The organism is Streptomyces flaveolus (assembly GCF_044765825.1).
Taxonomy (GTDB): domain Bacteria; phylum Actinomycetota; class Actinomycetes; order Streptomycetales; family Streptomycetaceae; genus Streptomyces; species Streptomyces flaveolus.
This window is the reverse complement of sequence record NZ_JBIWKU010000003.1, coordinates 346,768-404,438: the sequence shown is the minus strand read 5'-3', so window position 1 is coordinate 404,438 and position 57,671 is coordinate 346,768. Positions and strand designations below refer to the sequence as shown.

At 71.0% G+C, this 57,671-nt stretch carries 49 protein-coding genes (2 of these 49 only partly in view); 27 read left to right on the top strand and 22 right to left on the bottom strand.

Features of this window, described 5'->3' with window-relative positions; all coding sequences use genetic code 11:
• On the bottom strand, positions 1-410 hold the 5' portion of the coding sequence (locus ACIRG6_RS11355) for a peroxiredoxin (RefSeq protein ID WP_189228881.1). 145 nt of this gene lie to the left of the window's left edge; only the first 410 of its 555 coding nucleotides appear in the window; the start codon lies at positions 408-410; the stop codon falls past the left edge of the window.
• Between the two features lie 133 nt (positions 411-543).
• Here ACIRG6_RS11355 and ACIRG6_RS11350 point away from each other — a divergent pair, with 133 nt between their 5' ends.
• Positions 544-1,482 (top strand): LysR substrate-binding domain-containing protein, encoded by a 939-nt coding sequence (locus ACIRG6_RS11350; protein WP_350714361.1) that lies wholly within the window; start codon positions 544-546, stop codon positions 1,480-1,482.
• 103 nt (positions 1,483-1,585) lie between these two features.
• Here ACIRG6_RS11350 and ACIRG6_RS11345 read toward each other — a convergent pair whose 3' ends face one another.
• From ACIRG6_RS11345 to ACIRG6_RS11325, 5 genes are all read right to left on the bottom strand, one after another.
• Positions 1,586-3,928 carry an ABC transporter permease gene (locus tag ACIRG6_RS11345; protein WP_364676033.1) on the bottom strand — a complete coding sequence of 781 codons (2,343 nt, stop codon included), beginning with the start codon at positions 3,926-3,928 and terminating at the stop codon, positions 1,586-1,588.
• Positions 3,925-4,614 carry an ABC transporter ATP-binding protein gene (locus ACIRG6_RS11340; protein ID WP_403322182.1) on the bottom strand — a complete coding sequence of 230 codons (690 nt, stop codon included), beginning with the start codon at positions 4,612-4,614 and terminating at the stop codon, positions 3,925-3,927. Before ACIRG6_RS11340 ends, ACIRG6_RS11345 begins: the two co-directional genes overlap by 4 nt.
• Entirely contained in the window at positions 4,611-5,135 is a 525-nt protein-coding gene (locus ACIRG6_RS11335) for a PadR family transcriptional regulator (RefSeq protein ID WP_189228877.1), read from the bottom strand. The genes ACIRG6_RS11340 and ACIRG6_RS11335 overlap by 4 nt, the downstream gene beginning before the upstream one ends.
• Positions 5,136-5,286: 151 nt before the next feature.
• On the bottom strand, positions 5,287-5,562 hold the full coding sequence (locus tag ACIRG6_RS11330; RefSeq protein WP_239772832.1) for a hypothetical protein: 276 nt from the start codon (positions 5,560-5,562) through the stop codon (positions 5,287-5,289).
• Positions 5,559-6,497, bottom strand: a complete 939-nt coding sequence (locus ACIRG6_RS11325) for an SPFH domain-containing protein (RefSeq protein WP_364818875.1) — start codon at positions 6,495-6,497, stop codon at positions 5,559-5,561. Before ACIRG6_RS11325 ends, ACIRG6_RS11330 begins: the two co-directional genes overlap by 4 nt.
• A gap of 269 nt (positions 6,498-6,766) precedes the next feature.
• Here ACIRG6_RS11325 and ACIRG6_RS11320 point away from each other — a divergent pair, with 269 nt between their 5' ends.
• Positions 6,767-9,064: a transglycosylase domain-containing protein gene (locus ACIRG6_RS11320; RefSeq protein WP_403322178.1), complete on the top strand. Its 2,298-nt coding sequence runs from the start codon at positions 6,767-6,769 to the stop codon at positions 9,062-9,064.
• A gap of 67 nt (positions 9,065-9,131) precedes the next feature.
• On the opposite strand, the gene ACIRG6_RS11315 is transcribed toward ACIRG6_RS11320, so the two are convergent.
• From ACIRG6_RS11315 to ACIRG6_RS11300, 4 genes are all read right to left on the bottom strand, one after another.
• Complete coding sequence (locus ACIRG6_RS11315) at positions 9,132-11,219, bottom strand: SpoIIE family protein phosphatase (RefSeq protein WP_364818877.1); 2,088 nt, start codon at positions 11,217-11,219, stop codon at positions 9,132-9,134.
• 280 nt (positions 11,220-11,499) lie between these two features.
• Positions 11,500-12,204 carry a cytidylyl-2-hydroxypropylphosphonate hydrolase gene (gene fomD / locus ACIRG6_RS11310; protein ID WP_239772871.1) on the bottom strand — a complete coding sequence of 235 codons (705 nt, stop codon included), beginning with the start codon at positions 12,202-12,204 and terminating at the stop codon, positions 11,500-11,502.
• A gap of 77 nt (positions 12,205-12,281) precedes the next feature.
• Positions 12,282-13,685, bottom strand: a complete 1,404-nt coding sequence (locus tag ACIRG6_RS11305; protein ID WP_364818878.1) for a class II fumarate hydratase — start codon at positions 13,683-13,685, stop codon at positions 12,282-12,284.
• 77 nt (positions 13,686-13,762) lie between these two features.
• A complete protein-coding gene (locus tag ACIRG6_RS11300; RefSeq protein WP_403322175.1) occupies positions 13,763-15,430 on the bottom strand; it encodes a fumarate hydratase in 1,668 nt (555 codons plus the stop codon).
• A 205-nt stretch (positions 15,431-15,635) separates the two neighbouring features.
• On the opposite strand from ACIRG6_RS11300, the gene ACIRG6_RS11295 reads away from it, so the two are divergent.
• A complete protein-coding gene (locus tag ACIRG6_RS11295; RefSeq protein WP_318214263.1) occupies positions 15,636-16,334 on the top strand; it encodes a DUF1707 SHOCT-like domain-containing protein in 699 nt (232 codons plus the stop codon).
• 103 nt (positions 16,335-16,437) lie between these two features.
• On the top strand, positions 16,438-16,818 hold the full coding sequence (locus ACIRG6_RS11290; protein WP_350714380.1) for a WhiB family transcriptional regulator: 381 nt from the start codon (positions 16,438-16,440) through the stop codon (positions 16,816-16,818).
• Positions 16,819-17,057: 239 nt separating this feature from the next.
• Here ACIRG6_RS11290 and glpX read toward each other — a convergent pair whose 3' ends face one another.
• Positions 17,058-18,092: a class II fructose-bisphosphatase gene (gene glpX / locus ACIRG6_RS11285; protein ID WP_189228867.1), complete on the bottom strand. Its 1,035-nt coding sequence runs from the start codon at positions 18,090-18,092 to the stop codon at positions 17,058-17,060.
• A 125-nt stretch (positions 18,093-18,217) separates the two neighbouring features.
• Between glpX and ACIRG6_RS11280 the strand changes: the two genes are divergently transcribed.
• The gene (locus tag ACIRG6_RS11280; RefSeq protein WP_364676017.1) at positions 18,218-18,751 is read left to right on the top strand and encodes a DUF4245 domain-containing protein; all 534 of its coding nucleotides are present in this window, start codon (positions 18,218-18,220) and stop codon (positions 18,749-18,751) included.
• 92 nt (positions 18,752-18,843) lie between these two features.
• Here ACIRG6_RS11280 and ACIRG6_RS11275 read toward each other — a convergent pair whose 3' ends face one another.
• Entirely contained in the window at positions 18,844-19,434 is a 591-nt protein-coding gene (locus ACIRG6_RS11275) for a malonic semialdehyde reductase (protein WP_403322172.1), read from the bottom strand.
• A gap of 238 nt (positions 19,435-19,672) precedes the next feature.
• Here ACIRG6_RS11275 and ACIRG6_RS11270 point away from each other — a divergent pair, with 238 nt between their 5' ends.
• Complete coding sequence (locus ACIRG6_RS11270; RefSeq protein ID WP_364676014.1) at positions 19,673-19,885, top strand: DUF4287 domain-containing protein; 213 nt, start codon at positions 19,673-19,675, stop codon at positions 19,883-19,885.
• Positions 19,886-19,920: 35 nt separating this feature from the next.
• Here the strand turns inward: ACIRG6_RS11270 and ACIRG6_RS11265 are convergent, their stop codons facing one another.
• From ACIRG6_RS11265 to ACIRG6_RS11255, 3 genes are all read right to left on the bottom strand, one after another.
• A complete protein-coding gene (locus ACIRG6_RS11265) occupies positions 19,921-20,172 on the bottom strand; it encodes an exodeoxyribonuclease VII small subunit (RefSeq protein ID WP_318214266.1) in 252 nt (83 codons plus the stop codon).
• Between the two features lie 9 nt (positions 20,173-20,181).
• Entirely contained in the window at positions 20,182-21,390 is a 1,209-nt protein-coding gene (gene xseA / locus ACIRG6_RS11260; RefSeq protein ID WP_225632165.1) for an exodeoxyribonuclease VII large subunit, read from the bottom strand.
• Between the two features lie 527 nt (positions 21,391-21,917).
• Positions 21,918-23,291: an APC family permease gene (locus tag ACIRG6_RS11255; protein ID WP_318214267.1), complete on the bottom strand. Its 1,374-nt coding sequence runs from the start codon at positions 23,289-23,291 to the stop codon at positions 21,918-21,920.
• Between the two features lie 104 nt (positions 23,292-23,395).
• Here ACIRG6_RS11255 and ACIRG6_RS11250 point away from each other — a divergent pair, with 104 nt between their 5' ends.
• Both ACIRG6_RS11250 and ppgK read left to right on the top strand, forming a co-directional pair.
• Entirely contained in the window at positions 23,396-24,412 is a 1,017-nt protein-coding gene (locus ACIRG6_RS11250; RefSeq protein ID WP_318214268.1) for a 4-hydroxy-3-methylbut-2-enyl diphosphate reductase, read from the top strand.
• Positions 24,413-24,467: 55 nt separating this feature from the next.
• Positions 24,468-25,208 (top strand): polyphosphate--glucose phosphotransferase, encoded by a 741-nt coding sequence (gene ppgK, locus ACIRG6_RS11245; protein ID WP_403322170.1) that lies wholly within the window; start codon positions 24,468-24,470, stop codon positions 25,206-25,208.
• 247 nt (positions 25,209-25,455) lie between these two features.
• On the opposite strand, the gene ACIRG6_RS11240 is transcribed toward ppgK, so the two are convergent.
• The gene (locus ACIRG6_RS11240; RefSeq protein ID WP_364676006.1) at positions 25,456-26,082 is read right to left on the bottom strand and encodes a DUF6542 domain-containing protein; all 627 of its coding nucleotides are present in this window, start codon (positions 26,080-26,082) and stop codon (positions 25,456-25,458) included.
• Between the two features lie 175 nt (positions 26,083-26,257).
• On the opposite strand from ACIRG6_RS11240, the gene ychF reads away from it, so the two are divergent.
• Positions 26,258-27,346 (top strand): redox-regulated ATPase YchF, encoded by a 1,089-nt coding sequence (gene ychF / locus ACIRG6_RS11235; RefSeq protein WP_239762434.1) that lies wholly within the window; start codon positions 26,258-26,260, stop codon positions 27,344-27,346.
• Between the two features lie 189 nt (positions 27,347-27,535).
• Here the strand turns inward: ychF and ACIRG6_RS11230 are convergent, their stop codons facing one another.
• Positions 27,536-28,837, bottom strand: coding sequence for a M14 family zinc carboxypeptidase (locus tag ACIRG6_RS11230; RefSeq protein WP_403322491.1), 1,302 nt, complete (start codon positions 28,835-28,837; stop codon positions 27,536-27,538).
• 16 nt (positions 28,838-28,853) lie between these two features.
• Entirely contained in the window at positions 28,854-29,813 is a 960-nt protein-coding gene (locus tag ACIRG6_RS11225; RefSeq protein WP_403322168.1) for a LysR family transcriptional regulator, read from the bottom strand.
• A 95-nt stretch (positions 29,814-29,908) separates the two neighbouring features.
• Here ACIRG6_RS11225 and ACIRG6_RS11220 point away from each other — a divergent pair, with 95 nt between their 5' ends.
• From ACIRG6_RS11220 to ACIRG6_RS11185, 8 genes are all read left to right on the top strand, one after another.
• Positions 29,909-30,739: an oxidoreductase gene (locus tag ACIRG6_RS11220; RefSeq protein ID WP_403322166.1), complete on the top strand. Its 831-nt coding sequence runs from the start codon at positions 29,909-29,911 to the stop codon at positions 30,737-30,739.
• Positions 30,740-30,968: 229 nt separating this feature from the next.
• Positions 30,969-32,117: a DUF4190 domain-containing protein gene (locus tag ACIRG6_RS11215; protein WP_403322165.1), complete on the top strand. Its 1,149-nt coding sequence runs from the start codon at positions 30,969-30,971 to the stop codon at positions 32,115-32,117.
• 146 nt (positions 32,118-32,263) lie between these two features.
• A complete protein-coding gene (locus ACIRG6_RS11210) occupies positions 32,264-33,016 on the top strand; it encodes a GntR family transcriptional regulator (protein WP_318214274.1) in 753 nt (250 codons plus the stop codon).
• Between the two features lie 401 nt (positions 33,017-33,417).
• The gene (locus tag ACIRG6_RS11205) at positions 33,418-33,609 is read left to right on the top strand and encodes an SPOR domain-containing protein (protein WP_318214275.1); all 192 of its coding nucleotides are present in this window, start codon (positions 33,418-33,420) and stop codon (positions 33,607-33,609) included.
• A 52-nt stretch (positions 33,610-33,661) separates the two neighbouring features.
• Entirely contained in the window at positions 33,662-34,084 is a 423-nt protein-coding gene (locus ACIRG6_RS11200; RefSeq protein WP_364818880.1) for a (deoxy)nucleoside triphosphate pyrophosphohydrolase, read from the top strand.
• Between the two features lie 117 nt (positions 34,085-34,201).
• On the top strand, positions 34,202-34,648 hold the full coding sequence (locus tag ACIRG6_RS11195) for an ATP-binding protein (RefSeq protein ID WP_364675993.1): 447 nt from the start codon (positions 34,202-34,204) through the stop codon (positions 34,646-34,648).
• Between the two features lie 270 nt (positions 34,649-34,918).
• On the top strand, positions 34,919-37,579 hold the full coding sequence (locus ACIRG6_RS11190) for a SpoIIE family protein phosphatase (protein WP_403322162.1): 2,661 nt from the start codon (positions 34,919-34,921) through the stop codon (positions 37,577-37,579).
• Positions 37,580-37,819: 240 nt separating this feature from the next.
• Positions 37,820-38,905: a glycoside hydrolase family 18 protein gene (locus ACIRG6_RS11185; protein ID WP_403322160.1), complete on the top strand. Its 1,086-nt coding sequence runs from the start codon at positions 37,820-37,822 to the stop codon at positions 38,903-38,905.
• 15 nt (positions 38,906-38,920) lie between these two features.
• Here ACIRG6_RS11185 and ACIRG6_RS11180 read toward each other — a convergent pair whose 3' ends face one another.
• From ACIRG6_RS11180 to ACIRG6_RS11165, 4 genes are read right to left on the bottom strand one after another with little or no spacing between them, the layout of a single operon-like run.
• Positions 38,921-39,688, bottom strand: coding sequence for a succinate dehydrogenase/fumarate reductase iron-sulfur subunit (locus ACIRG6_RS11180; protein ID WP_403322157.1), 768 nt, complete (start codon positions 39,686-39,688; stop codon positions 38,921-38,923).
• Entirely contained in the window at positions 39,685-41,622 is a 1,938-nt protein-coding gene (locus tag ACIRG6_RS11175; protein ID WP_365020145.1) for a fumarate reductase/succinate dehydrogenase flavoprotein subunit, read from the bottom strand. The genes ACIRG6_RS11180 and ACIRG6_RS11175 overlap by 4 nt, the downstream gene beginning before the upstream one ends.
• Before the next feature lie 16 nt (positions 41,623-41,638).
• On the bottom strand, positions 41,639-42,472 hold the full coding sequence (locus ACIRG6_RS11170) for a hypothetical protein (RefSeq protein ID WP_318214281.1): 834 nt from the start codon (positions 42,470-42,472) through the stop codon (positions 41,639-41,641).
• Between the two features lie 20 nt (positions 42,473-42,492).
• Entirely contained in the window at positions 42,493-42,783 is a 291-nt protein-coding gene (locus ACIRG6_RS11165) for a hypothetical protein (protein WP_225632201.1), read from the bottom strand.
• A gap of 321 nt (positions 42,784-43,104) precedes the next feature.
• On the opposite strand from ACIRG6_RS11165, the gene ACIRG6_RS11160 reads away from it, so the two are divergent.
• The 10 genes from ACIRG6_RS11160 to ACIRG6_RS11115 form a co-directional block, all read left to right on the top strand.
• Entirely contained in the window at positions 43,105-45,339 is a 2,235-nt protein-coding gene (locus tag ACIRG6_RS11160; protein ID WP_403322155.1) for an ABC transporter family substrate-binding protein, read from the top strand.
• 153 nt (positions 45,340-45,492) lie between these two features.
• Positions 45,493-47,409: a translational GTPase TypA gene (typA, locus tag ACIRG6_RS11155; protein ID WP_189228830.1), complete on the top strand. Its 1,917-nt coding sequence runs from the start codon at positions 45,493-45,495 to the stop codon at positions 47,407-47,409.
• A gap of 928 nt (positions 47,410-48,337) precedes the next feature.
• Positions 48,338-49,369, top strand: a complete 1,032-nt coding sequence (locus ACIRG6_RS11150) for an ABC transporter permease (RefSeq protein WP_239762443.1) — start codon at positions 48,338-48,340, stop codon at positions 49,367-49,369.
• Positions 49,370-49,480: 111 nt separating this feature from the next.
• On the top strand, positions 49,481-51,283 hold the full coding sequence (locus tag ACIRG6_RS11145) for an ABC transporter substrate-binding protein (protein ID WP_403322152.1): 1,803 nt from the start codon (positions 49,481-49,483) through the stop codon (positions 51,281-51,283).
• A 113-nt stretch (positions 51,284-51,396) separates the two neighbouring features.
• Positions 51,397-52,374 carry an ABC transporter permease gene (locus tag ACIRG6_RS11140; protein ID WP_318214285.1) on the top strand — a complete coding sequence of 326 codons (978 nt, stop codon included), beginning with the start codon at positions 51,397-51,399 and terminating at the stop codon, positions 52,372-52,374.
• A 10-nt stretch (positions 52,375-52,384) separates the two neighbouring features.
• Positions 52,385-53,446, top strand: a complete 1,062-nt coding sequence (locus ACIRG6_RS11135) for an ABC transporter ATP-binding protein (protein ID WP_189228826.1) — start codon at positions 52,385-52,387, stop codon at positions 53,444-53,446.
• Between the two features lie 27 nt (positions 53,447-53,473).
• On the top strand, positions 53,474-54,619 hold the full coding sequence (locus tag ACIRG6_RS11130) for an ABC transporter ATP-binding protein (RefSeq protein ID WP_318214286.1): 1,146 nt from the start codon (positions 53,474-53,476) through the stop codon (positions 54,617-54,619).
• Positions 54,620-54,877: 258 nt separating this feature from the next.
• Positions 54,878-56,503 (top strand): peptide ABC transporter substrate-binding protein, encoded by a 1,626-nt coding sequence (locus ACIRG6_RS11125; RefSeq protein WP_403322148.1) that lies wholly within the window; start codon positions 54,878-54,880, stop codon positions 56,501-56,503.
• A gap of 9 nt (positions 56,504-56,512) precedes the next feature.
• Positions 56,513-57,436, top strand: a complete 924-nt coding sequence (locus ACIRG6_RS11120; protein ID WP_403322147.1) for an ABC transporter permease — start codon at positions 56,513-56,515, stop codon at positions 57,434-57,436.
• Positions 57,429-57,671, top strand: the start of a protein-coding gene (locus tag ACIRG6_RS11115) for an ABC transporter permease (protein ID WP_403322144.1). It continues 741 nt past the right edge of the window; the window shows 243 of its 984 coding nt (coding positions 1-243); it begins with the start codon at positions 57,429-57,431; its stop codon lies beyond the right edge, outside the window. The genes ACIRG6_RS11120 and ACIRG6_RS11115 overlap by 8 nt, the downstream gene beginning before the upstream one ends.

The window sequence follows — 57,671 nt, the reverse complement described above, 5'->3', positions numbered from 1 at the left end:
GTGAACTGGATCTCGTTGTTCTGGTCCACGATGAACACGGCGCGCTTGGCGAAGCCGTCCTCGCCCTCGATGCCGAGGTCGCGCATCAGCTCGTGCTTGGAGTCCGCCATCATCGGGAACGGCAGGTCGGTCAGGTCCGGGTGGTCCTTGCGCCAGGCGTGGTGGACGAACTCGGAGTCGCCGGAGAAGCCGAGGACCTGGGCGTCGCGGTCGGCGAACTCGTCGTTCAGCTTGCCGAAGGCGGCGATCTCGGTCGGGCACACGAAGGTGAAGTCCTTGGGCCACGCGAAGATGACCTTCCACTGACCCTCGTAGGTCTTGTGGTTGATCTGCTGGAACTCCTTGCCCTTCTCCAGCGAGACGCAGGCGGTCAGATCGAACTCGGGGAACTTGTCACCGACAGTGAGCACGCGCTCTCCTTGCAGCGAAGAAACACCCCTTTTGCGAGTGTTTCCCATGGGTTGGACGTTGTTGATGTTGGCACACAGTGCATTGATTAGTGAAATAGCTACACTCGGTCGAGTTGATCGGAGGTGGCTATTAGTGACAGGTAAGAAGAGGCAGCCCAGCCTCGCCCAGCTGCGGGCCTTCGCCGCGGTCGCCGAGCATCTGCACTTCCGCGATGCCGCCGCCGCGATCGGCATGAGCCAGCCGGCGCTCTCCGGCGCCGTCTCGGCCCTGGAGGAGGCACTCGGTGTCACCCTCCTGGAGCGTACGACGCGCAAGGTGCTGCTCTCACCGGCGGGCGAACGGCTCGCGGTGCGGACGAAGGCGGTCCTGGCGGAGGTCGGGGCGCTGCTGGAGGAGGCGGAAGCGGTACGCGCGCCGTTCACCGGGGCGCTGCGGCTCGGCGTCATCCCGACCGTGGCGCCGTATCTGCTCCCGACGGTCCTGCGGCTGGTCCACGACCGCTACCCCGACCTCGATCTCCAGGTCCACGAGGAGCAGACGGCGAGCCTGCTGGACGGCCTCGGGTCCGGCCGCCTCGACCTGCTGTTGCTGGCGGTGCCGCTCGGTGTTCCCGGCGTCACCGAACTCCCGCTCTTCGACGAGGACTTCGTGCTCGTCACCCCGCTCGACCACCGGCTCGGCGGCCGGGAGGGCATCGAGCGCGGCGTGCTGCGCGAGCTGAAGCTGCTGCTGCTCGACGAGGGGCACTGCCTGCGCGACCAGGCCCTCGACATCTGCCGGGAGGCCGGCCGCGCGGACGTCCCCGCGACCACGACGGCGGCGGGCCTGTCGACGCTGGTGCAGCTGGTGGCGGGCGGCCTCGGCGTGACACTGCTGCCGCGCACGGCGGTCCGCGTGGAGACGTCCCGCTCCAGCCAGCTGCTCACCGGCTCCTTCGCCGACCCGGCCCCCACCAGGCGTATCGCCCTCGCCATGCGCACGGGCGCGGCCCGCTCCGCCGAGTACGAGGAGCTGGCGGCGGCGCTGCGGGAGGCGATGGAGGACCTCCCCGTGCGGACGGTCCACGGCTGACGGGCGCACCGGCGGACCGGCGGGACGGGCGTCCCGTCCGGGCGCGCGGACGCCCGGACGGGCACGGGGTGCGTGCCGCGTCCGGGCGTCGGGACGGACGGGACTACTCCGTCCGCAGCCCCTCCGGGCGCATCAGGCGCAGCAGCGGCGGCAGGCTGGCCAGGGTCACCACCAGGACGACCGCGGCGCCGATGCCGGTCATCGACAGGACCCCGACCCAGTCGACGGAGACCGGGGTGTCCGTCATCTTCAGCAGCACCGTGCCCAGCGTCAGGCCGACCACCGCGGCCAGCACCAGGCCCAGCGCGATCGGTATCGCGGTCTGCCACAGCACCGACAGGCTCAGCGTGCGGCGCCGGGTGCCGAAGGCGACCAGGGACGACAGCAGCTTCCTGCGCTCGCGCAGCTGCTCCAGCTGCGACACCAGCAGGCTCGCGCCGATCAGCGCCAGCACACACGCCGCTCCCACGAACAGACCGGTGCGGATGGCGTCGAACCGGCCGGTGCGCTCCGTCGCCGTCCAGACCATCGGGTACGCCAGCGGGTCGACGGCCGCCGCGGTGTTCCGCACCCGGTCGTGCACGTCCGGCGCGGACTCGTCGAGCCGGAGGTAGGCGTGGCCGTCCAGCGCCGGGGCGAGCGAGTCCGGCAGAGCCTTCGGGGTGATCAGGAACCCACCGCGGTCGATCCCGGCGAGCAGGCCCCGGCGCGGAGCCGCCTCCTTGACGCCCGACGGCACCTTCCAGGGGATCTCCCGGCTCTTCGGGCCGCCCTCGTACGACGGGTCGAGGTACATCGTCCGACCGTCCTTCGCGAGCGCCATCACGTCGACACCGGCGTCCCACTCGGCGCCGCGCACGGCGAACACGTCACCGTCGCGGCACGAGGTCAGCGTCGCGATCTCGCGCAGCGCCGCGCAGTCGCCCACGGTGAGCATCGTCGAGTTCTGCGGGTCCTCGCGCCGGTCGCCGGCGTAGCCCTCGGAGTAGGAGAAGACGGCCTCGACGCCCGGGGTGGCCCGGAACTTCGCGGCGGCCGCGGCCACCGGTGTCTCACTCGGCAGCGCCACCTCCATCTGTGCCTGCGTGACGTCCTTCCCGGTGCTCTTGGTGTAGTCGTCGTCCACGCCCGCGAACAGCATCTGCAGGGCGATCGCACCGGCGACGGCCACGGCGATGCCGTTGACCATGCGGGCCGCCGTACCGCTGCTCAGCTGCAGCCGGCGCACGGCCAGCTGCCATGACACGCCGCCGGGGCCGAGCCGGGCGACCACCGTCTCCACGATCCACGGCAGCAGCGCGGTGACGCCGACCAGCAGCAGGACGACGCCGCCGGTCACCAGGTACTGGTTGAAGTCCCCGTTGCCGCGGCCCTTGCCGATCATCGGGTACAGCATCGCCAGGCCGGCCACCGGCAGCAGCAGCCGCCACCACAGCCGCCGGCGTGCGGGCTTGGCCGTACGCACCACGCCGAGCGGTTCGATGACCACCCCGCGCAGGGCGAACAGCGTCACCAGCACCGCCGCCGCCGGTACCGCCACCGCCACCAGCAGCGCCAGCAGCGGGGAGGGGTTGAGGTAGCTCGGGAAGACGCTGATGCGGAACACCTCGGCCGTACCGGCCAGCTGACGTCCGATCATGAAGAATCCGGCACCGAAGACGAGTCCGAGCAGCGCGCCCGCCAGCGCCTCGCCGGCCGCGATCCGCCGGGTCATGCGGCTGTCGGAGCCCACCAGCCGCAGAGCGGCGAGCCGCCGGTCGCGCCGCTCGCCGCCGAAGCGCACGGCGGCGGCGATGAACACCGCGACCGGCATCAGCAGCACCACGAAGACGACGAGGACGAGCAGCAGCAGCACCGGGTCCGACTGCTCGGGCCCCGGGTCGGGGTCGCCGAAGTGGTCGATCCGGGCGATCCGGCCGCTCTGGATGTGGGGCGCGAGATCGGCGGCCCCCCGGAAGAAGGCGAGTTCGTGCGAGCCGATCAGCCCGCTCTCCCCGATCGTGCCGGTGATCCGCTCCGGCAGCCGTTCCCGCAGCAGCTTGCCGGAGTCCGACTCCAGGAGCTCCTTGAGCGCGGGGGAGACCACCATCTCGCCCACGGCCGGGAACTTCTCCACCCCCGGCGGCAGCGGCGCCCGCGGCCCCTCGGCCTCCAGGGCGCGGCCCCGGACGGTGTCGTCGCGGAAGTCCGTGTCGACGTTGGCGACGATCAGGGTGTCGTCCGCCTTCGGCGTCCGCCCGTCGTCGAAGGTGATGTCGGTGCGCGCGGCCTCCCGCTCGTGCCGGACGGTCAGCGCGTTCGGCAGCGCCGTCGTCAGCAGCAGCAGCGCCACTCCGAGGCCGACGCCGACGGCCGTCAGCAGGGCCCGGGTCCACCCTTCACGCCCGCCGGTGACGGTGAAGCGGACGCCCATCGCCAGGTCGCGGGCCCACTGCCCTGGGTTCATACGGCGCGCTCCATGTCCCGCGACCTGCCGTCCCGTACGACGACCTCGCGGTCGGAGTACGCGGCCACCCGCGCCTCGTGCGTGACCAGCACGACGGCGGCGTTGGTGGAGCGGGCGGCGTCCGTGAGCAGTTCCATCACCCGCTCGCCGTTGAGGGAGTCCAGCGCGCCGGTCGGCTCGTCGGCGAACAGCACGCGCGGGTTCGTGACCAGCGACCGTGCCACGGCGACGCGCTGTCCCTGGCCGCCGGAGACCTCGCCGGGCCGCTTCTTGCGCAGGTCGTCGACCTCCAGCCGCTCCATCCAGGTCAGCGCGGCCCGCTCGGCCTCCTTGCGGGAGGTGCCGTTCAGACGCAGCGGCAGGGCCACGTTCTCGATGCAGGTCAGCTCCGGCACGAGCTGCCCGAACTGGAACACGAAGCCGAACTCCGAGCGGCGCAGCGCACTGCGCTGGGAGTCGGTCATGGCGGACAGTTCCCGCCCGTCGTACGTGATCGTCCCCGAGTCGGGGGTCACGATCCCGGCGAGGCAGTGCAGCAGCGTCGACTTGCCGGACCCGGAGGGGCCCATCACGGCGACGACCTCGCCCGGGTGGATGGAGAACTCGGCGCCGTCGAGGGCGAGCGTCGGGCCGTAGGCCTTGGTCAGCTTCTCGGCCGAGAGCAGGGAACCTGCGGGAGCGGTCATCGGGCCACCACCTCACGGAGCTTGTCGAGGCGCGCGGCGGTGAGCTCCAGCCAGCGCAGGTCGGCCTCGAGATGGAACAGGGCATGGTCGCAGATGAGCTGGTCGGCGAGGTCGCCCTTGCGCTTGCGGTCGGTGAGGATGCGCATGCTGCGCAGGTGTTCCGAGCGCTGGGTGTCGAGGATGTCGGCGGCGTCGCGGTGGGTGAGCAGCGCGAGGACGACCTTCGTGTACAGCGTCGACTGGAGGTACGGCTCGGGCTTCTCCGGCGTGGCGAGCCACTGCTGCACGTCGGTGATCCCGGCGTCGGTGATCGCGTACCGCTTGCGCTCGGGACCGCCGCCCGCCTCGATGCCGTCGACGACGACGAGGCCGTTCTTCAGCAGGCGGGACATCGTCGAATAGACCTGGCCGTAGTGCAGCGGCCGGTCGTGACCGAACTTCTCGTCGAAGGCACGCTTCAGGTCGTAACCGTGGCGCGGCCCGGACTCCAGGAGTCCCAGGAGGGTGTGACCGATGGACATGCCCCGCACTCTACACACGGTGTATACGCACCATGTATACGCGGTGTGCAGAGACCGTGGCTCGGGGTACGGGACCGCAGGTCGGGGCCGAATGTCACGGTTCCGCTACGACGGAGGCCGCGCCCCCGCGATCACGCGGAGGCGCGGCCGGTCACGGCGGCGGCGCCGCCCCCGGGCCGCCCCTCGGAGGGCGCCCCCGGCGCGGCAGCGGCCCGGTGTCCCCGGGCAGCCGGCCCGCCTCCGCGAGCGCCCTGCGCAGCAGGAACTCGATCTGGGCGTTGGCCGAGCGCAGCTCGTCGCCCGCCCAGCGGGCCAGCGCCTCGTAGACCTGCGGGTCCAGCCGCAGCAGCACCTGCTTGCGCTGCTGCGGCCGGCGCTTGGGGGCCGGGCCCTCGGACGGGGGCGTGCCCTCGGGCGGGGTCGTCACTGGTAGAGCGTCCCCGTGTTGAGGACCGGCTGGGCGGCGCGGTCACCGCACAGCACGACCATCAGGTTGGACACCATCGCCGCCTTGCGCTCGTCGTCCAGCTCCACGATGTCCTGCTCACTGATGCGGGCCAGCGCCGCCTCGACCATGCCGACCGCGCCGTCCACGATCTGCCGCCGCGCCGCGACCACCGCGCCGGCCTGCTGCCGCTGGAGCATCGCCGAGGCGATCTCCGGCGCGTAGGCGAGGTGCGTGAAGCGGGACTCGATGATCTGCACGCCGGCCGCCTCCACGCGCGCGTGCAGCTCGACGGCGAGCTTCTCGGTGATCTCCTCGGCGTTGCCGCGCAGCGAGAGGCCGTCCTCCTCGTGGGCGTCGTAGGGGTACTCGATGGCGATGTGCCGCACGGCCGCCTCGGTCTGGGTGGAGACGAACTCGATGTAGTCGTCCACCTCGAAGGTGGCCTGCGCGGTGTCCTCCACCCGCCACACCACGACCGCCGCCAGCTCGATCGGGTTGCCGTAGGCGTCGTTCACCTTGAGGACGGCCGTCTCGTGGTTGCGCACCCGCGTCGAGATCTTGGTGCGCGAGGTGAACGGGTTCACCCAGCGCAGCCCGTCCTGCCGGATCGTTCCCCGGTACCGCCCGAAGAGCTGCACCACCCGGGCCTCGCCCGGCGCCACCATGTTCAGCCCGCACATCGCCAGGAACGCCGCCAGGGCGATCACGATGCCCCCGATGATCAGACCGGCCTTCGCGCCGGTCGCCGGGACCGCCGTGGCGGTGACGATCAGCCCGGCGCCGACGAGCAGCCCGAGCAGCCCCAGCAGCAGCGCCAGCCCGCCGCCGATGCTGGGCGCCTGGGTCTCCCGCACCCGCGGCGCCGGCATCTGGGGCACGTCGGCTGCGACCTGCGGTGATTCCTGTACGGACATGGTGGTCCCCCCTTCTCGTGGGGTGCGTTCGCATGCACTCCCATGATTGCTGTGTTCTAACTAAGTGATATCACTTTTCCCTGTCATGACAACCCTCAACCCCTCTCGGACGTCGGTTCCCTTGGAACGGGTGCTGATTCTCACGTCCGTACAAGGCCGGATCCGCAGCCGTTTGCCATATCTCCCGGTGTTAGCTTTCTGAGCTGACCTGAGCGGCGAACCTGTGTGACGGGTGAGCACACACGACCGAATCGGAGCGGATCGGACCCATGGGACGAGCGGAAGAGAGAAGAGCGCGCCAGCGCGGTGGCCGCCGCGCGGCGCCGAGTCGACGCCGCTCGTCACCGACGGCCGACCGGAGCCTCATACGCCGGCTGTTCACCTGGAAGAAGATCCTCGGCACGTTCTTCGGCCTGATCCTGCTCGGCATGGGCGCCTTCATCGTGCTGTACATGGTGATCGACATCCCCGAGGGGAACGCCGACGCCCAGCGGCAGGGCAACGTCTACAAGTACAGCGACGGCTCGATCATGGCCCGCAAGGGCTACAACCGCGAGATCGTCGACCTGGCCAAGGTCCCCAAGGACGTCCAGCACACCTTCGTCGCCGCCGAGAACAAGACCTTCTACAAGGACTCCGGCGTCGACCTCAAGGGCACCGCGCGCGGCGTGCTCAACACGCTCTCCGGCAAGGGAGCGCAGGGCGGTTCGACGATCACCCAGCAGTACGTCAAGAACTACTACCTGACCCAGGACCAGACCGTCTCCCGCAAGCTCAAGGAGCTGGTCATCTCCCTGAAGCTGGACCGGGAGAAGCCCAAGGACTACATCCTCGCCGGGTACATCAACACCAGCTACTACGGCCGCGGCGCCTACGGCATCCAGGCCGCCGCCCAGGCCTACTACCGCGTCGACGCCGAGGACCTCACGGTCGAGCAGGGCGCGTACCTCGCCGCACTGCTCCAGGCGCCCAACCAGTACGACTGGGCGATCGCCAGCGACACCGGCAAGAGGCTCGTCCAGGAGCGCTGGAACTACGTCCTGAACAACATGGTCGAGCAGAAGTGGCTGAACAAGGCCGACCGCCAGGCCATGACGTTCCCGGTCCCCAAGGAGCCCAAGCCGGCACCGGGGATGGAGGGCCAGACCGGTTATCTGGTGGAGGCGGCCAACTCCGCGCTGAAGAAGCAGCTCGTCGCCGGCGGCACCGCCGAGGACATGAAGCAGGCCGAGGCGATGGTCGAGGAAGGCGGCTGGACCGTCACGCTCAACGTCGACAAGAAGAAGCAGACGGCGCTGGAGAAGGCCGTCAAGGAGCAGCTCACCAGCAAGCTCGACCCGGCCAAGCGCGACGTGGACGCCGACGTCCAGGCCGGCGCGGTGTCCGTGGACCCGAAGACCGGCGCGGTCGTGGCGATGTACGGCGGCGTGGACTACGTCAAGCACTTCCGCAACAACGCGACCCGCGACGACTACCAGCCCGCCTCCACCTTCAAGCCGGTCATCCTCGCCGCCGCCGTGGACGAGGACGCCGAGACGCAGGACGGCGTGCCGATCACGGCGAACACCCTGTACGACGGCACGAGCAAACGCCCCGTGGTGGACGGCGGCCAGGAGGTCGGCTTCGCCCCCGAGAACGAGGACGACGCCGACTACGGCGACATCGACGTCCAGGAGGCGATGAACAAGTCGGTCAACTCCGTCTTCGCGCAGATGGGCGTCGACGTCGGCATGTCCGAGGTCGTGAACGTGGCCGGCAAGCTCGGCATGGAGACCGAGGGCATGGAGGCCGTCCCCGCGCAGACGCTGGGCAGTATGGGCGCGAGCCCGCTGGAGATGGCCGGCGTCTACGCCACCCTCGACAACCACGGCAAGAAGGTCACCCCGGCCGTCGTGAAGTCGGTCGAGCACAACTCCCGCAAGGTCGACTTCCCCGACCCGATCGGCGACCAGGTCATCAGCCGCGAGGCCGCCGACACGGTGACGTCCGTGCTGACCGGCGTGGTCGACGACGGTACGGCCCGGAAGTCCGTGCGCGACAACCCGATGCGCGACGGCCAGCAGGTGGCCGGCAAGACCGGTACGTCCGACAACAACAAGTCGGCCTGGTTCACCGGCTTCACGCCCGGCCTGGTCACCTCCGTCGGCCTGTTCGGCGAGGACTCCAAGACCTCCGCCCAGGTCCCGATGTACGAGGCGGGCGGCCAGCCCCGCGTCAACGGCGGTGGCTTCCCGGCGCAGATCTGGGCCGCGTACACCTTCGGCGTGATGACGGACGTCGCCGAGTTCGACCTGGAGACCAAGCAGGGCGCCGCGGTGCAGCCCACCACCTCGCCCACGGTCACCGAGTCGCCGTCCGAGTCGCCCTCGGAGGAGGAGACGGCCGAGGAGACGCCGACCGAGGAGCCGACGTCACAGGAGCCGACCGAGGAGGAGACCTCGGAGGCGCCGGAGGAGTCTCCGTCGATGTCCCCGTCCAACAGCCCGTCGACCGAGCCTCCGACGGGCGGGGCGTCCACGGAGCCGGAGGACCCGCTGTTCCCGGACAGCGACCGGCGCGAGCAGTAGCCCGCAGGCCGCCGGAAGGAATGGGAAAGGGCGCCCGGTGCTCACCGGGCGCCCTTCCGCGTACCTCTCAGCCCCGGTTCAGCTCGAACCAGACCACCTTCCCGGTGCTCAGCCGGGTCGCGCCCCAGCGCCGGGCCAGCCGGTTCACCAGGTACAGCCCGCGCCCGCCCTCGTCCGTGGCGCGCGCCTGCCGCAGCCGCGGCAGCTGCGGCACGTCGTCGCCGACCTCGCAGCGCAGCACGTCGGTGCGCAGCAGCCGCAGGGTGACCGGCTTGGTCGCGTACCGCACGGCGTTGGTCACGACCTCGCTGACCAGCAGCTCCACCGAGTCCGTGAGGTCCTCCATGCCCCAGCGGGCCAGGGCGCGCCGGGCCAGGCGGCGGGCCCGGCCGGGGGCCGCGTCCTCCGGCTCCAGGAACCAGTACCCAACGTCACTGGGCGCGATGCCGTCGAAGCGGGCGGCGAGCAGCGCGATGTCGTCGTCCCGGTCGCCCGGCCCGAGCATGTCCAGCACCTCGTCGCACAGGGCTTCCAGGGGCGGCGGATGGTCCGGGCCGGTGAGCTGCGCGGTCGCCGCGAGGCGCTCCCGCAGCTGCTCTATGCCGGTCCACACGTCCCGCAGGCGGGACTCGACCAGACCGTCCGTGTAGAGCAGCAGGGTGGCACCGGCCGGGGCGTCCAGCTCCACCGCCTCGAAGTCCACGCCGCCGACGCCGATCGGGGCGCCCGCGGGCACCCGCAGCACCTCGGCACGGCCGCCCAGGTGCAGCAGCACGGGCGGCGGGTGCCCGGCGTTGGCGACGGTGATGCGGTGCGAGACCGGGTCGTACACGGCGTACAGGCAGGTCGCCATGCGGTCGGTGCCGAGGCGCTGGGCCTGCTCGTCCAGGTGGTGCAGCACCTCCTGCGGGGGCAGGTCGAGCCCGGCCAGGGTCTGCGCGGTGGTCCGCAGCTGGCCCATGATGGCCGCCGACGTCATCGAGTGGCCCATGACGTCCCCGACGACCAGCGCGACCCGGCTGCCGGGCAGCGGGATCGCGTCGTACCAGTCGCCGCCGACCCGCGCCGTCTCGGCGGCCGGCAGATAACGGGAGGCCAGCCGTACGCCGGTGCAGCGCGGCAGGTTCTCCGGGAGCATCGTGCGCTGCAGCTCGTCGGCGATGTACGCCTCGCGCCCGTACAGCACCGCCTTGTCGATGCCGAGCGCGCTGTGCGTCGCGAGCTGGGCGGCGACCAGCAGGTCGTCGCCCTCGAAGGCGATGCGCTCCGGGCCGCGCAGGAACAGGGCCGCCCCGATCACCCGGCGCCGGCCGCGCAGCGGCGCGAGGATCGCGCGCCGGCCGCCGGGCACGGCGAACTCGCCGCCGTCGCCGAGCAGGTCGGGCAGGGCGGCACGGGCCGCGGGGGTGTCCGTGAAGACCGGGCGGACCCCGCGCAGCACCTCGGCGAGCGCGCTGCCGGGCCGTACCTCGCACAGCTCGGACCCGACCGCTTCCAGCTCGGAGGGCTCGGGCTGGGCGGCGGGCAGGAAACCGCCCTCGGTGTCCCGCTCGGCCGGTATCCGGTCGGTACGGCGCAGCCGCAGCACCAGGGGGCCGGTGGGCCGCTCGTCGCCGACGGGCAGCGGCTCGCGCAGATAGACGAGGATGGCGTCCGCGAAGGTCGGCACGGTGGCCCGGCACAGCCCCATGACGATCTCGTCCAGGTCCATGCCCCGGGCGATCCGCCGGGTCGCGGCGCCGACGAACCGCAGCCGGTCCCCGTCACGCCGCATGGGCGTCGGCCGTCCGGGCGCGGTGGGCTGCCCGGTGCGCCGGTCCGGCTCCGGGGACGTGTCACGGCCGCCCTGCCCCGCCGGTGCCCCCGCCCCGCCCGAGGCACCACCGGGCTGGAGCGGGACGCCCTCGGTCGTGGGCCGCGGGCGGTGGGTGTCGGGCTCGGCGGCGTGCTCCGCACCCGGCTGGGAGTGCTCGAAGGCGGCCGCGCCGGGGACGGGCGGCGTCTCTCCGGTGCGTCCCTGTGCCGGTAAGGCGGCCTCGGGGGCCCGCGGCGGCACGGGGGCACTCAGGAACGCCCCGCGGGAGTCCGTGGGGTCGGCGCCCGTCGGGGGGCGTTCGAAGGAGGTCGGGTGCTCCGTCACGCGTGTCGAATCCATCCGTCCGGGACTGCGCGCGGCGCGTGCAGTTCGTCCCGCAGAAATCCCGATACCCGCAAGACGGGCCCCAGGAACGGAATTCCCGCGTGGTCAGAGGCTGTTCCTGTGCCACCGGCGGGCCGCTTGCGACCCGTGCCGGTATTGCCCTCGTACCCCTCGCTCACGTCCTGCCGCCCCTCGGTGACGATCGGTCAAGCACAGTGCACGCTCCGCCGGTTGCCGCTGCGCACCCTTGCGGAGGACGATCCTACGTTTCTTGCCCGGGGGCGCATCAAGGGTCTCATGGGGACACGTGCGCGGGAGTGCGATCCCAGTCGCCGGGCAGCGACGGTACCGGCCAGGACGGATCCGGTCGCCACTGTTCCCAGCCGTCCGAGAACGGCGGCCCCCAGGCCCGGATCACCTCGACCGCCGCGCGTCCCGCCCTGCGCACCTGCTCGGCGAGGCCGGCGTCCACCAGCCGGTCCCGCTGGGCCTGCGCGAACTCGTCCTCGTCCCGCCAGTGCCAACTGCGGTCCGGCTGCACGGTGATGTCCAGAAAGTGATCCTCGGAGTCGACACCGCCCTCCCAACGGGTCAGCGGTTCCTCCAGGTTCACGTACCAGTTCTTGAAAACCCAGCCCGGGTCCCAGAACAGCCACACCGACCAGGGGTCACCGGGCCGGGCCAGCTTCAGCACACCGGTGCCGAACCAGCGGTCGCGCTGCACGGTGCGCGGCTTGGTGTAGCGCGACCCCAGCGGCTCCAGGTGCACGGGCGTGCCGTCGGCGAGCACCGGCTTCACGCACTCGGTGCCGGGCGCCATCCACACGGCGAGCAGGTCGGCGTCGTCGCGGACGACGGTCACGGGGCGCGCGATGTGGAAGTGCCGGCCGCCGTTCTCCCGGTACCGCCACAGGATGTGACTGCCGGGCGCCCAGTACCCCGCCGGGGCGGCCGGACCGCCCGCCTGTGCCCCCGCGCTCACCGCTTCACCGTCTGCCATGGACAGATATTAGGTGCCCAGGCCATCCGATGTGCGGGTGATCGCGAGGAGCGTCCGCGTCCACGACGGCCCTCCGGTCACGGGTGGGTCATCCGCAGCACGTCCAGGGCCTCGTCCAGTTGCTCGTGGGTGAGGTCGCCGCGCTCGACGTACCCGCCCTCCAGCACCACCTGACGGATCGTCTTCCGCTCGGCCAGCGCCTTCTTGGCGACCTTGGCGGCCTCCTCGTACCCGATGTACTTGTTGAGCGGCGTGACCACGGAGGGCGAGGACTCGGCGTACTCGCGGGCCCGGTCGCGGTGGGCGACGATGCCGTCGACGGTCCGGTCGGCCAGCAGCCGCGAGACGTTGGCGAGCAGCCGCACCGACTCCAGCACGTTCTTGGCGATGACCGGCAGCATCACGTTGAGCTCGAAGTTGCCGGCCGCCCCGGCGGTGGCGACGGTCGCGTCGTTTCCGGTGACCTGGGCCGCGACCATGAGCACGGCCTCCGGGATGACCGGGTTCACCTTGCCCGGCATGATGGACGAGCCGGGCTGGAGGTCGGGCAGCGAGATCTCCGCGAGGCCGGTGCGCGGCCCGGAGGACATCCACCGCAGGTCGTTCGCGATCTTCGTCAGCCCGACGGCGATGGTCCGCAGCTGCCCGCTGGTCTCGACGATGCCGTCGCGCGCGCCCTGCGCCTCGAAGTGGTCGCGCGCCTCGGTCAGCGGCAGCCCGGTCGCGCGGGCCACCTCCTCGATGACGGCGGCGGCGAAACCGGGCGGGGTGTTGATGCCGGTGCCGACCGCGGTGCCGCCCAGCGGCAGTTCGGCGAGCCGGGGCAGCGACGCGTTCAGCCGCTCGATGCCGTACCGCACCTGGGCCGCGTAGCCGCCGAACTCCTGGCCCAGGGTGACGGGCGTGGCGTCCATGAGGTGCGTACGCCCGGACTTCACGACGTCGGCGAACTCCCCGGCCTTGCGCTCCAGGGCGGTGGCGAGGTGGTCCAGCGCGGGGACGAGGTCCCGGCTCACGGCGGCGGTGGCGGCGATGTGGATCGACGACGGGAAGACGTCGTTGGACGACTGGGAGGCGTTGACGTGGTCGTTGGGGTGCACGTCCCGGCCGAGCCGCTCACTGGCCAGGGTGGCGATGACCTCGTTGGTGTTCATGTTGGACGAGGTCCCCGACCCCGTCTGGAACACGTCCACGGGGAAGTGCTCGTCCCACTTTCCCTCGGCGACCTCGCCGGCCGCCTCCTGGATCGCGGCGGCGACGTCCTCGTCCAGGACCCCCAGCTCGGCGTTGATCTTCGCCGCCGCGCCCTTGATGCGGGCCAGCGCCTCGATGTGCGCGCGCTCGATGCGCTGTCCGGACACCGGGAAGTTCTCCACCGCGCGCTGCGTCTGCGCCCGCCACTTGGCGTGGGCGGGGACCCGCACCTCGCCCATGGAGTCGTGCTCGGTGCGGTACTCGGTCCTGTCCTGCTCGTCGGCCATCGACGATCACCTCCACGTGTCACAGCGTCCGCGCCGGGACCACTGTTCCCCGTGGAGGCGAATCGTCACCGCCCTCGTCAGGCGAGTCCGGGACCGCGTACCGGAATGGACGTGAAGGTGGGCGCCGGCGCCGGGTCCTGGAAGAAGTCGTTGCCCTTGTCGTCCACCACGATGAACGCCGGGAAGTCCTCGACCTCGATCTTCCAGACCGCCTCCATGCCGAGCTCCTCGTACTCGACGACCTCGACCTTCTTGATGCAGTCCTGCGCGAGACGGGCGGCCGGGCCGCCGATCGAGCCGAGGTAGAAACCGCCGTGCGTGCCGCAGGCGTCGGTGACCTGCTTGCTCCGGTTGCCCTTCGCCAGCATCACCTTGGAACCGCCCGCCGCCTGGAACTGCTCCACGTAGGAGTCCATCCGCCCGGCCGTGGTCGGCCCGAAGGACCCGGACGCGTAGCCCTCCGGCGTCTTCGCCGGACCGGCGTAGTACACCGGGTGGTCCTTCAGGTACTGCGGCATCTCCTCACCCGCGTCCAGCCGCTCCTTGATCTTGGCGTGCGCGATGTCGCGCGCCACGACCAGCGGGCCCGTCAGGGACAGGCGGGTCTTGACCGGGTACTTGGTCAGCTCGGCCAGGATGGCGTCCATCGGCTGGTTGAGGTCGATCTTCACGACGTCACCGGACTCGTCGAGCTGCTCGTCCGTCGTCTCCGGCAGGAACCGCGCCGGGTCGGTCTCCAGCTGCTCCAGGAAGACGCCCTCGGCGGTGATCTTCGCGACGGCCTGCCGGTCCGCGGAGCAGGACACGGCGATGGCGACCGGGCAGGAGGCGCCGTGCCGGGGCAGCCGGACCACGCGCACGTCGTGGCAGAAGTACTTGCCGCCGAACTGCGCGCCGATGCCGATCTTCTGCGTCAGCTCGAAGACCTTCTCCTCCAGCTCCTTGTCCCGGAAGCCGTGCCCGAGGTCCGAACCCTCGGCCGGGATCTCGTCCAGGTAGTGCGCGGAGGCGTACTTCGCGGTCTTCAGCGCGTACTCGGCCGACGTACCGCCGACGACGATCGCCAGGTGGTACGGCGGGCAGGCGGCCGTACCGAGCGAGCGGATCTTCTCCTCCAGGAACTTCATCATGGAGGACTCGTTGAGGACGGCCTTCGTCTCCTGGTACAGGAACGACTTGTTGGCCGAGCCGCCGCCCTTCGCCATGAACAGGAACTTGTAGGCGCCGCCGTCGGTCGCGTACAGCTCGATCTGGGCCGGGAGGTTGGAGCCGGTGTTCTTCTCCTCCCACATGGTGAGCGGAGCCATCTGCGAGTAGCGCAGGTTCAGGTTCTGGTACGCGTCGTAGATGCCCCGGCTCAGGGCCTCCTCGTCACCGCCCGCCGTCAGGACGTTCTGGCCGCGCTTGCCCATGACGATCGCCGTGCCGGTGTCCTGGCACATCGGCAGCACGCCCGCCGCCGCGATGTTCGCGTTCTTCAGCAGGTCCAGCGCCACGAACTTGTCGTTGCCCGACGCCTCGGGGTCGTCGATGATGCGGCGCAGCTGCGCCAGGTGGGCCGGGCGCAGATAGTGCTGAATGTCGTGGATGGCCTCCTCGGCCAGCTTGCGCAGCGCCTCCGGCTCCACCTTGAGGAAGGTCCGCCCGTCGGCCTCGAAGGTGGAGACACCCTCGGCGGTCACCAGCCGGTACGGAGTGGTGTCCTCGCCCTGGGGGAGCAGATCGGTGTACGCGAACTCAGGCATCTCGCCCATTCCTCACTCGACATCACGCGCGGCTGGATTCCTCAGCAACGACGGCTGGCCTCCGTTGGCAGCGTCCACCAGCGTAAAACCTGTCGTCGGCGGCGAGCTTGTGAGGTAAGGCTCAGTAGGCCGCGGGGGAAGCGGACCGCGACAAGGTTGTCCACACCCCTGGTCGCGATCTATCGCGTTTCGGTACGCTGCGGGCGTGGACCTTCAGAAGCACGACCGACAGCCGCAGGCGGGCACGGCGCCGCACGTCACCGAGTTGCGCGCCTCGGACGCCGACCGTGACCGCATCGCCGACATGCTGCGCGACGCCCTCGCCGAGGGGCGTCTGACCGCCGAGGAGCACGCCGAGCGCGTGGAGGGCGTGCTGGCCGCCAAGACGGTCGGCGAGCTGGACGTGTTCGTGCGCGACCTGCCCGCCGCGCACGGCGGACGGGGCGCCACCGCGGCCCCGGCCCCCGACCGCCCCACCCTCGGCGCGATCCCGGCGGACCCCGAGGAGAACGTGGTGGCGGTGTTCAGCAGCGCCGTCCGCAGGGGCCGCCGGCGCGCGAGCCGCCGTATCCACGCGTACGCGGTGTTCGGGAGCGTCGAGATCGACCTCAGCGAAGCGCTCTTCGAGCACCAGCAGGTCGTGATCAAGGCGTTCGCCGTCTTCGGCAGCGTCGACGTGCGGGTCCCGGAGAACGTGTCGCTGCGCGGCGCGGGCGGCGGCGTCCTCGGCAGCTTCGAGGTGGCCTCCCTCGACTCGACCGAGGCCGAGGCCCCCGTCATCTACGTGGACGGCTGGGCCGTGCTGGGCAGCGTCGAGGCGCGCCCCAAGCGCGGCAAACTCGTCGCGGACATCCTCGACCGGGTGCAGCGCAAGGTGGAGAAGGGTTTGCGCAAGCACGTGTAGCGCGGCGCCCGCCGCGGTGGGAAACCCAGTGCATAGGCGCGCGCACAGCGGGTAAGCCTGACGCATCGTCTCTCGCTCGCGAAGCCGTCGTCAGGAGTAGACCGTGCTGCAACCGCCGCATTCGTCCCTGCAGGTAGCTGCCGTTCCGGCCCAGCGGGTACCCGTGCGGGACAGGGACCAAGACGCTCCGTGGCACACCGAGGCGGTGTGCCGGCGCGACGAGGCCGGACTGTTCTTCGCACCCTCCAAGGAACCCACCGCCGCCCGGCTCTCCCGCGAGGAGGCGGCCAAGCGCGTGTGCGCGCGCTGCCCGGTCATGGTCGAATGCCGCGAGCACGCACTCCTGCAGCCCGAGCCCTACGGCGTCTGGGGCGGTCTCACCGCCGCCGAACGCCGAGTGGTCCTGGCCCGCCGTCGGCGCCGCGAGCTGGAGCTCCAGAAGACGACCCGCACAGCAGCGGGCCGCATAGCCGCGGCCGGCTGACCCCCGACACGGCAAAGGCGCCCCCTCCGCACAGGGGGCGCCTTTCGTCACGCCGGGCAGGACAGCTCGCCCAGGGGCGAGGGGCGGGTTTTCTCACGCCCTGGAGTCAGCCGACTCAGGGGCGCGGGGCTGTGACATGTGCGGCTCCGCCGCGCGGGCACGACCAGCCACGACACAGCCGCACCCGCCATGCGTCGGCACCCCCTCGCTTCAGAGGGCGCCCTGCGAGACCGACGGCGTCACTTCGCCCGGTCGAAATCGATCGCGCTGTACGCCCGCAGCTTGCTCAGCCGGTGCTCGGAGTCGATCCGCCGCACCGTGCCCGACTTCGACCGCATCACGATCGAGTCGGTCGTGGCCGTCTCGGACCGGTACCGCACCCCGCGCAGCAGTTCGCCGTCGGTGATGCCGGTCGCGACGAAGAAGACGTTGTCCCCGGAGACCAGGTCGTCCGTGGTCAGCACCCGGTCCAGGTCGTGCCCGGCGTCGATCGCGCGCTGCCGTTCCTCGTCGTCCTTGGGCCACAGCTTGCCCTGGATGGTGCCGCCCAGGCACTTCACGGCGCAGGCCGAGATGATGCCCTCGGGCGTGCCGCCGATGCCGAGCAGCAGGTCGATGCCGGTGCCCTCGCGCAGCGCCAGGATGGAGCCGGCCACGTCACCGTCGGAGATCAGCTTGATCCGGGCGCCTGTCTCCCGGACCTCCTTGATCAGGTCCTGGTGCCGGGGCCGGTCGAGGATGACGACCGTGACGTCCTCGGGGGTGCGGCGCTTGGCCTTGGCGACCCGGCGGATGTTCACGGACACGGGCGCGTTGATGTCGACGAAGTCGGCGGCCTCCGGCCCGGTGACCAGCTTGTCCATGTAGAACACGGCCGACGGGTCGAACATGGAGCCGCGCTCGGCGGCGGCCAGCACGGCGATCGCGTTGGTCATGCCCTTGGCGGTCAGCGTGGTCCCGTCGATCGGGTCGACGGCGATGTCGACCTCGGCCCCGGTCCCGTCCCCGACCTGCTCTCCGTTGAAGAGCATCGGGGCCTCGTCCTTCTCACCCTCGCCGATGACGACGACGCCGTTCATCGAGACGGTGGAGACGAGGGTGCGCATGGCGCGCACCGCGGCACCGTCGGCGCCGTTCTTGTCGCCGCGCCCGACCCAGCGGCCGGCGGCCATCGCCGCGGCCTCGGTGACCCGGACGAGCTCCAGGGCGAGGTTGCGGTCGGGGGCCTCTGAGGGGACGTCCAGCTCGGACGGCAGATGATGATGCTCGGTCATCGGAGCGCACCTTTCTGATACGACGACGGCCGGATGAGGGTATGAGGCGCACTCTATCGTCAGTCCGACAAAATGAGCAGGGGACCCCACGGATGAGCGGATCAGGGACCTGCGACGATAGGGGCGTGGCAGGTACGAAAGGCAAGCAGAAGACGGCCCGGGACATGATCTTCTCCCTGGGGGTCATCGTGCTCGTGGGGCTGGGCATGTGGCTCTTCATCCCGCACGACGAGGGCGAGCCCGACATCAAGCGGGTCGACTACCGGGTCGAGCTGCTCACCGCGCGCCGCGCCGCGTCGTACCCGATCGCGGCCCCCGAGGGACTGTCCAAGGACTGGAAGCCGACCTCCGTCCGGTTCCGCGGCGACGACTTCGACGCCTGGCACCTGGGCTTCCGCGCTCCCGACGGCGAGTACGTCGCGGTCGAGCAGTCCACGGAGAAGCCGGCCACCTTCATTGAGGAGGCCAGCCAGGGCGGGCGGAAGACCGACGCCACCGAGCAGATCGCCGGCCGCACGTGGACCCGCTACGAGGGCGGCCGGTACGACGCGCTGGTGCTCCAGGACGCGGACGGCGCCAAGGGAGCGACGACCGTCGTGGCGGGCACCGGGTCGTTCGAGCAGCTGGCCGACATGGCGGCGGCGCTGAAGACGGGCTGAGTCCCGGCCGGGACAGACGTACGACGAAGGCCCCCGGCTCGCTGCCGGGGGCCTTCGTCGTACGGTGACCGCGGCGCACCGCGGGCGTCGTCTCAGACGGTGGTGACGACCTGCTCGTACGACAGGCGCGGGGAGCGCGGGAACCAGGCGTCCGGGCCCGGGCGGCCGATGTTGACGACCATCAGCGGGGTGTGGTCGTCGTCCAGGAACTCCTTGCGGACGCCCTCGAAGTCGAGGCCGGTCATCGGGCCGGCGGCCAGACCGGCGGCACGGACGCCGACGATGAAGTACGCGGCCTGGAGGGCGGCGTTCAGCGTGGCGGAACCCTCACGCACGGGGCGCTCGCTGAAGAATGCGTCCTTGGCCTGCGGGAAGTGCGGGAAGAGCTCCGGCAGCTCGTCGTGGAACTCGTTGTCCGCCGACAAGATCGCGACCAGCGGAGCGGTGGCGGTCTTGGGCCGGTTGCCCTCGGCCATGTGCTGGAGCAGACGCTCGCGGGCCTCGGGGGAGCGGACCAGCGTGATGCGCAGCGGGGACTGGTTGAAGGCGGTCGGACCGTACTTGACCAGGTCGTAGATCGCCTGCACCTGCTCGTCGGTCACCGGCTCGTCGGTGAAGGTGTTGGCGGTGCGGGCCTCGCGGAACAGGAGGTCCTGGGCGGCGGGGTCAAGAACGAGAGACATACGTGAACTTCCTCGGGATGTGCGTCGGCCACGTGGTTCGGCACGGAAGCCGTTGACGGGGACGACGCTACGCGAAAGAAGTTCAAGCTTCAACCAATAGGGGAGTGGAGTGATCCGCTTCACGTGATCAGGGATCGAAGAGTGACGCAGGTCACGAACGGTGGGCGATCATTTCGCGCGCCGGCCGCCGTCCTACCAGGCGACAGACCGCCAATCGCACCGATGGGACCGCGCCGACATGACCAGCACCGTGAAGGGCCCCGCCTCCTACTTCCCGTCGATCGAGAAGAAGTACGGCCGGCCGGTCGCGGAGTGGAAGGAACTGATCCGCTCCTCGCCGCTCAGCAAGCACATGGAACTCGTCGCCTGGCTCAAGACCGAGCACGGACTGGGCCACGGACACGCCAACGCGCTCGTCGCGCACACGCTCGCCGAGGACAGCGGGAAGTAGAGGAGAGGGCGAGAAGCGGGGGGAGCGGGAGGGGGCTACGCGTCCCCGCCCTCGTCCCCCGCCCCGGTCTCCTCGGCCAGCGCCGCGTCCAGGCGGGCCCGGGCGCCCTCCAGCCACCGCCGGCACACCTTCGCCAGCTCCTCGCCCCGCTCCCACAGGGCGAGGGACTCCTCCAGGGTCGTACCGCCGGCCTCCAGCCGCCGTACGACCTCGATCAGCTCGTCCCGCGCCTGCTCGTATCCGAGCGCCTCGGACACGGCCGCCGGCTGCTCCACCTCGCTGGTCATCCACCCACCCTATGCGTCGACTCGTACGGAGAAATCACCCTCGGAGACACGGGCGCGCAGCGTCTCGCCCGGCTCCACCTCGCCCGGGTCCCGCACCGCGTGGCCGTCGGCCCGTTGCAGCACGGCGTACCCGCGCTTGAGGGTCGCGGCGGGGGAGAGGGCCACCACGCGTGCGTGCGTGTGCGTCAGCTCGGAGTCGGCCCGGTCGAGCTGGTGCCGCAGCGAGCGGCGTCCCCGCTCCAGCAGGGCCGTCACCTGCTCGGCCCGCTCGTCGATCATCCGGTGCGGGTCCTGTATCGCCGGCCGGGCCAGCGCGTGGGCCAGCCCTCGCTCCTCGCGGTCGACGAACGCCGCCACACAGCGCCGCGCGCGGTCCCGCAGCTGCCGCACCCGCTCGTACTCCTCGCCGACGTCCGGTACGACCTTCTTCGCGGCGTCGGTCGGCGTGGAGGCGCGCAGGTCGGCGACGAGGTCCAGCAGGGGACTGTCCGGCTCGTGCCCGATCGCCGAGACGACCGGCGTACGGCAGGCGGCGACCGCCCGGACCAGCTGCTCGTCGGAGAACGGCAGCAGGTCCTCCACGCTGCCGCCGCCGCGCGCGACGACGATCACGTCCACGTCGTCCCTCGCGTCCAGCTCCTTCACCGCCTGCACCACCTGCGGCACGGCGTGCACGCCCTGCACGGGGACGTTGCGCACCTCGAAGCGGACGGCGGGCCAGCGGTGCCGGGCGTTCTCCAGCACGTCCCGCTCGGCCGCGGAGGCTCGCCCGCAGACGAGGCCGATCAGCTGCGGCAGGAAGGGCAGCGGCTTCTTCCGTTCCGGCGCGAACAGTCCCTCGCGGGCGAGCGACTTCTTCAGCTGCTCCAGCCGCGCGAGCAGCTCCCCGACGCCGACCGGCTTGATCTCGGCGGCCCGCAACGACAGCTGGCCCCGCGGCGCGTACCACTCCGGCTTGGCGTGCACGACCACGCGGGCGCCCTCGCCGACCACGTCCGCCACCGCGTCGAAGACCTGGCGGTAGCAGGTCACGCTCACGGAGATGTCGTACGACGGGTCGCGCAGCGTCAGGAACACCACCCCGGCGCCCGGCCGCCGCGACAACTGCGTGATCTGCCCCTCGACCCACACCGCGCCGAGCCGGTCGATCCAGCCCCCGATCAGCCGTGACACCTCGCCGACGGGCAGGGGAGCTTCGGGAGACGTGTTCGCAGCCATGCGCCCGAGCGTAACGGCCACGTACGACAACGCTCCCCGCCCTGACACACCCGCGGCGCCGACCGTCCCGCCCATGCGCAACCGGACGGTGCCGCCCGCGGGGCCCCCACCGCTCCGGTCCGGACCGGAGCCCGGGCCGACCTTTCCCGCCGCACTCCGGAGCCGGGCCACGCCGGGGTGACCGTTTCACCCTGCGCAAGCCGACGGTGCGGCCGGGCCGAGGCGACCGTGCCCGCTGCCTGTGCCGCGCTCCGGAGCGGGGCCGCGCGGGGGTGAGGGGTCCGCCCCTGCGCAGGCCGGCGGTGCGGCCCGCGCCTGCCGCTTCCGGCTGCGTTGCGGGGCCGGGCCGGGGTGAGGGTTCCGCCCCCGCGCAGGCCGGCGGTGCGGCCGGGCTGAGGCGACCGTGCCTGCCGCCGCCGGCCGCGTTCCGGACCCGGGGCCACGCCCGTGGTGACCGTTCCGTCCCGCGCCGGGGGCCGCTCCACCGCCTCGCCCGGCGGCCCCCCCCCGTGCGCCGAGGCCGGCCCTCACGTCCCCGCCCGACTCCTCCGCGGCCCCTGCACCGCCAGGACCACCAGGCCGATCGCCAGCCAGATCGCCCCCACCACCTGCGCGGTCCCCGACGCCTCCACGATCACCGCGATCGTGATGGCCGCGCCGAGCACCGGCACCAGCACATGGCGCCACCAGCTCACCGGACCCCCGCGGCGCCGGACCGCGAACCAGCCCACCACGCTCGCGTGCAGCAGCGTGAACGCGGTCAGCGCGCCGACGTCGACCACCGACACCAGATGGTCGAGGCCGTCGTCCCGCCGTGCCGCCCACACCGCCGCCACCAGCGTGATCACGGCCGCGACCAGCAGCGCCACCCGCGGCACGCCGGCGTCCGTGCGCGACAGCGCCCCCGGCAGCCGCCGGTCGCGGCCCATCGCGAACAGCAGCCGCCCGGCCGCCGCCTGCCCGGCCAGCGCCGCGAACGCCGCACCGATCGCCTTGCTCACCGCCACCAGGTCGTGCAGCCACGTCCCCACGGACGAGTCCACCGCGTCGTAGAACGCCGACCCCTGACGACCCGGATCCGCCGCCAGCCGCGCCGACGTCACCGGCTCCAGCAGCGCCACCAGATACGTCTGCGCCACGAACAGCACGCCCGCCAGCGCCAGGCAGAACAGCAGCGCCCGCGCCACCTTCGCCGACCCGCCGGTGACCTCCTCCGCGAACGTCGCGATCGCGTCGAAGCCCAGATACGACAGCACCGCCACCGACACCGCGCCGACCACCGCCGACAGCGCGAACGCCCCCTGCGTGCCGTCCCCGGACAGCGGCGACAGCCAGCCCCGCTCGGCGCCGTCGCGCGCGAGGACCACGATCGCCGATGCCACGAACACCAGCAGGACCGCGATCTCCAGGGCGAGAACCAGGAAGCCCACCCGGGCCGCCGTCCGCACCCCCCACAGGTTCAGCGCCGTCGTGACGACCACCGCGAGCGCCGTCCACACCCACCGCGACACCTCCGGGACCAGCGCCTCCATGGCGATACCGGAGAACAGATAGGCCACCGCCGGGATGAGGACGTAGTCCAGCATCGCCATCCACCCGGCGATGAACCCGGCCCCGTTGCCGAGCGCCGCGCGCGCGTAGGCGAACACCGACCCCGCCTGGGGGACCACCCGCACCATCTGGGCGTAACTGAAGGCGGTGAACGCCATCGCGACCGTGGCGACGACGTAGACGAGGGCGACCGCGCCGTGCGACTTGGCGTCCAGCGTGCCGAAGACGCCGACCGGCGCCATGGGCGCGATGAACAGCAGCCCGTAGACCACCAGGTCCCGGAAGCCCAGGCTGCGCCTCAGCTCCTGTTCCTCACCGGCCCCGGGGGCCTTCGTACCGGACTCGGACATCGTGCCTCCGCCAGCGCATCGGACTGTGCCTCGGAACGTTCCCGTCAGTGTCCCCGCCGATACCGCGCCCACGCGATCTTTGACCCGCCGAACGCGGCCTTACGATGGGTGCCATGACCGCTTCGCCTGGCCGCCGTGTCCTGCTCGCCGCCCCCCGTGGTTACTGCGCGGGTGTGGACCGCGCCGTGATCGCCGTCGAGAAGGCCCTGGAGCAGTACGGGGCCCCCGTCTACGTCCGGCACGAGATCGTCCACAACAAGTACGTCGTGCAGACCCTCGAGAAGAAGGGCGCGATCTTCGTCGAGCAGACGGAGGAGGTCCCGCCGGGGAACATCGTCATGTTCTCCGCGCACGGCGTGGCCCCCGTCGTCCACGAGGAGGCCGAACGCGGCCGGCTCGCCACCATCGACGCCACCTGCCCGCTCGTCACCAAGGTGCACAAGGAAGCCGTCCGCTTCGCCAACGACGACTACGACATCCTCCTGATCGGCCACGAGGGCCACGAGGAGGTCATCGGCACCTCCGGCGAGGCCCCGGACCACATCCAGCTCGTCGACGGCCCCGAGGACGTCGCCAAGGTGGAGGTCCGCGACCCGTCGAAGGTCGTGTGGCTGTCGCAGACCACCCTCTCCGTCGACGAGACCATGGAGACCGTCGACGCGCTCAAGGACAAGTTCCCGCAGCTCATCTCCCCGCCGAGCGACGACATCTGCTACGCCACGCAGAACCGCCAGCTCGCGGTCAAGCAGATGGGCGCCGAGGCCGACCTGGTGATCGTCGTCGGCTCCCGCAACTCCTCCAACTCCAAGCGCCTGGTCGAGGTCGCCAAGCAGGCCGGCGCGCGCGCCGCCCACCTGGTGGACTTCGCCGACGAGATCGACGAGGCCTGGCTGGAGGGCGTGACCACGGTCGGCGTCACCTCCGGCGCGTCCGTCCCGGACGTCCTGGTCGAGCAGGTCCTGGAGTGGCTGTCGCCGCGCGGCTTCGAGGACGTGGAGATCGTCAAGGCCGCCGAGGAGTCGATCACCTTCTCGCTGCCCAAGGAGCTCCGCCGCGACCTGCGCGAGGAGGCCGCCGCGCTGGTGGCCGAGCGGGGCGGCGCCGGTACGGCAGGGGCGTGACCGCCGGGAACACGCCCCCCGCGTGACGGTCGGTGGCCCGTCGTAACGTGGAGCCATGCAGATCTTCGGCGTGGACATCGGCGGATCCGGGATCAAGGGCGCCCCTGTGGACCTCGACAGGGGCGACCTGGCCCAGGAGCGCTGCAAGGTGCTCACCCCGCACCCGGCCACCCCCGACGGGGTGGCCGACGGGGTGAAGCAGGTCGTCGACCACTTCGGCTGGACCGGCCCGGTCGGACTCACCTTCCCGGGCGTCGTCACCGGCGGCGCCACGGTGCGTACGGCGGCCAACGTCGACAAGAGCTGGGTCGACACGGACGCGCGTGCCCTGTTCAGCGAGCGGCTCGGCGGACTGGACGTCACGGTCGTCAACGACGCGGACGCGGCCGGCGTGGCCGAGATGAACTTCGGCGCCGGGCGCGGACGGCAGGGCACGGTCGTCCTGCTCACCTTCGGCACGGGCATCGGCAGCGCCGTCTTCACCGACGGCGTCCTCGTCCCCAACAGCGAGCTGGGCCACCTCGAGCTGGAGGGCCACGACGCGGAGAAGCGGGCCTCCAGCAAGGTCAAGGACGACCACGACCTGTCGTGGGAGCAGTGGGCCCAGCGGGTGCGGAAGTACCTCGCCCATGTCGAGATGCTGTTCTCGCCCCAGCTGTTCATCATCGGCGGCGGGGTCAGCCGCAAGTCCCACAAGTTCCTGCACTACCTCGAGGGCATCCAGGCGGAGATCGTCCCGGCGCAGTTGCAGAACAACGCGGGCATCGTGGGAGCGGCGATGCGCGCGGCGGGCTGAACGGACGGCACGGCCCCGGGCCGGTGCGCACCGGGAGGCACGGCGCACCGGCCGCGCTCCCTCGTACGGAGGCCGGCGCGGCGCAGGGCCGCACGCCTCCCGACCTTCGTGCGGAGGGCCGACGCGGCACCCCTGCCACCTCGCGCACCTGGCCACGTCTCGCCCTCGTGCCGAGGCCGCCGCGGCACCCCGGCCGCACCCCTCGTCGCACGGCGCCTGTCACGGCGCGGCTGTGGCGCCGCACCCCTCACGAGGCCGTCGACCGGTTCCGGGCGGCAGCGGCCCGGCGGCGCACCAGCCGGATCCGCCGGGCGAGCACGATCGACCCGGCGACCAGCGTCCCGCCGTACAGCCAGCCGGCCTCGGTGGCCAGCGCGGTAACGAGCCCCATCAGCCGCCCGCCGACACCACCGTCACCGCGGTCGGCGACGGTCGACAGACCCGCCGCGAAGGAGATCGGCACGACGACGGGCGCGATCAGCAGGTCGCCCCTGCGCACCCAGAACGCCGTGAGCACGCACACCGGCAGGAACAGCACGCCGTACACCGTCAGGGACCCGCCGACCAGCACCTGGTCGAGGAACCCGAGCACGACCATCACCGCCGCGCAGAACAGGCCGCTGCCGAGCCCGGTCAGCCGGGGATTGGGCGTCGCGCGCACCCGCCGCAGGACCCGCAGCACCAGCGGCGCCGACGCCCCCGCCCCGGGCCGGGACCCCGCCGCCGGACGACGCGGCCCGCGCCCCGCGCCCGGCAGGACGGGCCGGACCGGCGGTCTCGCCGCCTCGCCGCCGGCACCCCGCCCCTGCGGGGGCAACGGCGTCCGGCCCCGTCGCGGTCCGTACTGCGCAGGTCGCGTCCCGTGTTGCTCCACTGGACCAACTTAGGTCGGTTTATGTGCCGAATAGCCCGACAGACACGCCGTGGGGCGATGCCTGGCCAAGCGTTCGACGCCCGGCGTGGCCGTTACCGGACACCCCGTAGACTGGTGGATCGGCCCAGTCTGGCCTGCCCCGCCCTCCGCATCCTCACGTACGGGAAGTCGCAACGTGTCGCTCACGATCGGAATCGTCGGTCTGCCGAATGTCGGCAAGTCGACCCTGTTCAACGCCCTGACCAAGAACGACGTGCTCGCGGCCAACTACCCGTTCGCCACGATCGAGCCCAACGTCGGCGTCGTGGGCGTCCCCGACCCCCGTCTGACGAAACTGGCCGAGATCTTCTCCTCCGAGAAGATCCTCCCGGCGACGGTCGACTTCGTCGACATCGCGGGCATCGTGCGCGGCGCGAGCGAGGGCGAGGGCCTGGGCAACAAGTTCCTGGCGAACATCCGCGAGTCCGACGCGATCTGCCAGGTCATCCGTGCCTTCAAGGACGAGAACGTCGTCCACGTCGACGGCAAGGTCTCGCCCAAGGACGACATCGAGACGATCAACACCGAGCTGATCCTCGCCGACCTGCAGACCATCGAGAAGGTCCTCCCGCGCCTCCAGAAGGAGTCGCGGATCAAGAAGGACGTCGCGCCGAAGGTCAAGGCGGTCGAGGAGGCCAAGGAGATCCTGGAGAAGGGCGACACCCTCTTCGCCCACGGCATCGTCCAGGGCAGCGAGCGCGCCGAGCTCCTCCACGACCTGCACCTGCTCACCACCAAGCCCTTCCTCTACGTCTTCAACGTCGACGAGGACGAGCTCACCGACGAGGACTTCAAGAACGAGCAGCGCGCGCTGGTCGCCCCCGCCGAGGCGATCTTCCTCAACGCCAAGCTGGAGGCGGACCTCGCCGAGCTGGAGGAGGACGAGGCCCTGGAGCTCCTCCAGTCCGTCGGCCAGGACGAGCCCGGCCTGGCCACCCTCGCCCACGTCGGCTTCCGCACCCTCGGCCTGCAGACCTACCTGACGGCCGGCCCCAAGGAATCCCGCGCCTGGACCATCAAGAAGGGCGCCACCGCCCCCGAGGCCGCCGGTGTCATCCACACCGACTTCCAGAAGGGCTTCATCAAGGCCGAGGTCATCTCCTTCGAGGACCTGGTCGAGACGGGCTCGGTGACGGAGGCCCGCGCGAAGGGCAAGGCGCGCATGGAGGGCAAGGACTACGTGATGCAGGACGGCGACGTGGTGGAGTTCCGCTTCAACGTCTGAGTAAGCCTTCAGAGGCCCCCTGACCTGCGGCGACGCGAGTCAGGGGGCCTTGCCGTCCGCATCAGTCCGCGCGATGCTGCGACCAGTGCGTGTCGGTGCCGACCGTCGAATCCGGACGGGATCCGGTAAGCGTGGACGTGCAGCTCCCAGGGGACCTGACCAATGCCCTCGCGTGCAGGGCCGGTCTGCTCAGCGCAGTGCAGCCTCCGCTGCCGCCACGACCGTGCGGGCCTGGTGTTCCACCTGGTGGCGCACGGGAACCCAGCGCAGGCGCAGGGCCTTCTCGAAGTCCGCGCACCACGTAGTGAAGAGCCCTTGCATCTCGCGGTACAGCTCCGGGGCGGCGGGGTGGGCCGCCTCGTCCAGCAGGCGCAGCAGCAGGCCTGCCGCGCGCAGCGGTTGCCGGCGGGCCACGACGTCCAGGGCGGAGACCCGGGCCGTCGTCAGGTGCCGCGGATCGTCGGGGCCGGTTGCCTCGGCCGCCTGCCGGGCGAGTGGTTCCCAGGAGTCGGCGACCAGGTCGTAGAGGTCGTCGGCCATCCACTCCAGCACGCGTCGTGGCGCGTTGTCCGCGGCCGGCGGCAGGAAGCCCCGCGCCTTGTCGAGGAGGGCCGTCACCTGCCGTCCGCCCTCCCGTACCAGCGCGGACAGGTCGCGCAGTACGCGGGTGGCTTGCGGGTGGGGAGAAAGGTCGTCGGCCAGGTCGGTCGCCCACATGGGCACTTCGATGATCGCGGTGGCGCCGCCGTACCGCTGAGGAGCGCACCAGGTGGACAGGCCGATGTTCTCGGACCCGGCCGCCGGCCGGTCGGTGCCGTCCGGCGGAGGCAGGACGTACACGCCGGGGCCGGGGTTCTCCCAGTAAAGGGCGTCGTACGTGCCGTGCTGCACCGGGATGCCGAGGGCGCGGGCGGAGGTCTGGAAGGGGGCGGCGAGGCCGGGGAGGTCGCCGGTCAGCTGGATCCAGCTGCCGCCCGCTTCGACGTTGTGCAGGGAGCACTGCAGGAACGGCCGCTGCTCGTCGATCACGTCGAACAGCGCGCGGCTCTCCGGGAGCTGCCGCGAGACGATCGGTGCCCATTCCGGCTGTTCCGCCGCGACCGGGCGGAAGGCGGCGCGGTAATAGCCGTCCAGGGTGGGGCAGGGGCCGGCCGTCGCCGCTTCGAGTCCCTCGCTCAGCGCGGCACCGTCCGGGTCAAGGCACAGGATGATGTCCCAGGTGACCAGGGCGGGGTCGGTCGCCGTGGACAGCCGGTCGCCGCGTGCCGCATGCTCCGCCAGCGCGAGCGCGGTCACGCCGCCGACCGGCTCGTCGGGGTGCGGCCGGGCGACCACCAGGACGTGACGCGGCCCGTGCCCCACGGACAGCATCAGGAGCGGCCGGCCCGCGCGGGACGTCCCGATCCGGCGCAGGCGGGCGACGCCGGGGAACCGGGCGGTCAGCCGCCGCGCCGCCTCGGTGACTTCGGGGACCGTGAGGTAGCGGTCCAGGCGTTCCGGGCGGCCGTCATCCACGGGCGATCACCTGTCGGCACGCCTCCACGTACCCCTGTACCAGCGGGCGGTCCTCGTCCTCCCGGCGCCAGGCGAGCGCGTAGCGGCCGGGGCTCAGCCCGCGGACCGGGCGGGTGGTGACGCCGCCCAGGGTGATCAGCGGGGCGTTGCCCGTGGCGACGAGGCAGATGCCGAGGCCGGCGACGAGGGCCTCGTAGGTCTCCTCCGTGCCGGCGATCTCCGCGCCGATGCGCGGTGGGCGGCCGGTGCCTCCGGCCGGGCCGCCCCGTTCGTCGAGGCCGCGCAGTTCGTCAAGGCCGCGCCGTTCGTCCAGCGCCAGCCAGAAGTCGCGCAGGACGCCCGCCTCCGGCGGCAGGGCGAGGAACGGCTCGTCGGCCAGGTCCGCGAAGTCGACCTCGGCGCGGGCCGCGAGCGGATGGGTGTCGGGGAGGGCGACCAGGCGGGGCTCCTCGGCGACCGTGGTCCAGGCGTAGCGGTCGGCGTCGGGCAGCGGCAGCCACACGAAGGCGACGTCGGCCGTGCCGTCGGCCAGGCCCGCCGTCGGGTCGTGCCAGCTCAGCTGCCGCAGCCGGGGCAGTGCCTCCGGGTGGGCCGCCGTGAAACGGGAGCGGATCGCCGGCAGCAGGCCACCGCGTCCGGGGCTGGTGCTCATGCCGACCACCAGGGTGCCGCGCCGCGCCGCCTGTGCCGCCCGCACCGCCGCCGCGCCCTCGGTCCAGCCGGCCAGCACCCGCCGGGCGTGCGGCAGCAGTGCGGTGCCCGCCTCGGTGAGCGTCACACCGCGCGGCTCGCGCCGGAACAGTTCGGCGCCCAACTGCCGCTCCAGCGCCCGGATCTGCTTGCTCAGCGCCGGCTGGGACACGTACAGCCGCTCGGCCGCCCGCGTGAAGTGCAGTTCCTCGGCCACCGCCGCGAAGTAGCGCAGCTCCCGCACATGCACGTCCGTCGTCATGTCCGTTGGCTATCACTGTGGGTCTTGGACGGGCAACCGGCTTTTCCAGCAGGGTGGTTGGCGGTTGCAGACGGACGAACGGTCAGGGAGTCGGCATGAACAAGGTGTGGCTGATCACGGGTGCGAGCAGCGGCTTCGGGCGGGCGATCGCCGCGGCGGCCCTTGCCGAGGGTGATGTGGTCGTCGGCGCGGCACGGCGGCCCGAGGGGCTCGACGACCTGGTGGTCGCCCACCCCGACCAGATGGAGGCAGTGCGCCTGGACGTCGCCGACACGGCCGCCGCCGAGGCCGCCGTACGGGACGTGGTGGAGCGGCACGGGCGGATCGACGTGCTGGTCAACAACGCGGGCCGCACGCACGTCGGCGCCTTCGAGGAGACGGGCGAGGACGAGCTGCGTGCCCTGTTCGACGTGCACGTCTTCGGGCCGGCCGCGCTGACGCGGGCCGTGCTGCCGCACATGCGCGGGCGGCGCTCGGGCGCGATCGTGCAGATGAGCAGCATGGGCGGCCAGATGTCCTTCGCGGGCTTCTCGGCGTACAGCGCGACGAAGTTCGCGCTGGAGGGCATGAGCGAGGGACTCGCGGACGAGGTGCGGGAGTTCGGGATCAAGGTGCTGATCGTGGAGCCGGGCGCCTTCCGCACCGGCCTGTTCGCGAGCGGCACGGCCGGGCTCAGCGCCGACAGCGGTGTGTACGCCAAGGTGAGCGAGACCCGCGGGCTCGTCACCGGCGGTGACGGCAGCCAGCCCGGCGATCCGGCCAAGGCGGCGGCACTCGTCCTCGCCGCGCTGGCGGCCGACGACACCCCGCTGCGGCTGCCGCTCGGCGACGACGGTGTCAGCGCGGTCCTCGGCCACCTGGACCAGGTCCGGGCGGACGTGACGGCGTGGGAGAAGCGCACCAGGGCCACGGACTTCGACGACTGAGGCACACGCCGGCCGGGGACCCCCTCCCGGGTCCCTCTCCGCCCCCCCTCGCGGACCGTCCTTCCGGACCGCCGTACCCGATCTCGCGTACGCCCCCGACCCCGATCTCGCGTACGCCCCCGACCGGCACGCGCATACGATGCGCTCAGTCACGCGGCCGTGCGTTCCGGGCGGTCGCTCTCACTCGCGGAGCCTCCGCGTCGCCGCACGGATCAGGAGCACGGCACCCGTGTCCATACCGCCGCCCCCCGGTCCCCAAGGGCCTTACCCCCAGGGGCCGTACGCCCCGCAGCAGCCTCCACCGGTCTGGGGCGGGCCCTACGGGGCGTACCCGCGGCAGGCACCCGTCAACGGCGTGGCCATCGCGGCGCTCGTCCTCGGCGTGCTCTGTTTCGTACCCGCGGTCGGACTCGTGCTGGGCCTGGTCGCCCTGCGCCAGATCAGGAGGAAGGGCGAGCGGGGCAAGGGGCTCGCGGTGGCCGGTTCCGTGCTCTCCTCCGTGGGTCTCGCCCTGTGGGTGCTGTCGCTCTCCACGGGTGCCGCCGCCGACCTCTGGCAGGGCTTCAGAGAGGCCGCACGGGGCGAGGGCACCGCGTACGCGCTCTCCGAGGGCCAGTGCTTCACCACGCCCAGCGGATCCCTGCAAGGGGTCACCTACGACGTCGACGTGGTGCCCTGCGAGAAGGAACACGACGGTGAGGTGTTCGCCGTGTTCGATCTGCCCGGCGGCTCCTACCCCGGCGACGACGAGATCACCCGGTCCGCCGACGACCGGTGCTACGCGTTCCAGGACACCTACGCCATGGACCGCTGGGCCCTGCCCGCCGACGTCGACGTGTACTACCTGGCGCCGACCCGGCAGAGCTGGCGCGCGGGCGACCGGGAGATCACCTGCCTGTTCGGCAACACGGACGAGCAGGGCACGCTCACCGGTTCGCTGCGCAACGACGCCAGGACGCTCGACCCGCACCAGGTCACCTATCTGACGGGGGAGGGCGCCCTCAACCGGGCCATGGACGAGGTGCCCGAGGCGGAAGCCGTCGAGGACGACTTCCCGGCGTACGGGGTCTGGGCGGGGCAGGTGTCGGAGGCGCTGCGCCACGAGCTGTGGGTCCTGCGCCGGCACGACTGGCCCGCCGCGTCCGAACGGCAGGTCGCGGCCCTGATCGAGGACCTGGACACGGCACAGGAGGAGTGGGGCGAGGCGGCCAGGGCCACCGACGTCGACACGTACTACGAGCACTACGACAAGGGTTTCGATCTCATCGAGGCCGACACGACGGTCACCGCACGCAAGGCCCTGGGACTGCCCACGACGCCGCCGGACTACGGGACGGGCGGCGCCGACGGGGGAGACGGCACCGGCATGGAGGTGTGAGGGCGTCCCCAGCGGGGAGAAAGTGCCTGCGTGAAGCCCTCGACGGCACACGTCATCACTTCGAGTGAATCTCTGGCCTGCGCTTGCCTGGCACAACCTACGGTTGCCACGCTGTTGCTGTCTGTACAACCTGATGGGAGCGGCCAGTGACATTCGGTGAGCAGCCGGCGTACCTGCGTGTCGCGGGTGATCTCCGCAAGAAGATCGTCGACGGCCTGCTGGCGCCGCACACCCGCCTCCCCTCCCAAGCCAGGATCCGCGAGGAGTACGGCGTCTCGGACACCGTCGCCCTGGAGGCGCGCAAGGTGCTCATGGCCGAAGGGCTGGTCGAGGGCCGCTCGGGGTCCGGCACCTATGTGCGCGAGCGGCCCGAGCCCCGGCGCATCGCCCGCTCCGGGTACCGGCCGGCCGGCGGTGCCACGCCCTTCCGGCAGGAGCAGGCCGACGCCGGGTCCCGCGGCACGTGGGAATCCCGCAGCGAGCAGGCCGAGGCGAGCGGTGCCGTCGCCGAGCGGCTCGGGATCAAGCCCGGGGACCGGGTGATGTGCACGCGGTACGTCTTCCGGGAGGGCGGCGAGGCGATGATGCTCTCCACCTCCTGGGAGCCGCTCGACCTCACCGGCCGCACGCCCGTGATGCTGCCCGAGGAGGGCCCGCTCGGCGGCATGGGCGTCGTCGAGCGGATGGCCGCCATCGACGTCGTCGTGGACAACGTCACCGAGGAGGTGGGCGCCCGCCCCGGCCTCGCCGAGGAGCTGCTCGCCCTGGGCGGTGTCCCCGGGCACGTGGTGCTGGTCGTCCGGCGCACCTTCTACGCCTCGGGCCGCGCGGTCGAGACGGCCGACGTGGTCGTCCCGGCCGACCGGTACCGGGTGGCGTACCACCTGCCCGTCAAGTAGGGCCCCGGGCCCGTCTGCGGCGGACGTCCGCCGTCAACCGGGCCCGCCGCTCTGTGAGATGGCGCACGCCTCCGTGCGCCTCTCGCGCCCCCTCACCCGCGTGAGTACCGCGCCCGCAGCCCCCTTCCGCGTCCCCCGGTACCGCCCCGCACCGCGGAAATCCCGTCGTTCTCGCAGGTCGCCTCCGTCGTGCCGCGTACGCCCCCCGACCGGAAGCATCGGTGGCCCAGGACGGCGCATCGGGCATCGTGCGCCCCCTGCGTTCTGGCTGGTTGCGTACCTCTTTGTGAAAAGCCGTATTCGGTGCGTGAAGGTTAGGCGTAGGGTCGGGCATATGCGGATTGCGGTTTCCTCGGCGGGCGGGGCGTGACGAGGGCCGCGGTGGGAAGCGGAGGGGCGCGATGAACGACAGCACGGTCACTCTTCCCTGGCTGGTCTTCCGCCAGGACGACAACGGCAATCGCTATCGCGTGGGCCGGTACGCGACGCGGGCCGAGGCCCAGAACGTCGCGGACACGCTCGACGGTCGCGGTCACAAACAGCTCTACTGGGTCGAGAAGCTCGGCCCGAACACCGCCGGCCCGGCCGACTGACCGGGCGTACCGCCGCGTCGTCGGACACCGCGGGGCAACTAGGCTCCGCTGCATGACGGAACGGATCGTGGTGGGCGCCGCGCTGGTCGACGGCGGGCGCCTGCTTGCCGCACGGCGCAGCGCGCCGGCCGAGCTGGCCGGGCGCTGGGAGCTGCCCGGCGGCAAGGTCGAAGCGGGCGAGACGCCCGAGGCGGCCCTCGTGCGTGAACTGCGCGAGGAGCTCGGCGTGGCGGCCGAGACCGGCGAGCGGGTCCCGGGGCAGTGGCCGCTGAGACCCCCGTACGTCCTCCAGGTGTGGACCGCCCGCCTGCTGCCCGGCTCCCCCGCCCCCGAACCCCTCCAGGACCACGACGCCCTGCGCTGGCTCACCCCCGGCGAGATCTGGGACGTGCCGTGGCTCGACCAGGACGTGCCGGCGGTCGAGCGGGCGCTCGCGCACCTGACACCCGAGGCGAACGACGCGCGGGGCGCGTAGGGGGAGCCGGTGCGGGCGCCCCCGTACGCCGCCGGTGCTTCCATGCGCCCGCGGGTCTCCAGGTGCCCTCATGGACGGTAACGGGCCCCTGATGTCGGGTATGAGCCCATTGACCCCATGAAACCGGACATCGTGGGGTTGCCGGCCGGGGAAGTGATCGGGGTGATCGGGACCGAAGGCGACCGCGTCGAATGGGTCTTTCCCGGGGAGCCGGGCGCCGTGCGGACGGCGCGCTCCCTCGTCCGCGACCGGCTGCGCGGCTGGGACCTCGACAGTGTCGGCGACATCACTGCCCTGCTGGTCAGCGAGCTGGTCACCAACGCCCTGCGGCACGCCACCGGCCCCATCGGCGTCCGTCTCGTACTCCGCCCCGACGGCCTGCACGGCGTCCTGCTCGTGGAGGTCTCCGACCCGCTCCCGGACCTGCCCCGCGAACGTGCCGCCCGGCCCGAGGACGAGGGCGGCCGGGGGCTGCAACTGGTGGCCTCCTCCGCCCGCCGCTGGGGTACCAGGCCAGGTGGGACGGGCAAGACGGTCTGGTTCGAACTCGCGCTGCCGGAGTGACGGGGTGACGGCTGCGCCGAAATGTCCCGACATCCGGTACCGTCCCGTCGGCCGACCGGTTCAGGCCAGTGGCAGTTGTCGGCGTACGTGATTCGATGCCGTGTCCGCTGGTTAGAAGACTGGAAGTGTTGTCACGGTCCGGACCGAAAAGCATCGGGACCGTGCTGTGATCGTGAACACCGTGTTGTGCGGCGCCGTAGTGCTGGATACTGCGGGCAGCCGCCCCCGGTGACCGGTGCCGGGTGTGGTGAGCTGGAGGGGACGGTTCGCGTGAGCGAGATACCAGCGAGGGCCACGGGGTCCGAGGGTCCGTCGGCCGCTGCCGGGGCCGGCGCCGCGGGCGCTGCCGGGGTCCCGACGGGCACCGGTCCCGGCGGCGGCCTGTCCGGTGACGCGCCGTCCGGTGACGCCGTGTGGCAGAGCAGCCCGCCCGGCTCCATGTACGACTACATCAAGGTCGCGTCCTTCTCCATCGGACCCGACGGCCTCGTCGACCAGTGGAGCCTGCGCGCCGAGCAACTGCTCGGCATCCCCGCCGAACACGCCGTCGGCACCGACCCCATCGAGACGTTCATCGACCCCGACCTGCGGGAGCGGGGCCAGCGCAAGATGGCCGAGATCCTCGACGGCCGCGAGTGGACCGGCGTGGTCCCCTTCCGGGCACCGGCCGTCGCGACCGAGGACGGGAAGCGTGAACGCCGCGGGCCGCGCGGGCTCGCCGAGGTGTACGTCATGCCGACGCGGACGGAGGACGGCGAGAAGGCCGCCGTCTGCATCGTCGTCGACGTCCGCACCCTGCGCAGCATCGAGACCGACCTCGCCGCTTCGCAGGCCATTTTCGGCCAGTCTCCGTTCGGCTTCCTCCTGATCGACTCCGAGCTGCGGGTGCGCCGCGCCAACCAGCGGTTCGCCTCCATCTTCGGCGGCACACCCGACACCCACCGGGGCAAGGGCGTCCACGACTACCTGTCGCGCGCCGAGGCCGACCGGGTCTCCGCCACCCTGCGCCGGGTGCTGGAAACCGGCGAGTCCATCACCGACATGCACGTCACGGGCTTCGTGCCCGGCTCCGACGAGCGCCGCCACTGGTCCGTCAACCTCTACCGGGTGCACAGCGGTTCGGGGCGGCCCATCGGCATCGCCTGGCTCGGCACCGACATCACCGCCCGCCGCGCCGCCGCCCGCGAGGCCGCCGCCGCCCGGCGCAACCTCGCCCTCCTCAACGACGCCGGCGCCCGCATCGGCAACTCCCTCGACCTGGAGACCACCGCCCGCGAACTCCTCGACGTCGTCGTGCCCGGCTTCTGCGACCTGGCCACCGTCGACCTCTACCAGGGCCTGCTGGCCGGTGACGAGACGCCGCCCGGCCTCGCCGACGGCAGCGCCGAACTGCGCCGCGTCGCCTTCTCCAGCGCCGTCTCCGACGCGCCCTTCCACGGCGCCGGCGAGCGGGTCAAGCTCGGCGCCGTCCACCACTACCCCTTCAACTCGCCCTGCGCGGACGCCCTGCGCACGGCCCGCCCGCGCACCGTGCCCGCCGAGGACGGCGGTCTCGTGCAGTCCACGCTCGCCGTCCCCATGGTCGCCCACGACACGGTCGTGGGACTCGCGCAGTTCGCCCGGACCAAGGGCAGCGAGCCGTTCGGGGACCGCGACCGCGACCTCGCCGTGGAACTGGCGGCGCGGGCCGCCGTCTGCATCGACAACGCCCGCCTCTACCGGCGCGAGCACGAACGCGCGCTGATCCTCCAGCGCTCCCTGCTCCCGCCCGGCGACCCGGAGGCCTCCGGACTCGACATCGCCTGCCGCTACCTGCCGGGGAACGCGGCCACCGACCGGCCCAGCGAGGTCGGCGGCGACTGGTTCGACGTCATCGAACTCCCCGGCCACCGCACCGCCCTGGTCGTCGGCGACGTCATGGGACGCGGACTGCGCGCCGCCGTCGCGATGGGCGAACTGCGCACCGCCGTAAGGACGCTGGCGCAGCTCGACCTCGAACCGGCCGAGGTGCTCTCCCACCTGGACGAGATCGCCCGCGGCCTCGGCGCCCCCGGGGGCGTGCAGCAGGCGACGCGGGCGGCCCGCCGCCCCCGCGAGGCCGACCTGTCCGAGGTCTACCTTGCGACCTGCGTCTACGCCGTCTACGACTCGGTGACCCGGCGCTGCACCTTCGCCAACGCGGGCCATCTGCCGCCCGTCCTGGTCGAGCCCGGCGAGTCCGCGCTGATGCTGGACGTCCCGCCGGGCCTGCCGCTCGGCGTCGGCGGCGAGCCCTTCGAGGAGGTGGAGGTCGAACTGCCCGAGGGCGCCCTGCTCGCGCTCTACACGGATGGACTGGTCGAAAGCCGCGATCACCCCCTGGACGAGGGCCTGCAGGCCTTCGTCGGCGCGCTCACCGATCCCGCCCGGCCCCTCGAGGACGTGTGCGACCAGGTCCTCAACACCCTCGACAGCCACCACGGCGAGGACGACATCGCCCTGCTGATGGCCCGCGTCCAGGGACTGCCCGCCGAGTCCGTCGGCGACTGGACCCTGCCGCGCGAGCCGCGCAGCGTGGGCCGGGCCCGCGAGTACGCCCGCGCGCAGCTGCTCAGCTGGGACATGGAACCCCTGGTCGACACCACCGAGCTGCTGGTCAGCGAGCTGGTCACCAACGCGCTGCGGTACGGCGAGGGCGAGATCAGGCTCCGCCTGCTGCTCGACCGCACCCTGGTCTGCGAGGTCTGGGACTCCGGCCTGGTCCAGCCCCGCCGGCGCCGCGCCCGCGACACCGACGAGGGCGGCCGCGGCCTGCAACTGGTCGGGCTGCTCAGCGCCGCCTGGGGCTCACGCCGTACGCCGCACGGGAAGACGGTGTGGTTCGAGCTGCCCCTGCCGGGCGACGACACCCCGCTGACCGACCCGGCGGAGGCCCTGCTGAGCCTCTTCTGACGCGCCCCGGCGTCGTCCGGGTCCGGGCGCGCCGGGCGCGGCGGATCCGGGCGTACCCGGCGAGCAGCAGCGCCGCCCCGGCCGTGACCAGGGGCGGCACCAGGTCGGCGGAGATCATCGCGAGACACCCCTGACCGCAACCGGAACACCGGTTCGAGTCGTCCCCGGTGGCAACACGCTCGGAGCGTATGCGCCGGAACCGGCCACCGCGACCGGGGACGGCCACAGGGAGGGGACACCGTGGAGGACACGGAGCCGACAACCACCGAACCGGCAGCCGCCGACGGCGATCAGACTCCCGAGGGGCCGCCCGCAGGAAAGCGAAGGCTCCGCCGCATCCGCCGCACCGCCCTCGTCGTTCTCCTCGTCCTGCTCGTCCCCCTCCTCACCGCCGAGACCGCCCTGCGCGTCAACTACATGGGCGACCCCGCCGACGGCACCTACACCAGGAACCGCGACGCGATCTGGCTCGGCCACGCCTGGGTCGACGGCCGCAAGGACGACGCGGACGTCACCGCGCTCGCCCGCCGCCTGAAGACGACCGGCATCCGCGACCTGTACGTCCACACCGGCCCGATGGAGCACGACGGCACCCTGCCGAAGTCGCTGTACCCGAAGGCGCGCTGGTTCACCGACGCCGTGCACCGGGAGATGCCCGGTGTCCGCGTCCAGGCCTTCCTCGGCGACGTCCTCGCCACCGAGAGCCCCGACGGCATGCGGCTGGAGAAGGCCGCCACGCGGGCCGCGGTCGTCCGCTCGGCCCGCCAGGTCCTGGACGTCGGCTACGACGGTGTCCACCTCGACCTGGAGCCGCTCCACTCCGGCGACCGGAACTACCTGTCCCTCCTGGACGACGTGCACGCGGTGACCCGCGCCGAGGGCGCGCAGCTCTCGGTGGCCGCCCACCAGATCGACCCGCTCCCCGCCTTCCACTCCTTCTGGGGCACGGTCGCCGGACACCCCAAGTGGTGGTCGCAGGAGTTCTTCGGCCAGGTCGCCCGCCGGGTCGACCAGATCGCCGTCATGTCGTACGACACCATGCAGCCCCTGGAGAGCCTGTACGGCGGCTACGTCGCCCAGCAGACCTCCCTCGCCCTGGAGGTCACGCCGCCCACCACGCACCTGCTGATGGGCCTGCCCTTCTACCACGAGAACCGATTCGGCCACTGGAATCACGCCGAGACCGTCGCCGCCGCCGTCCGCGGCGTCCGCCTGGGCCTGTCCCGCACGGACGCCGACCGCGCCCGCTTCGGTGTCGCCGCGTACATCGACTTCGCGGCGACGGAGGAGGACTGGACGGCGTACCGCGAGGGCTGGGTGCGCTGAGCGGGCCGCGGAGCTCTAGGATCGGCGCCTGATCTTGGAGCCCAGCCACACCAGCGGGTCGTACTTGCGGTCCACGGCCCGCTCCTTCAGCGGGATCAGCGCGTTGTCGGTGATCCTGATGCCCTCGGGGCAGACCTCCGTGCAGCACTTGGTGATGTTGCAGTAGCCGAGGCCGTGTTCGTCCTGGGCCGTGCGTTTGCGGTCCAGGCCGGCCTCCGGTGCCGCGTCCAGCGGGTGCATGTCCAGCTCGGCGACCCGCATGAGGAAACGCGGACCGGCGAAGGCCGGCTTGTTCTCCTCGTGGTCGCGGACGACATGGCAGGTGTCCTGGCACAGGAAGCACTCGATGCACTTGCGGAACTCCTGCGAGCGGTCCACGTCCTCCTGCATCATCCGGTACTCGCCCGGCCCGAGGTCGGCGGGCGGGACGAACGACGGCACCTCCCGGGCCTTGGCGTAGTTGAAGCCGACGTCCGTCACCAGGTCCCGGACGACCGGGAAGGCCCGCAGCGGGGTGACGGTGACCGTCTCCTCGCGGCCGAAGACCGACATGCGGGTCATGCACATCAGCCGGGGGCGCCCGTTGATCTCCGCCGAGCACGAACCGCACTTGCCGGCCTTGCAGTTCCAGCGCACGGCGAGATCGGGGGCCTGGGTCGCCTGGATGCGGTGGATGATGTCGAGGACCACCTCGCCCTCGTTCACCTCGACGCGGAAGTCCTCCAGTCCACCGCCCTCGGTGTCGCCCCGCCACACCCTGAAGCCGGCCTCGTAGCCGCTCATTCGGACAACTCCTCCTCGGCGAGGTACTTGACCAGCTCGTCCTTCTCGAAGAGGGCGAGCAGGTCGGGGCGGATGGGCTCGGTGGTCTGCCGCTCCAGGCTGATCTGGCCGCGCTCCGGGTCCGTCGCCGCCAGGCCGCCCGTCGGGTCGGCCAGGGTGCACAGCAGGTTGACCGGACGCCACCGGGGTTCCATCGAGGGGTGGTCCTCGCGGGTGTGCCCGCCGCGCGACTCGGTGCGTTCCAGCGCGGCCCGCGCCACGCACTCGCTGACCAGCAGCATGTTGCGCAGGTCCAGGGCGAGGTGCCAGCCCGGGTTGAACTGCCGGTGCCCCTCCACTCCGGCCCGGCGGGCCCGCAGCCGCAGCTCGGCGAGCTTCTCCAGGGCCTGCTTCATCTCCGGCTCGCGGCGGATGATGCCGACCAGGTCGTTCATCGCCTGCTGGAGTTCCTGGTGGAGGGTGTACGGGTTCTCCGGCGGCCCCTCGTCGGGCTGCTCCGTCTCGGCGGAGAACGGCCGCAGCGCCTCCGCGGCGGCGGCGGCGACCTGGTCGTCGTCCACCCGGGGCCGCTCACCGGCCTCCCGGGCCGCCGCGTACTGGGCCGCGTGCCGGCCCGCCCGGCGCCCGAAGACCAGCAGGTCGGACAGCGAGTTGCCGCCGAGCCGGTTGGAGCCGTGCATGCCGCCGGCCACCTCACCGGCCGCGTACAGCCCCGGGACCCCGCGCGCGGCGGCCGTGTCGGAGTCCACGGCGACACCGCCCATCACGTAGTGGCAGGTGGGCCCGACCTCCATCGGCTCGGCCGTGATGTCGACGTCGGCCAGCTCCTTGAACTGGTGGTACATCGAGGGCAGCCGGCGCTTGATCACCTCGGCCGGCATCCGGGTCGACACGTCGAGGAAGACCCCGCCGTGCGGTGAGCCCCGGCCCTCCTTCACCTCGGCGTTGATCGCGCGCGCCACCTCGTCGCGGGGGAGGAGTTCGGGCGGACGCCGGTTGTGGTCCGGGTCGTCGTACCAGCGGTCGGCCTCCTCCTCCGACTCGGCGTACTTCTCCTTGAACACGTCGGGGACGTAGCCGAACATGAACCGCTCGCCGTCGGAGTTCCGGAGCACCCCGCCGTCGCCGCGCACCGACTCGGTGACGAGGATGCCCTTGACCGACGGCGGCCAGACCATGCCCGTCGGGTGGAACTGCACGAACTCCATGTTCAGCAGCGGCGCACCGGCCAGTAGCGCCAGGGCGTGGCCGTCGCCGGTGTACTCCCACGAGTTCGACGTCACCTTGAAGGACTTGCCGATGCCGCCCGTGGCGATCACCACCGAGGGCGCCTCCAGGACGAAGAAGCGCCCCGACTCGCGCTCGTAGCCGAAGACCCCGGAGACCCTGTTGGCCTCCTTCAGCACCCGCGTCACCGTGCACTCCTGGAAGACCTTGAGGCGGGACTCGTAGTCCCCGGTCTCCCGGGCGTCCTCCTGCTGGAGGGAGACGATCTTCTGCTGGAGCGTGCGGATCAGTTCCAGGCCGGTGCGGTCGCCGACGTGCGCGAGGCGCGGGTACTCGTGGCCGCCGAAGTTGCGCTGCGAGATCCGGCCGTCCCCGGTCCGGTCGAACAGCGCGCCCCAGGTCTCCAGCTCCCACACCCGCTGCGGGGCCTCCTGGGCGTGCAGCTCGGCCATCCGCCACTGATTGAGGAACTTGCCGCCGCGCATGGTGTCGCGGAAGTGGACCTGCCAGCTGTCGCCGGAGTTGACGTTGCCCATGGCCGCGGCGATGCCGCCCTCGGCCATCACGGTGTGCGCCTTGCCGAACAGCGACTTGCAGATCACGGCCGTACGGGCGCCCCGCTCGCGGGCCTCGATCGCGGCGCGCAGTCCGGCGCCGCCCGCGCCCACCACGACGACGTCCCACTCCTGCCGGTCGACCACGGACATCAGCAGCCCTCACTCATCAGAAGAAGCGCGGATCGTCGAAGACACCGGACGCGACGAGATACACGTAGAAGTCGGCGAGCGCCACGCTCACCAGCGACGCCCAGGCGAGGGCCATGTGCCGGGCGTTGAGCTTCCCGACCAGCTGCCACATCCGGTAGCGCACGGGATGCCGGGAGAAATGCCTGAGCTTGCCGCCGACGATGTGCCGGCAGGAGTGGCAGGAGAGGGTGTACGCCCAGATCAGCACGATGTTCGCCAGGAACACCAGGGTGCCCAGACCCATGTGTCCCCAGGCGTAGTGCTCGTCGCGGAAGGCGAGCACGGTGTCGTAGGTGAGGATGCCCGCGACCAGCAGCGCCGCGTAGAAGAAGTACCGGTGGACGTTCTGCAGGATCAGCGGGAAGCGGGTCTCGCCGGTGTACCTCTTGTGCGGCTCGGCCACCGCGCAGGCCGGCGGGGACGCCCAGAAGCCCCGGTAGTAGGCCTTGCGGTAGTAGTAGCAGGTCAGGCGGAAGCCGAGCGGGAAGATCAGGATGATGATCGCGGGGGAGACGCCCCACCAGGTGCCGAAGAGCTCCCAGTTCGGACCGGCGCGCATCGGCTCGCAGTTCTCCGCCAGACACGGGGAGTAGAACGGCGAGACGTAGGGGGCCGCGTAGTAGTCGGCGTTCGCGAAGGCCCGCCAGGTCGAGTAGACGACGAAGGCCAGCAGTCCGGCGGCGGTGGCGGCCGGTGCCAGCCACCAGCGGTCGGTGCGCAGGTGCGGGGCGCGGATGGCGGCGCGCGTCGGGGCGTGCACGCCGCCGCGGGGACGGGGTTCCGTGTCGGGTGGTTCCGTTCCAGTGGCCACGGGTCGGCTCCGGGTCGGTGTCAGGGGGCGCGGCGGTCGCGGGCGCCGAGGCCCTCGTCGTCCGAGTCCGTCCACAGGGAGCCGTCGTACGGCGTGTCGGGGATCGGGACGAGGTCGGGCCGCTTGGCCGCGTCGGGGGAGGCCGCCGCCGCCCGCAGCAGCGCCACGCTCTCCCGCAGATGGTCGGCGTCGGTGCGGACCCGGCGCATCTCCAGGCCGTCGCCGCCGAGCTGCTGTGCCAGACGGCTCACCGACCGGGACAGGTCGTCGAGGCAGCGCTGGAGGGATGACAGGTCGTCGTGCACGGACATGACGTGACCTCACTTCCGTAGGACCCGGCACGCGGCCGGCCCTGGATGGCGACGTTCATGCGCCTGCGAGTGTCGCGCGTCACACCTGTCGCTGGGAAGGGACGTGCAGCGATTGGCCGGGGCGTACAGGTGCGCGATGCGGTGCGTTGCGCCGCACGGGTGGGCTTGAGCACCGTCACCGCCGTGTCTCCCCGTGTCGCCGAACCGTTTCCTCTTCAGTGGCCGGATACCGCACCAATACAAATGATCAACTCCATATACCGCAAAAGCGATCACCACGGACGTGATCACCACCCCCGCGGCCCACCGGAGGTAGCAGAGATGTCCCACGTCGGCGTCGGACCCCGCGCGGTCATGCGCTCGGTCGCCTTCCTCACCGCGGGTGCGCTCGCGCTCCCCGCGCTGGCCGGCTGCAGCTCGAAGGACCCGTCCGGGAAGCCGCTCGCCGGGCAGGACATCGCCCTCGCGGCCCGCGCCCGGATCGCCGACGGAGGCACCCTGCACTGGGCCGTGGACTCCGTGCCGGAGACCCTGAACACCTTCCAGTCGGACGCCGACGCCACCACGGCCCGCGTCGCGCAGGCCGTGCTGCCCTCGATGTACCGGACGGACGCGACCGGCCGCCCGGTGCGCAACCCCGACTACCTGGAATCCGCCAAGGTCGTCGACACCGAGCCCAAGCAGGTCGTCCTGTACAAGCTCGACCAGCAGGCCGTCTGGAGCGACGGCCGGGAGATCGGCGCCGCCGACTTCGCCGCCCAGTGGCGCGCCCTTTCCGGCCGGGACAGCGCCTACTGGACCGCCCGCAACGCCGGCTACGAGCGCATCGAGAAGATCGAGCGCGGCGACAACGACCTGGAGGTCAAGGTCACCTTCAGCCGGCCCTACGCCGACTGGAAGTCGCTGTTCACGCCGCTGTACCCGAAGGACGTCATGGGCACCCCGGACGCCTTCAACGACGGTGCCCGGCGCAAGCTCAAGGTCACCGCGGGGCCCTTCTCCCTGAAGAAGGTCGACACCAAGGGCGACGAGGTCGTCCTCACCCGCAACCCCCGCTGGTGGGGGGCCCAGCCCAAGCTCTCCGAGATCGTGCTGCGCGCCGTGCCGCGCGACAAGCGGGTCTCCGCGCTGGCCGGCGGCGAGATCGACCTGGCCGAGATCGACCCGGACACCGCCGAGCAGGTCGCGCTGGCCGCCGGGCCCCGGGACGCGGCCACGGGCACCGGCACCCCGGTCATGGGCGCGAGCGGCAGCCCGGCCCCGGGACCGGGCGGTACGCCGCTGCCCGGCCCGGACGGCAAGCGGTCCGCCGCCGACGACCTGCGCTCCTGGGCCGTCGCCAACGGCTCCGACGAGGACGCCGCCGACAAGGAGACCCTCGCCCGTGAGAAGCGCCGCGAGGCGGCGGAGAAGTACCGGCGCCGGCAGCAGGCCCTGAGCGGATTCGAGCTCCGCAAGTCGCTGGAGCCCGCCTACACCCAACTCGCCCTCAACGGCGCCGACGGCCCCCTCGCCGACGAGCGCGTCCGCCGCGCCGTCGCCCGCGCCCTGGACCGGAAGGCACTGGCCAAGGCGGTGCTGGGGCCGCTGGGCCTGCCCGCCGAGCCCGTGGGCAGCCACCTCGCCCTGGCCGGCCAGCCCGTGTACGCCGACAACAGCGGAGCGCTCGGCGGCCAGGACGCCAAGGAGGCCCGCGCCCTCCTCGCGGACGCCGGGTGGGTGTCCGGCGGTCCCGTGGACAAGCGGAAGAAGGGGGAGGAGGCAGCCGGCTCCGAGGGCGAGAGGACCAAGGAGGACAAGGGCGGCAAGGAGACGGAGAAGTCCGACGGTGGCGACGACGGCACCTACATCGTCGGCGAGGACAACAAGAACGACGACACCGACCGGGAGAGCGGCGAGAGGCACCGGAGCGAGAAGAACACCGCCCAGGGCGCCTACGCCCCCAAGGGCACCGCCGCCCCGGTGGGCTCGGCGGTGAAGCCGCTGGCCAAGGACGGCAAGGCCCTCACCCTGCGCTTCGTGCTCCCCTCCGGCCCCGGCTCCGAGGCGCTGCGCACCGTGGCCGACCGCATCTCCGACATGCTGAAGAAGGTCGGCGTCGGCACCGACATCACCAAGGTCTCCGACGAGAGCTACTTCAAGGACCACATCGCCTCCGGCGAGTACGACCTGGCGCTCTACTCCTGGCCGACCACCGCCTTCCCCGCCACCGACGCCCGCCCCATCTACGCCAAGCCCGTCCCGGCCGCCGACGGCTCCCTGAACGTCGCGCAGAACTACACCCGGGTCGGCACCGACCAGGTCGACCAGCTCTTCGACCAGGCCCTGGCGACGCTGGACGAGAAGGAGGCCCGCGACCTGCTGCGCAAGGCCGACTCGCGGATCTGGGCGGCGGCGGGCTCCATTCCCCTCTATCAGCGCCCCCAGCTGACCGCCGCCCGCGACAACCTCGTCAACGCGGGGGCCTTCGGCTTCGCCACCCCGGTCTACGAGGACATGGGCTTCCTGAAGAAGGGCGCCGAGGGCGCGCCGCGGTCGGCCGGCCCCTCGTCCTGACCTGGCTTCCCGGCCCCCGGACACGGCCCGGCAAGCCCCTGCCCTCGCGGCCCCGTACCATTGGGTGAGGCCGTGGCATGTATCGCCCGGCAGGCCCGCGTGACACGGACGTCCGCGAGGGCCGTCCTCACACCCTCCGGGAGTACGCCACACATGGCTGTGTCTGTTACGCGTCACAACATCCGCAACGTCGCCATCGTCGCCCACGTCGACCACGGCAAGACCACCATCGTCGACGGGATGCTCAAGCAGGCCGGTGCCTTCGCCGCGCACCAGCTCGACTCCGTCGACGACCGCATGATGGACTCGAACGACCTGGAGCGTGAGAAGGGCATCACGATCCTGGCCAAGAACACGGCGGTGAAGTACCACCCGAAGGATGGCGGCGACGTCATCACCATCAACATCATCGACACCCCGGGCCACGCCGACTTCGGTGGCGAGGTCGAGCGCGGTCTGTCGATGGTCGACGGCGTCGTCCTGCTCGTGGACGCCTCCGAGGGCCCGCTGCCGCAGACCCGCTTCGTGCTGCGCAAGGCGCTCCAGCAGCGGCTGCCGATCATCCTCTGCATCAACAAGACGGACCGTCCGGACGCCCGGATCGACGAGGTCGTCAACGAGACGTACGACCTCTTCCTCGACCTGGACGCCGACGAGGAGCAGATCGAGTTCCCGATCGTCTACGCCTGCGGCCGGGACGGCGTCGCCTCCCTCACCAAGCCCGAGGACGGCACGGTCCCGTCGGACTCCACCAGCCTGGAGCCGTTCTTCTCGACGATCCTGGACTACATCCCGGCTCCGACCTACGACGAGGACGCCCCGCTCCAGGCCCACGTCACCAACCTGGACGCCGACAACTTCCTCGGCCGCATCGCGCTCCTGCGCGTCCACCAGGGCGAGCTGAAGAAGGGCCAGACGGTCGCGTGGATGAAGCGCGACGGGTCCGTGCAGAACGTGCGGATCTCCGAGCTGATGATGACCGAGGCGCTCACCCGCAAGCCCGCCGAGAAGGCCGGCCCCGGTGACATCTGCGCGGTCGCCGGCATCCCGGAGATCATGATCGGCGAGACCCTGGCCGACCCGGAGAACCCGGTCCCGCTGCCGCTGATCACGGTGGACGAGCCCGCGATCTCCATGACCATCGGCACCAACACCTCCCCGCTGGTCGGCCGCGGCGCCACCGGCAAGGGCGCCGACAACAAGGCGGTCGTCAAGGACCGCAAGGTCACCGCCCGCCAGGTCAAGGACCGCCTGGACCGTGAGCTGATCGGCAACGTCTCGCTCCGCGTCCTGGACACCGAGCGCCCGGACGCCTGGGAGGTGCAGGGCCGCGGTGAGCTGGCGCTGGCCATCCTGGTCGAGCAGATGCGCCGCGAGGGCTTCGAGCTGACCATCGGCAAGCCCCAGGTCGTCACCAAGGAGGTCGACGGCAAGACGTACGAGCCCGTCGAGCGCATGACGATCGACGTGCCCGAGGAGCACATGGGCGCCGTCACGCAGCTCATGGGCGTGCGCAAGGGCCGGATGGACAACATGTCCAACCACGGCTCCGGCTGGGTCCGCATGGAGTTCGTGGTCCCCTCCCGCGGCCTGATCGGCTTCCGCACGGAGTTCCTGACCCAGACCCGCGGCACCGGCATCGCCCACTCCATCCACGAGGGCCACGAGCCCTGGTTCGGCACCCTCACGACCCGCAACAACGGCTCGCTGGTCGCCGACCGCTCCGGCGCCGTCACCGCGTTCGCGATGACGAACCTCCAGGAGCGCGGCGTGCTCTTCACGGAGCCCGGCACCGAGGTGTACGAGGGCATGATCGTCGGCGAGAACTCCCGCGCCGACGACATGGACGTGAACATCACCAAGGAGAAGAAGCTCACCAACATGCGGTCGTCCTCGGCCGACTCGTTCGAGGCGATCGTCCCGCCGCGCAAGCTCTCGCTGGAGCAGTCGCTGGAGTTCTGCCGCGACGACGAGTGCGTCGAGGTGACCCCCGAGGCCGTCCGTATCCGCAAGGTGAACCTGGACGCCCGTGAGCGCGCCCGCGCCGCGAGCCGCGCCAAGCACGGCTGATCGCACCGCCCGCAACGGCGCCGGGCACCCCTCTCGTCGAGGGGTGCCCGGCGCCGTTTTCGCGTTCGTGGTGCGACCATCTGGAGAAAGGCTCGCGAAAGCGTAGGGAAAACCCTCGATTTCGCGGGGAGACGCCGTCCGGGGCGCCGGCTCGCACTACCCTGCCCGCAAGTCGGGCGGCGGTACGGGCCGGTGGGGACGGGGGCCGCGTCACCGAGGTCAACGGCCTTGCACACGGAGCGTGCTGAGCGCGGGACATGCCTGGGGCACCCTGCACGGCGGGCACGTTACTCGCAATCTCTTTTCCTGACACAGGTGTCCGCTATTCGGGCACCGCCTCCCGATAGATGTGTAACAAGTCCGTTTCGCAGTGATCTCTCACCAAACCCTTTGTCCGGATTTTGGAAGATCTAGCCCCTATCTGTGATCGAACCGAGACCTCGAGAGTGTGGTTCGGTCCCTGGCGGATGGCAGATAGTTAGGCGCGTAGAGCTCGTATGAACGGGTCACGCGCTGACGGCGCAGACTCGCGAGCGCGGGGGCACTTGACGGATCTCAGGCACCGGTGACGGGGCCGGAAGCTGTCGTGTGCTCCTCTTTGCGGTGAACCAGCGGATTCATGAGGAGGAACCCATGCGAGGTGCCACAAGCGCCATATGGGCCGCGTCGTCCCCGGTGGCAGGTGCAGGTCCCGTGGGTGGGTTCAGTTCCGTTGCCTTCGCCGCGGTGGCGATCCGGTGGCGCGAACTTCCTTGACGGCTCGTTCCCGCGGCCGGCCGGTGCCGGCCGTGAGCCAGGGTTCCCCGAGGGCGGGTTCGCCCCCAGTCGTTGTTCCCCTCGCGCGCTTCGAATGACATACGCCGTGCGAAGGCCGTCGGACCACTCGTGCACTGCCGACGGTCTCCAACACCTGTGAAATGGACGAATCATGACGAGTCCAATCGAGATTGAGGGTGCTGAAGCCTCTTCCGTCTTGGACAAAGAGAGCGCACCGCAGGGTGACGCCAAGGAGTCGAAGAAGTCAGAGGGGCGCAGCCCGGGGCAGTTGATGTGGGGTCGCTTCAAGCGCGACCGAGCCGGTGTCGTCTCTGCCTTCGTCGTCCTGTTCTTCTTCGTGGTCGCTGCAGCGGCGCCGCTGATCTCGAAGGTGTACGGCAAGAACCCGTATACGCTCTACGGCCAGGACAACCCCGACCTCCTGGACATGTTCACCATGCCGGCGAAGCCGGCCGGCGGCATCGACGGCGAGTTCTGGTTCGGCATCGAACCCGGCCTGGGCCGCGATGTCTTCACCCAGCTGCTGTACGGCATGCGGACCTCGATCGCCACGGCGCTGGCCGCGACGATCATCATGACGATCGTGGGCGTGCTGATCGGCCTCGCCGGAGGCTACTTCGGCGGCAAGACCGACTACTGGCTCGGCCGGGTGACCGACTTCTTCATGGCCCTGCCCAGCCAGCTGTTCTTCGTCGCCGCGATGCCCGTGATCACCACGGTGTTCGTCGCCCCGGACGAGGAGACGCCCACCTACGTGCGCACCTGCGCGATCATCATCGTGATGGCCTTCCTGGGATGGATGAGCATGGCGCGGATCGTCCGGGCCGCCACGCTGTCCCTGCGCGACCGGGAGTTCGTCGAGGCGGCGCGCATCTCCGGCGCCTCGTCCTGGCGGATCATCCGCAAGGAGCTGCTGCCCAACATCGTCACGCCGACGCTCGTGCAGGCGACCCTCACGCTGCCGAGCACCATCCTGAGCATCGCCTTCCTCTCCTTCGTGGGTGTGGGATACGTCGAACCCACGCCGGACTGGGGACGGATGTTCGCCATCGGCGCGAACATCGTGGAGCAGGACCCGTACTACATGCTCTTCCCCGGCATCGCCATGGTGATCTTCGTCGTGGCCTTCAACCTCCTCGGCGACTCGGTACGGGACGCCTTCGATCCCAAGACGGGCCGCTGAGCCCCCACGGGGACTCCTCGCTCTGCCCCAGGTCGGGCCCGGTGCCACACAGCCCGTCTCCGGCCGCGTACCAGCAGTGCTCACTACTCACAGGCAGGTGGATTCGACTCCATGAGCATCTTCCGAAACCGCACCGCTACGGCCGCGCTCGTCGCGGTGGCGGCGGGCGCCCTGACCCTCACCGCCTGCGGCGGCGGCGACAGCGGCAACTCGTCCAAGGACAACAGCAAGAGCAAGAAGGACGCCGCGTCGCAGTCCAAGCCGGTGCAGATCGGTGACGCCCAGGCGTCGACCGGTCCCGCGGCCGAGGTTCCCGGTGCCAAGCCCGGTGGCGTCGCGACCGTGTACCAGGAGGACGACTTCTCCCACCTGGACCCGGGCCAGATCTACGTCTCGGACGGCAAGCTGCTCAGCCGCCTCATCTACCGCGGCCTGACCCAGTACTCCGAGGACGACAAGGGCAACCTGACCGTCGTGGGCGACCTCGCCACCGACGCGGGCAAGGCGTCCGACGGCGGCAAGACCTGGACGTACACCCTCAAGGACAACCTGAAGGACGAGAACGGCAACCCGATCAACTCGGCGGACATCCGCCACACGGTCGAGCGCCTGTACGCGTCCTACATCACCGACGGTCCGGTCTACCTCCAGCAGTGGCTGTCCGGTGCCGGCACCACGTACCGCAAGGCGTACGAGGGTCCGGACAAGGGCAAGCACCTGCCCGACAACGTCCTGGAGACGCCGGACGACAAGACGGTCGTCTTCCACTTCAAGGACGCGCAGCCCGACCTTCCGCAGATGCTGACCATGCCCGGTTACAGCGTCGTCCCGGAGGAGACGGACACCAAGGAGAAGTACGACACCGACCCGGTCGCCACCGGTCCGTACAAGATCTCGGACTTCAAGCCGGGCAAGTCGATGACGCTGGTCAAGAACACCCAGTGGGACCCGAAGTCCGACTCGGTGCGCCACCAGTACGTGGACGGCTTCAACATCGAGATGAACCACGATGACGAAGACCAGACCAAGACCCTGCTCGCCGACCAGGGCGCGGCCAAGAACGCGATGATGTTCACGGGCCAGGTCGCCACCACGCAGCTGCAGAAGGTCGTCAGCGACAAGAACGCCATGAACAGCCGCACGATCCAGGGCTACGCGCCCTACGTGTGGCAGCTCAACTTCAACATGGACCGCGTCAAGGACAAGAAGCTCCGTGACGCCATCGCCCTGGCCCTGCCGGCCTCCTCGGTCTTCAAGGCCGACGGTGGCGCCTACGGTGGTGAGGTCGCCAACTCGCTGATGTCGCCCACCACTCCGGGCTACGACGAGTCGTACGACCCGTTCAACCGCGCCAAGAAGCCCAACGGTGACATCGAGGCCGCCAAGAAGCTGATCAAGGAAGGCGGCTTCGAGGGCAAGAAGCTCGTCTACGCCTACGGCAACACGCCGACCCGTCAGCAGCAGGCCGTCCTGATCGCCGACGCGCTGGGCAAGATCGGCCTCGACATCCAGAAGAAGGAGATCGACGCCGCGACCTGGTACGAGCAGGTCGGCAAGGTCAACAACGGTCTGGACCTGTACATGACCGGCTGGGGCCAGGACTGGCCGTCCGCGTCCACGGTCTTCCCGCCGGTGTACGACGGCACGCAGATCCAGGACGGCGCGTCGAACTACTCGCACATCAACGACCCGCACGTCAACTCGGAGATCGCCCGCATCCAGAAGATCACCGACACCGCCGAGGCCACCAAGGCGTGGGGTGAGCTGAGCACCTACATCACCGAGAAGATCAACCCGGCCGCGCCGATCTACTACACCAAGGTCTTCCAGATCTTCGGTTCGAACATCGGCGGCATCCGCTACAGCTCCGACTCGAGCTACGTGGACGTCACCCGGGTCTTCCTCAAGAAGTAACCCGCCCTGTCGGGAAACCGGTGGTGGGCGCGCGGCGGAGCGCCCACCACCGGGGCCCGGATCCCTTCAGACCTCCCAACCGATTGCCGCCGTCCTGAGAGCAGCTGCCTGCCATGCTTCAATTCCTCATTCGCCGGACGTTCGGCGCGGCGCTGATTCTGCTGTTGATCAGTGCGTTCACGTTCTTCATGTTCTTCGCGATCCCGCAGGACCCGGCCATGCTGGCCTGTGGCAAGAACTGCACCCCGGACGCGCTGGCGATCATCCACAAGAACCTCGGCCTCGACTCGCCGGTCCCCGTTCAGTACTGGAACTTCATCGTCGGCATCTTCGCCGGCCGTGACTTCGCCGTCGGTCACTGCGCCGCTCCTTGCTTCGGTGTCTCCTTCGCGAACAACCAGAACGTCTGGGACACGATCGTCGACCGCTTCCCGCTGACGCTCTCGCTGACCGTCGGCAGCCTCCTGGTCTTCCTCATCGTCGGTCTCGGCGCCGGCATGCTGGCCGCGAAGAACCGCGGTACCTGGCTGGACAAGACGTTCAGCTCGGGTTCGCTGGTGATCAGCTCCATGCAGATCTACTTCCTCGGCCCGCTGGTCCTGCTGCTCTTCGTCTACAACACCGGCTGGCTGGACAAGCCGAAGTACGTGCCGTTCTCCGAGGACCTCGGCGGCTGGTTCATGGGGCTGCTGATCCCCTGGCTCGTCATGGCGACGATCTTCACCGCCAACTACACCCGTATGAGCCGGTCGTCGATGATCGAGCAACTCCAGGAAGAGCACGTGAAGGCGGCCCGCGCCAAGGGCATGTCGGGCAACTACGTCTTCTTCCGCTACGCCTGGCGCGGCTCCCTCATCCCCATCGTCACCATCCTCGGCATCGACCTGTCCTCGCTGCTGTCCGGTGGCATGGTGACCGAGCTGACGTTCGGTCTGGCCGGTCTCGGCCGGCTGGCGCTCGACTCCGTCACCAACAAGGACCTGCCGATGCTGATGGGCGTCATGCTGGTCAGCGCCGCGCTCATCATCGTCTTCAACCTGATCGTGGACGCCCTGTACGCCGTCATCGACCCGCGCGTGCGCCTGTCCTAGGAGAACCACCGTGACCACTCAGACCAAGCCCGAAGAGGCCGCGCCCGCCGCCGCGGGGGACGCCTTCCTGTCGGTGCGCGACCTCAAGGTCCACTTCTCCACCGAGGGCGGCATCGTCAAGGCGGTGGACGGGCTCTCCTTCGATCTGGAACGCGGCAGGACGCTCGGCATCGTGGGCGAGTCCGGCTCCGGCAAGTCGGTGACCAACCTGGCCGTCCTCGGCCTGCACAACCGCAAGAAGACCGCCATCGACGGGTCGATCACACTGGACGGTCAGGAACTGACCGACGCCAGTGAGAAGCAGATGGAAAAGCTGCGCGGCAAGAAGATGGCGATGATCTTCCAGGACGCGCTGACCGCGCTGTCGCCGTACTACACGATCGGCCGTCAGATCGGCGAGCCGTTCATGAAGCACACCGGCGCCTCCAAGAAGGACGCCCGGGTGCGCGCCATCGACCTGCTGGAGAAGGTGGGCATCCCGCACCCGCAGCAGCGGGTCGACGACTACCCCCACCAGTTCTCCGGCGGTATGCGGCAGCGCGCCATGATCGCCATGGCGCTCGCGTGCGACCCGGACCTGCTGATCGCCGACGAGCCGACCACCGCGCTCGACGTGACGGTGCAGGCGCAGATCCTCGACCTGCTCAAGGACCTGCAGCAGGAGTTCGGCTCCGCGATCATCATGATCACCCACGACCTGGGCGTGGTCGCCAACATGGCCGACGACATCATGGTGATGTACGCCGGCCGGGCCGTCGAGCGCGGCACGGTGCGCGAGGTGCTCAAGTCGCCTCAGCACCCGTACACCTGGGGCCTGCTGGGATCGATGCCGAGGCTCGCCTCCGACGTCGACGAGCCGCTGATGCCGATCCCCGGATCGCCGCCCTCGCTGCTGAACCCGCCCTCGGGATGCGCGTTCCACCCGCGGTGCGCGTTCACCGACAAGGTGTCCGGCGGCCGTTGCTCGGGTGAGCGTCCGACGCTCGCCCCGGGCCGCGCGGCCGCCTGTCACCTGACAGGGGAACAGCGGCAGCAGGTGTTCATCGAGACGATTCAGCCCCGGCTGGGCTGAGCGGAAACCGGCGACTGGGGCATCACCATGAGCGACAACAGCAAGACGAACACGGCGGTCGCCGACTCGATCCCGCAGCAGCGGGACGGCGGCAGCGCACCCCTCATGCGGGTCAAGGGCCTGAAGAAGCACTTCCCGATCAAGGGCGGCTTCCCGATCCGGCGCACCGTCGGCGCGGTCAAGGCCGTCGACGGCGTCGACTTCGAGGTCTTCGCGGGGGAGAGCCTCGGCCTGGTCGGCGAGTCCGGCTGCGGCAAGTCGACGACCGGCCGGCTGATCACCCGCCTGTACGAGCCCACCGAGGGCACCATCGAGTACAACGGGCAGGACATCAGCCACGCGAACCGGTCGCAGCTGGCGCCGATCAGGTCCGAGATCCAGATGATCTTCCAGGACCCGTACGCGTCGCTGAACCCGCGGCAGACCGTGGGCACGATCATCTCGGGCCCGATGGAGATCAACGGCATCAACCCGCCCGGCGGCCGTGAGAAGCGGGTCCGGGAGCTCCTGGAGATCGTCGGTCTCAACCCGGAGCACTACAACCGCTTCCCGCACGAGTTCTCCGGCGGCCAGCGCCAGCGCATCGGTGTGGCGCGTGCCGTCGCGCTCCAGCCGAAGCTGATCATCGCCGACGAGCCGGTCTCGGCCCTCGACGTGTCGATCCAGGCCCAGGTGGTGAACCTGCTGCAGGAGGTGCAGCGGGAGATGGGGATCGCGTTCGTCTTCATCGCGCACGACCTGTCGATCGTGCGGCACTTCTCGCAGCGCGTCGCGGTGATGTACCTGGGCAAGATCGTGGAGATCGCGGACCGCGACTCCCTCTACGAGCGCCCCCGCCACCCGTACACGCACGCGCTGCTGTCGGCCGTGCCGGACGCGGACATCGACGCGGAGAAGAAGGAGCGCATCCGCCTCCAGGGCGACGTGCCCTCGCCGATCGCCCCGCCGTCCGGCTGCCGCTTCCGTACGCGGTGCTGGAAGGCCCAGGACAAGTGCGCGACCGAGGAGCCGCCGCTCGTCCGCATCGAGGGCAGCAAGGCCGGCCACCTGACGGCCTGCCACTTCCCGGAGGAGCCGACCGTCGAGGCCCGCGCCGAGGACATCGTCCTCGACCCGGCTCTCGCGGCCCTGGAGGAGGGCACCGGCGGCGGGGCGGGAGTCTCGAAGAGCTGACCCGGCGGGTCCGGCCCCGGCGGCCGGGGACCTGACGGCCCATGGACCGGGGGCGGGAGGACATCCTCCCGCCCCCGGTCCTTCGCGTGCCGCCGGGCAGGTGCCGGCCGCGGACCCCGGGCCGCTGCCCTTGTGCCGTACGTCCGTCCGGAGGACGCCCGAACCCGTACGGACCGGACGAATGTGCGCCACAGGATTCGCCCCCCGATGCTGGCCGACAAGGGACCAGCGGACGAGCCAGGCACTGGGAGGCACTCCATGCGCGGAGCCACGCACGCCACACGGGCCGCATGCGCGGCGGCGGCAGCCCTCGCGGTGACGGCCTGCGGGGGCGGCGACGGCGGCTCGGACAGCGCTGCCGTGCTCAGTTCCTCCTGGGGCGACCCGCAGAACCCGCTGGAGCCGGCCAACACCAACGAGGTGCAGGGCGGCAAGGTCCTCGACATGATCTTCCGGGGGCTGAAGAAGTACGACCCGGAGACCGGCGAGGCGAAGGACATGCTCGCCGAGAAGATCGACACCTCCGACTCGCAGAACTTCACCGTCACGGTCAAGGACGGCTGGACCTTCAGCAACGGCGAGAAGATCACCGCCCAGTCCTTCGTGGACGCCTGGAACTACGGCGCGAGCCTGAAGAACAACCAGCGCAACGCGTACTTCTTCGCGTACATCGACGGCTACGACAAGGTGCACCCCGAGGACGGGAGCAAGCAGAGCGCCGACACCCTCTCCGGGCTGAAGGTCACCGGCCCCCGCACCTTCACCGTCAAGCTCAGCCAGAAGTTCTCGACCTTCCCCGACACCCTCGGCTACCCCGCCTTCGCCCCGCTGCCCAGGGCGTTCTTCGACGACCACGACGCCTGGGTGAAGAAGCCGGTCGGCAACGGTCCGTACCAGGTCGACCACTACGCCCGCGGCTCCCAGATGTCCCTGCGCACATGGGAGCAGTACCCGGGTCCGGACAAGGCCGACAACGGCGGTGTCGATCTGAAGGTCTACACCGACAACAACACCGCCTACACCGACCTGATGGCCGGCAACCTCGACCTCGCCGACGACGTCCCCGCCGCCCAGCTCAAGAACGTCAAGAGCGATCTCGGCGACCGGTACATCAACACCCCCGCGGGCATCATCCAGACCCTCGCCTTCCCGTACTACGACCACGACTGGAACAAGCCCGGCTCCGACAAGGTCCGCACGGGTCTGTCGATGGCGATCGACCGCAAGCAGATCACCGACACGATCTTCCAGCGGACCCGCACCCCGGCCACCGACTGGACCTCGCCCGTCCTCGGCGAGGACGGCGGCTACAAGGCCGGCCTGTGCGGGGACGCCTGCGAGTACGACCCCGGCCGGGCCAAGAAGCTGATCAAGGAGGGCGGCGGCCTGCCCGGCGGCCAGGTCAAGATCACGTACAACGCCGACACCGGCTCCCACGGACAGTGGGTCGACGCCGTCTGCAACTCCATCAACAACGCCCTGGACAACGACCGCGCCTGCGTCGGCAACCCGGTCGGCACCTTCGCCGACTTCCGCAACCAGATCACCGGCAAGAAGATGAGCGGCCCCTTCCGCGCCGGCTGGCAGATGGACTACCCGCTCATCCAGAACTTCCTCCAGCCGCTCTACTACACCAACGCCTCCTCCAACGACGGCAAGTGGTCCGACAAGAAGTTCGACGGCCTCGTCGACCAGGCGAACGGCGAGTCCGACACCGCCAAGGCCATCCAGACCTTCCAGCAGGCCGAGGAGGTCGTGCGGGACAACATGGCCGCCATCCCGCTCTGGTACCAGAACGGCAGCGCCGGCTACTCGCAGCGGCTGTCCAACGTCAAACTCAACCCCTTCAGCGTCCCCGTCTACAACGAGATCAAGGTCAGCTGAGGAGGCGCCATGGGACGGTACGTCGTCCGGCGGCTGCTCCAGATGATCCCGGTCTTCATCGGGGCCACGCTGCTGATCTTCCTGATGGTCAACGTGATGGGCGACCCCATCGCGGGCCTGTGCGGCGACCGGGAGTGCGACCCGGCGACCGCGGCCCAGCTGAGAAGGGAGTTCGGCCTCGACAAGCCCGTGTGGCAGCAATACCTCACCTACATGGGCAACGTCTTCACGGGCGACTTCGGCACCGCCTTCAACGGCCAGCCGGTCACCGAGCTGATGGGGACGGCGTTCCCGGTGACCATCCGGCTGACCATCGTGGCGATCCTCTTCGAGATCGTCGTCGGCATCGTGCTCGGCGTCGTCACCGGCCTGCGCCGCGGACGCCCCGTCGACACCGGGGTGCTGCTGCTCACCCTCGTCGTCATCTCGGTCCCCACCTTCGTCACCGGCCTGCTGCTCCAGCTCCTGCTCGGCGTCACATGGGGCTGGATCGACCCGGCGGTCTCCACGGCGGCCCCTTTTGACGAGCTGATCGTCCCCGGCCTCGTCCTCGCCTCCGTGTCCCTGGCGTACGTCACCCGGCTGACCCGCACCTCCATCGCGGAGAACCGGCGCTCCGACTACGTCCGCACGGCCATCGCCAAGGGCCTGCCCCGCCACCGGGTCATCACCCGGCACCTGCTGCGCAACTCCCTCATCTCGGTCGTCACCTTCATCGGCACCGACATCGGCGCCCTGATGGGCGGCGCCATCGTCACCGAGCGGATCTTCAACATCCACGGTGTCGGCTACCAGCTCTACCAGGGGATCCTGCGCCAGAACACGCAGACCGTCGTCGGCTTCGTCACCGTCCTGGTCCTCGTCTTCCTCGTCGCCAACCTCGTCGTCGACCTCCTGTACGCCGTACTCGACCCGAGGATCCGCTATGCCTGAGCAGGAGGCCTACGAGCCCGAACGCGCCATCGCCGGGACCGGTACGGGAGGCACCATGGACCTCGCCGCCGACGAGGCCATCACCCTGGAGAAGCCCCCGGTGAGCCCCGACGGCGCCGGGCCCCAGGACAAGCCCCGCAGTCTCTGGTCCGACGCCTGGCACGACCTGCGCCGCAACCCCGTCTTCATCATCTCGGGCCTGGTGATCCTCTTCCTGGTCGTCATCTCCATCTGG

Coding starts and splice junctions, on each gene's coding strand:
- ACIRG6_RS11320 (WP_403322178.1), top strand. CDS start 6,767: ATGGGACGAGCGGAAGAGAGAAGAGCGCGCCAGCGCGGTGGCCGCCGC.
- ACIRG6_RS11225 (WP_403322168.1), bottom strand. CDS start 29,813: ATGACGACGGACGTGCATGTGCGGGAGCTGCGCTACTTCGCGGCGGTG.
- xseA (WP_225632165.1), bottom strand. CDS start 21,390: ATGGCTGCGAACACGTCTCCCGAAGCTCCCCTGCCCGTCGGCGAGGTG.
- ACIRG6_RS11205 (WP_318214275.1), top strand. CDS start 33,418: ATGAACGACAGCACGGTCACTCTTCCCTGGCTGGTCTTCCGCCAGGAC.
- ACIRG6_RS11255 (WP_318214267.1), bottom strand. CDS start 23,291: ATGTCCGAGTCCGGTACGAAGGCCCCCGGGGCCGGTGAGGAACAGGAG.
- ACIRG6_RS11275 (WP_403322172.1), bottom strand. CDS start 19,434: ATGTCTCTCGTTCTTGACCCCGCCGCCCAGGACCTCCTGTTCCGCGAG.
- ACIRG6_RS11175 (WP_365020145.1), bottom strand. CDS start 41,622: ATGTCCGTGGTCGACCGGCAGGAGTGGGACGTCGTCGTGGTGGGCGCG.
- ACIRG6_RS11150 (WP_239762443.1), top strand. CDS start 48,338: ATGACGAGTCCAATCGAGATTGAGGGTGCTGAAGCCTCTTCCGTCTTG.
- ACIRG6_RS11125 (WP_403322148.1), top strand. CDS start 54,878: ATGCGCGGAGCCACGCACGCCACACGGGCCGCATGCGCGGCGGCGGCA.
- ACIRG6_RS11180 (WP_403322157.1), bottom strand. CDS start 39,688: ATGAGCGGCTACGAGGCCGGCTTCAGGGTGTGGCGGGGCGACACCGAG.
- ACIRG6_RS11160 (WP_403322155.1), top strand. CDS start 43,105: ATGTCCCACGTCGGCGTCGGACCCCGCGCGGTCATGCGCTCGGTCGCC.
- ACIRG6_RS11265 (WP_318214266.1), bottom strand. CDS start 20,172: ATGACCAGCGAGGTGGAGCAGCCGGCGGCCGTGTCCGAGGCGCTCGGA.
- ACIRG6_RS11195 (WP_364675993.1), top strand. CDS start 34,202: ATGAAACCGGACATCGTGGGGTTGCCGGCCGGGGAAGTGATCGGGGTG.
- ACIRG6_RS11140 (WP_318214285.1), top strand. CDS start 51,397: ATGCTTCAATTCCTCATTCGCCGGACGTTCGGCGCGGCGCTGATTCTG.
- ACIRG6_RS11145 (WP_403322152.1), top strand. CDS start 49,481: ATGAGCATCTTCCGAAACCGCACCGCTACGGCCGCGCTCGTCGCGGTG.
- ACIRG6_RS11345 (WP_364676033.1), bottom strand. CDS start 3,928: ATGAACCCAGGGCAGTGGGCCCGCGACCTGGCGATGGGCGTCCGCTTC.
- ppgK (WP_403322170.1), top strand. CDS start 24,468: ATGCAGATCTTCGGCGTGGACATCGGCGGATCCGGGATCAAGGGCGCC.
- ACIRG6_RS11335 (WP_189228877.1), bottom strand. CDS start 5,135: ATGTCCATCGGTCACACCCTCCTGGGACTCCTGGAGTCCGGGCCGCGC.
- ACIRG6_RS11120 (WP_403322147.1), top strand. CDS start 56,513: ATGGGACGGTACGTCGTCCGGCGGCTGCTCCAGATGATCCCGGTCTTC.
- ACIRG6_RS11325 (WP_364818875.1), bottom strand. CDS start 6,497: ATGTCCGTACAGGAATCACCGCAGGTCGCAGCCGACGTGCCCCAGATG.
- ACIRG6_RS11300 (WP_403322175.1), bottom strand. CDS start 15,430: ATGCCTGAGTTCGCGTACACCGATCTGCTCCCCCAGGGCGAGGACACC.
- ACIRG6_RS11305 (WP_364818878.1), bottom strand. CDS start 13,685: ATGGCCGACGAGCAGGACAGGACCGAGTACCGCACCGAGCACGACTCC.
- fomD (WP_239772871.1), bottom strand. CDS start 12,204: ATGGCAGACGGTGAAGCGGTGAGCGCGGGGGCACAGGCGGGCGGTCCG.
- ACIRG6_RS11165 (WP_225632201.1), bottom strand. CDS start 42,783: ATGTCCGTGCACGACGACCTGTCATCCCTCCAGCGCTGCCTCGACGAC.
- glpX (WP_189228867.1), bottom strand. CDS start 18,092: ATGACCGAGCATCATCATCTGCCGTCCGAGCTGGACGTCCCCTCAGAG.
- ACIRG6_RS11220 (WP_403322166.1), top strand. CDS start 29,909: ATGAACAAGGTGTGGCTGATCACGGGTGCGAGCAGCGGCTTCGGGCGG.
- ACIRG6_RS11130 (WP_318214286.1), top strand. CDS start 53,474: ATGAGCGACAACAGCAAGACGAACACGGCGGTCGCCGACTCGATCCCG.
- ACIRG6_RS11270 (WP_364676014.1), top strand. CDS start 19,673: ATGACCAGCACCGTGAAGGGCCCCGCCTCCTACTTCCCGTCGATCGAG.
- ACIRG6_RS11250 (WP_318214268.1), top strand. CDS start 23,396: ATGGGTGCCATGACCGCTTCGCCTGGCCGCCGTGTCCTGCTCGCCGCC.
- ACIRG6_RS11315 (WP_364818877.1), bottom strand. CDS start 11,219: ATGGATTCGACACGCGTGACGGAGCACCCGACCTCCTTCGAACGCCCC.
- ACIRG6_RS11340 (WP_403322182.1), bottom strand. CDS start 4,614: ATGACCGCTCCCGCAGGTTCCCTGCTCTCGGCCGAGAAGCTGACCAAG.
- ACIRG6_RS11200 (WP_364818880.1), top strand. CDS start 33,662: ATGACGGAACGGATCGTGGTGGGCGCCGCGCTGGTCGACGGCGGGCGC.
- typA (WP_189228830.1), top strand. CDS start 45,493: ATGGCTGTGTCTGTTACGCGTCACAACATCCGCAACGTCGCCATCGTC.